The organism is Rhodococcus sp. IEGM 1354, from assembly GCF_030056855.1.
Classification (GTDB): Bacteria; Actinomycetota; Actinomycetes; order Mycobacteriales; family Mycobacteriaceae; genus Rhodococcoides.
In genome coordinates, this window is the sequence record NZ_JASHKT010000009.1 from 56,409 (window position 1) to 113,128 (window position 56,720).

Annotated in this window: 56 protein-coding genes and 2 riboswitches (2 of these 58 cut by a window edge); of the genes, 37 read left to right on the plus strand and 19 right to left on the minus strand. The window is 64.8% G+C overall.

Features of this window, described 5'->3' with window-relative positions; all coding sequences use genetic code 11:
- On the minus strand, positions 1 to 1,343 hold the 5' portion of the coding sequence (locus QM588_RS19180; RefSeq protein ID WP_283315690.1) for an FAD-dependent oxidoreductase. 43 nt of this gene lie to the left of the window's left edge; 1,343 of the gene's 1,386 nt are visible here — the first part of the coding sequence; its start codon is at positions 1,341 to 1,343; the stop codon falls past the left edge of the window.
- Between the two features lie 304 nt (positions 1,344 to 1,647).
- On the opposite strand from QM588_RS19180, the gene QM588_RS19185 reads away from it, so the two are divergent.
- The 4 genes from QM588_RS19185 to QM588_RS19200 all read left to right on the plus strand — a co-directional run bounded on the left by QM588_RS19185 (position 1,648) and on the right by QM588_RS19200 (position 4,782).
- Positions 1,648 to 2,511: a TauD/TfdA dioxygenase family protein gene (locus QM588_RS19185; RefSeq protein ID WP_283315691.1), complete on the plus strand. Its 864-nt coding sequence runs from the start codon at positions 1,648 to 1,650 to the stop codon at positions 2,509 to 2,511.
- A gap of 64 nt (positions 2,512 to 2,575) precedes the next feature.
- Positions 2,576 to 3,103 carry an Rv0361 family membrane protein gene (locus tag QM588_RS19190; RefSeq protein ID WP_283315693.1) on the plus strand — a complete coding sequence of 176 codons (528 nt, stop codon included), beginning with the start codon at positions 2,576 to 2,578 and terminating at the stop codon, positions 3,101 to 3,103.
- 45 nt (positions 3,104 to 3,148) lie between these two features.
- Entirely contained in the window at positions 3,149 to 3,562 is a 414-nt protein-coding gene (locus tag QM588_RS19195; RefSeq protein WP_032364957.1) for a rhodanese-like domain-containing protein, read from the plus strand.
- Positions 3,559 to 4,782 (plus strand): O-succinylhomoserine sulfhydrylase, encoded by a 1,224-nt coding sequence (locus tag QM588_RS19200; protein ID WP_283315696.1) that lies wholly within the window; start codon positions 3,559 to 3,561, stop codon positions 4,780 to 4,782. Before QM588_RS19195 ends, QM588_RS19200 begins: the two co-directional genes overlap by 4 nt.
- Positions 4,783 to 4,787: 5 nt before the next feature.
- Here QM588_RS19200 and QM588_RS19205 read toward each other — a convergent pair whose 3' ends face one another.
- The 5 genes from QM588_RS19205 to QM588_RS19225 all read right to left on the minus strand — a co-directional run bounded on the left by QM588_RS19205 (position 4,788) and on the right by QM588_RS19225 (position 8,820).
- Positions 4,788 to 5,861 carry an isochorismate synthase gene (locus QM588_RS19205; protein WP_283315698.1) on the minus strand — a complete coding sequence of 358 codons (1,074 nt, stop codon included), beginning with the start codon at positions 5,859 to 5,861 and terminating at the stop codon, positions 4,788 to 4,790.
- Positions 5,861 to 6,619, minus strand: a complete 759-nt coding sequence (locus QM588_RS19210; RefSeq protein ID WP_068053998.1) for an HAD-IIA family hydrolase — start codon at positions 6,617 to 6,619, stop codon at positions 5,861 to 5,863. Before QM588_RS19210 ends, QM588_RS19205 begins: the two co-directional genes overlap by 1 nt.
- Before the next feature lie 90 nt (positions 6,620 to 6,709).
- Positions 6,710 to 7,051 (minus strand): WhiB family transcriptional regulator, encoded by a 342-nt coding sequence (locus QM588_RS19215; protein WP_442972946.1) that lies wholly within the window; start codon positions 7,049 to 7,051, stop codon positions 6,710 to 6,712.
- A gap of 127 nt (positions 7,052 to 7,178) precedes the next feature.
- A complete protein-coding gene (locus tag QM588_RS19220; protein WP_283315700.1) occupies positions 7,179 to 7,337 on the minus strand; it encodes a hypothetical protein in 159 nt (52 codons plus the stop codon).
- Positions 7,338 to 7,623: 286 nt separating this feature from the next.
- Positions 7,624 to 8,820 (minus strand): hypothetical protein, encoded by a 1,197-nt coding sequence (locus tag QM588_RS19225; protein WP_283315702.1) that lies wholly within the window; start codon positions 8,818 to 8,820, stop codon positions 7,624 to 7,626.
- Between the two features lie 234 nt (positions 8,821 to 9,054).
- Positions 9,055 to 9,148: riboswitch (SAM riboswitch) on the plus strand.
- A 213-nt stretch (positions 9,149 to 9,361) separates the two neighbouring features.
- On the opposite strand from QM588_RS19225, the gene QM588_RS19230 reads away from it, so the two are divergent.
- The 4 genes from QM588_RS19230 (at position 9,362) to QM588_RS19245 (ending at position 12,633) form a co-directional block, all read left to right on the plus strand.
- On the plus strand, positions 9,362 to 10,222 hold the full coding sequence (locus QM588_RS19230; RefSeq protein ID WP_283315904.1) for an amino acid ABC transporter permease: 861 nt from the start codon (positions 9,362 to 9,364) through the stop codon (positions 10,220 to 10,222).
- Positions 10,219 to 11,016 (plus strand): amino acid ABC transporter ATP-binding protein, encoded by a 798-nt coding sequence (locus tag QM588_RS19235; protein WP_283315704.1) that lies wholly within the window; start codon positions 10,219 to 10,221, stop codon positions 11,014 to 11,016. Before QM588_RS19230 ends, QM588_RS19235 begins: the two co-directional genes overlap by 4 nt.
- 42 nt (positions 11,017 to 11,058) lie before the next feature.
- Positions 11,059 to 12,033 carry an ABC transporter substrate-binding protein gene (locus tag QM588_RS19240; protein ID WP_283315705.1) on the plus strand — a complete coding sequence of 325 codons (975 nt, stop codon included), beginning with the start codon at positions 11,059 to 11,061 and terminating at the stop codon, positions 12,031 to 12,033.
- A 75-nt stretch (positions 12,034 to 12,108) separates the two neighbouring features.
- Positions 12,109 to 12,633: a GNAT family N-acetyltransferase gene (locus QM588_RS19245; protein WP_283315708.1), complete on the plus strand. Its 525-nt coding sequence runs from the start codon at positions 12,109 to 12,111 to the stop codon at positions 12,631 to 12,633.
- A 61-nt stretch (positions 12,634 to 12,694) separates the two neighbouring features.
- Here QM588_RS19245 and QM588_RS19250 read toward each other — a convergent pair whose 3' ends face one another.
- Both QM588_RS19250 and QM588_RS19255 read right to left on the minus strand, forming a co-directional pair.
- A complete protein-coding gene (locus QM588_RS19250) occupies positions 12,695 to 13,033 on the minus strand; it encodes a TfoX/Sxy family protein (protein ID WP_283315709.1) in 339 nt (112 codons plus the stop codon).
- Positions 13,034 to 13,179: 146 nt separating this feature from the next.
- Positions 13,180 to 15,054 (minus strand): HNH endonuclease signature motif containing protein, encoded by a 1,875-nt coding sequence (locus tag QM588_RS19255; protein ID WP_283315710.1) that lies wholly within the window; start codon positions 15,052 to 15,054, stop codon positions 13,180 to 13,182.
- Positions 15,055 to 15,376: 322 nt separating this feature from the next.
- On the opposite strand from QM588_RS19255, the gene QM588_RS19260 reads away from it, so the two are divergent.
- The 10 genes from QM588_RS19260 (at position 15,377) to QM588_RS19305 (ending at position 26,690) form a co-directional block, all read left to right on the plus strand.
- The gene (locus QM588_RS19260; protein WP_283315711.1) at positions 15,377 to 15,931 is read left to right on the plus strand and encodes a hypothetical protein; all 555 of its coding nucleotides are present in this window, start codon (positions 15,377 to 15,379) and stop codon (positions 15,929 to 15,931) included.
- Positions 15,932 to 16,034: 103 nt separating this feature from the next.
- Positions 16,035 to 16,128, plus strand: a riboswitch (SAM riboswitch).
- Between the two features lie 244 nt (positions 16,129 to 16,372).
- On the plus strand, positions 16,373 to 17,959 hold the full coding sequence (locus tag QM588_RS19265) for an ABC transporter substrate-binding protein (RefSeq protein WP_283315905.1): 1,587 nt from the start codon (positions 16,373 to 16,375) through the stop codon (positions 17,957 to 17,959).
- On the plus strand, positions 17,956 to 18,936 hold the full coding sequence (locus tag QM588_RS19270; protein WP_283315714.1) for an ABC transporter permease: 981 nt from the start codon (positions 17,956 to 17,958) through the stop codon (positions 18,934 to 18,936). The genes QM588_RS19265 and QM588_RS19270 overlap by 4 nt, the downstream gene beginning before the upstream one ends.
- A complete protein-coding gene (locus QM588_RS19275; protein ID WP_283315716.1) occupies positions 18,929 to 19,825 on the plus strand; it encodes an ABC transporter permease in 897 nt (298 codons plus the stop codon). Before QM588_RS19270 ends, QM588_RS19275 begins: the two co-directional genes overlap by 8 nt.
- Entirely contained in the window at positions 19,822 to 21,420 is a 1,599-nt protein-coding gene (locus QM588_RS19280; RefSeq protein ID WP_283315718.1) for a dipeptide ABC transporter ATP-binding protein, read from the plus strand. Before QM588_RS19275 ends, QM588_RS19280 begins: the two co-directional genes overlap by 4 nt.
- Entirely contained in the window at positions 21,413 to 22,492 is a 1,080-nt protein-coding gene (locus QM588_RS19285; RefSeq protein ID WP_283315719.1) for an LLM class flavin-dependent oxidoreductase, read from the plus strand. The genes QM588_RS19280 and QM588_RS19285 overlap by 8 nt, the downstream gene beginning before the upstream one ends.
- A gap of 2 nt (positions 22,493 to 22,494) precedes the next feature.
- On the plus strand, positions 22,495 to 23,859 hold the full coding sequence (locus tag QM588_RS19290) for an NtaA/DmoA family FMN-dependent monooxygenase (RefSeq protein WP_048317248.1): 1,365 nt from the start codon (positions 22,495 to 22,497) through the stop codon (positions 23,857 to 23,859).
- Positions 23,856 to 24,596 (plus strand): DUF1684 domain-containing protein, encoded by a 741-nt coding sequence (locus QM588_RS19295; protein ID WP_283315720.1) that lies wholly within the window; start codon positions 23,856 to 23,858, stop codon positions 24,594 to 24,596. The genes QM588_RS19290 and QM588_RS19295 overlap by 4 nt, the downstream gene beginning before the upstream one ends.
- On the plus strand, positions 24,593 to 25,717 hold the full coding sequence (locus tag QM588_RS19300; RefSeq protein WP_283315721.1) for an LLM class flavin-dependent oxidoreductase: 1,125 nt from the start codon (positions 24,593 to 24,595) through the stop codon (positions 25,715 to 25,717). The genes QM588_RS19295 and QM588_RS19300 overlap by 4 nt, the downstream gene beginning before the upstream one ends.
- A gap of 37 nt (positions 25,718 to 25,754) precedes the next feature.
- Entirely contained in the window at positions 25,755 to 26,690 is a 936-nt protein-coding gene (locus tag QM588_RS19305) for an NADP-dependent oxidoreductase (protein ID WP_283315722.1), read from the plus strand.
- Positions 26,691 to 26,714: 24 nt separating this feature from the next.
- On the opposite strand, the gene QM588_RS19310 is transcribed toward QM588_RS19305, so the two are convergent.
- Positions 26,715 to 27,581 carry an LLM class flavin-dependent oxidoreductase gene (locus QM588_RS19310; RefSeq protein WP_032384392.1) on the minus strand — a complete coding sequence of 289 codons (867 nt, stop codon included), beginning with the start codon at positions 27,579 to 27,581 and terminating at the stop codon, positions 26,715 to 26,717.
- A gap of 1 nt (position 27,582) precedes the next feature.
- Positions 27,583 to 28,602, minus strand: a complete 1,020-nt coding sequence (locus QM588_RS19315; RefSeq protein WP_283315723.1) for an aldo/keto reductase — start codon at positions 28,600 to 28,602, stop codon at positions 27,583 to 27,585.
- 92 nt (positions 28,603 to 28,694) lie between these two features.
- Between QM588_RS19315 and QM588_RS19320 the strand changes: the two genes are divergently transcribed.
- Positions 28,695 to 29,285: a TetR/AcrR family transcriptional regulator gene (locus QM588_RS19320; protein WP_442972947.1), complete on the plus strand. Its 591-nt coding sequence runs from the start codon at positions 28,695 to 28,697 to the stop codon at positions 29,283 to 29,285.
- A 29-nt stretch (positions 29,286 to 29,314) separates the two neighbouring features.
- On the opposite strand, the gene QM588_RS19325 is transcribed toward QM588_RS19320, so the two are convergent.
- A complete protein-coding gene (locus QM588_RS19325) occupies positions 29,315 to 31,129 on the minus strand; it encodes an FAD/NAD(P)-binding protein (RefSeq protein WP_283315725.1) in 1,815 nt (604 codons plus the stop codon).
- A 126-nt stretch (positions 31,130 to 31,255) separates the two neighbouring features.
- Between QM588_RS19325 and QM588_RS19330 the strand changes: the two genes are divergently transcribed.
- The 4 genes from QM588_RS19330 (at position 31,256) to QM588_RS19345 (ending at position 34,827) form a co-directional block, all read left to right on the plus strand.
- A complete protein-coding gene (locus QM588_RS19330) occupies positions 31,256 to 31,666 on the plus strand; it encodes a nuclear transport factor 2 family protein (protein WP_283315727.1) in 411 nt (136 codons plus the stop codon).
- Positions 31,667 to 31,991: 325 nt separating this feature from the next.
- A complete protein-coding gene (locus QM588_RS19335; protein WP_283315728.1) occupies positions 31,992 to 32,864 on the plus strand; it encodes an LLM class flavin-dependent oxidoreductase in 873 nt (290 codons plus the stop codon).
- Positions 32,865 to 32,876: 12 nt separating this feature from the next.
- On the plus strand, positions 32,877 to 34,223 hold the full coding sequence (locus QM588_RS19340) for an LLM class flavin-dependent oxidoreductase (RefSeq protein ID WP_283315730.1): 1,347 nt from the start codon (positions 32,877 to 32,879) through the stop codon (positions 34,221 to 34,223).
- Between the two features lie 79 nt (positions 34,224 to 34,302).
- Positions 34,303 to 34,827 carry a permease gene (locus QM588_RS19345; protein WP_283315732.1) on the plus strand — a complete coding sequence of 175 codons (525 nt, stop codon included), beginning with the start codon at positions 34,303 to 34,305 and terminating at the stop codon, positions 34,825 to 34,827.
- Between the two features lie 15 nt (positions 34,828 to 34,842).
- Here QM588_RS19345 and QM588_RS19350 read toward each other — a convergent pair whose 3' ends face one another.
- On the minus strand, positions 34,843 to 35,322 hold the full coding sequence (locus QM588_RS19350; RefSeq protein ID WP_283315734.1) for a winged helix-turn-helix domain-containing protein: 480 nt from the start codon (positions 35,320 to 35,322) through the stop codon (positions 34,843 to 34,845).
- A 265-nt stretch (positions 35,323 to 35,587) separates the two neighbouring features.
- Here QM588_RS19350 and QM588_RS19355 point away from each other — a divergent pair, with 265 nt between their 5' ends.
- Entirely contained in the window at positions 35,588 to 36,001 is a 414-nt protein-coding gene (locus QM588_RS19355; RefSeq protein WP_283315908.1) for a GNAT family N-acetyltransferase, read from the plus strand.
- A gap of 18 nt (positions 36,002 to 36,019) precedes the next feature.
- Here the strand turns inward: QM588_RS19355 and map are convergent, their stop codons facing one another.
- Entirely contained in the window at positions 36,020 to 36,790 is a 771-nt protein-coding gene (gene map, locus QM588_RS19360) for a type I methionyl aminopeptidase (RefSeq protein WP_283315735.1), read from the minus strand.
- Positions 36,791 to 36,893: 103 nt separating this feature from the next.
- On the opposite strand from map, the gene QM588_RS19365 reads away from it, so the two are divergent.
- On the plus strand, positions 36,894 to 37,589 hold the full coding sequence (locus QM588_RS19365; RefSeq protein WP_283315736.1) for a GNAT family N-acetyltransferase: 696 nt from the start codon (positions 36,894 to 36,896) through the stop codon (positions 37,587 to 37,589).
- Between the two features lie 2 nt (positions 37,590 to 37,591).
- On the opposite strand, the gene QM588_RS19370 is transcribed toward QM588_RS19365, so the two are convergent.
- Positions 37,592 to 39,853, minus strand: a complete 2,262-nt coding sequence (locus tag QM588_RS19370) for an HNH endonuclease (protein WP_283315738.1) — start codon at positions 39,851 to 39,853, stop codon at positions 37,592 to 37,594.
- A gap of 128 nt (positions 39,854 to 39,981) precedes the next feature.
- Between QM588_RS19370 and QM588_RS19375 the strand changes: the two genes are divergently transcribed.
- The 3 genes from QM588_RS19375 to fgd all read left to right on the plus strand — a co-directional run bounded on the left by QM588_RS19375 (position 39,982) and on the right by fgd (position 41,726).
- Positions 39,982 to 40,320: a hypothetical protein gene (locus QM588_RS19375; RefSeq protein WP_283315740.1), complete on the plus strand. Its 339-nt coding sequence runs from the start codon at positions 39,982 to 39,984 to the stop codon at positions 40,318 to 40,320.
- Complete coding sequence (locus QM588_RS19380) at positions 40,317 to 40,649, plus strand: YidH family protein (protein ID WP_283315741.1); 333 nt, start codon at positions 40,317 to 40,319, stop codon at positions 40,647 to 40,649. Before QM588_RS19375 ends, QM588_RS19380 begins: the two co-directional genes overlap by 4 nt.
- Positions 40,650 to 40,712: 63 nt before the next feature.
- On the plus strand, positions 40,713 to 41,726 hold the full coding sequence (fgd, locus tag QM588_RS19385) for a glucose-6-phosphate dehydrogenase (coenzyme-F420) (protein WP_027498496.1): 1,014 nt from the start codon (positions 40,713 to 40,715) through the stop codon (positions 41,724 to 41,726).
- A gap of 6 nt (positions 41,727 to 41,732) precedes the next feature.
- Here fgd and QM588_RS19390 read toward each other — a convergent pair whose 3' ends face one another.
- Positions 41,733 to 42,251 carry a nitroreductase/quinone reductase family protein gene (locus QM588_RS19390; RefSeq protein WP_283315744.1) on the minus strand — a complete coding sequence of 173 codons (519 nt, stop codon included), beginning with the start codon at positions 42,249 to 42,251 and terminating at the stop codon, positions 41,733 to 41,735.
- Between the two features lie 196 nt (positions 42,252 to 42,447).
- Here QM588_RS19390 and pta point away from each other — a divergent pair, with 196 nt between their 5' ends.
- Positions 42,448 to 44,565, plus strand: coding sequence for a phosphate acetyltransferase (gene pta / locus QM588_RS19395; protein ID WP_283315746.1), 2,118 nt, complete (start codon positions 42,448 to 42,450; stop codon positions 44,563 to 44,565).
- Positions 44,562 to 45,746: an acetate kinase gene (locus tag QM588_RS19400; RefSeq protein WP_283315748.1), complete on the plus strand. Its 1,185-nt coding sequence runs from the start codon at positions 44,562 to 44,564 to the stop codon at positions 45,744 to 45,746. The genes pta and QM588_RS19400 overlap by 4 nt, the downstream gene beginning before the upstream one ends.
- A gap of 7 nt (positions 45,747 to 45,753) precedes the next feature.
- On the opposite strand, the gene QM588_RS19405 is transcribed toward QM588_RS19400, so the two are convergent.
- Genes QM588_RS19405 through QM588_RS19415 form a run of 3 tightly spaced genes read right to left on the minus strand, consistent with a single transcriptional unit; the run spans position 45,754 to position 50,572 of the window.
- Positions 45,754 to 48,288, minus strand: coding sequence for a serine/threonine-protein kinase (locus QM588_RS19405; RefSeq protein WP_283315750.1), 2,535 nt, complete (start codon positions 48,286 to 48,288; stop codon positions 45,754 to 45,756).
- Positions 48,289 to 48,299: 11 nt separating this feature from the next.
- A complete protein-coding gene (locus QM588_RS19410; RefSeq protein WP_283315752.1) occupies positions 48,300 to 49,271 on the minus strand; it encodes a glutamate ABC transporter substrate-binding protein in 972 nt (323 codons plus the stop codon).
- Positions 49,268 to 50,572: a hypothetical protein gene (locus QM588_RS19415; RefSeq protein WP_283315753.1), complete on the minus strand. Its 1,305-nt coding sequence runs from the start codon at positions 50,570 to 50,572 to the stop codon at positions 49,268 to 49,270. Before QM588_RS19415 ends, QM588_RS19410 begins: the two co-directional genes overlap by 4 nt.
- An 85-nt stretch (positions 50,573 to 50,657) precedes the next feature.
- Here QM588_RS19415 and QM588_RS19420 point away from each other — a divergent pair, with 85 nt between their 5' ends.
- On the plus strand, positions 50,658 to 51,494 hold the full coding sequence (locus tag QM588_RS19420) for an NUDIX hydrolase (protein WP_283315754.1): 837 nt from the start codon (positions 50,658 to 50,660) through the stop codon (positions 51,492 to 51,494).
- Positions 51,495 to 51,524: 30 nt separating this feature from the next.
- On the opposite strand, the gene thiE is transcribed toward QM588_RS19420, so the two are convergent.
- Complete coding sequence (gene thiE, locus QM588_RS19425; RefSeq protein WP_135041518.1) at positions 51,525 to 52,217, minus strand: thiamine phosphate synthase; 693 nt, start codon at positions 52,215 to 52,217, stop codon at positions 51,525 to 51,527.
- A gap of 158 nt (positions 52,218 to 52,375) precedes the next feature.
- Between thiE and thiO the strand changes: the two genes are divergently transcribed.
- The 6 genes from thiO to QM588_RS19455 form a co-directional block, all read left to right on the plus strand.
- Complete coding sequence (gene thiO / locus QM588_RS19430) at positions 52,376 to 53,428, plus strand: glycine oxidase ThiO (RefSeq protein WP_283315910.1); 1,053 nt, start codon at positions 52,376 to 52,378, stop codon at positions 53,426 to 53,428.
- Positions 53,425 to 53,640 carry a sulfur carrier protein ThiS gene (gene thiS, locus QM588_RS19435; RefSeq protein ID WP_283315759.1) on the plus strand — a complete coding sequence of 72 codons (216 nt, stop codon included), beginning with the start codon at positions 53,425 to 53,427 and terminating at the stop codon, positions 53,638 to 53,640. Before thiO ends, thiS begins: the two co-directional genes overlap by 4 nt.
- Before the next feature lie 4 nt (positions 53,641 to 53,644).
- Entirely contained in the window at positions 53,645 to 54,430 is a 786-nt protein-coding gene (locus QM588_RS19440) for a thiazole synthase (protein ID WP_283315760.1), read from the plus strand.
- Positions 54,431 to 54,713: 283 nt separating this feature from the next.
- Positions 54,714 to 55,676 carry an ABC transporter ATP-binding protein gene (locus QM588_RS19445; RefSeq protein ID WP_283315763.1) on the plus strand — a complete coding sequence of 321 codons (963 nt, stop codon included), beginning with the start codon at positions 54,714 to 54,716 and terminating at the stop codon, positions 55,674 to 55,676.
- Positions 55,676 to 56,446 carry an ABC transporter permease gene (locus tag QM588_RS19450; protein ID WP_283315764.1) on the plus strand — a complete coding sequence of 257 codons (771 nt, stop codon included), beginning with the start codon at positions 55,676 to 55,678 and terminating at the stop codon, positions 56,444 to 56,446. The genes QM588_RS19445 and QM588_RS19450 overlap by 1 nt, the downstream gene beginning before the upstream one ends.
- Positions 56,447 to 56,471: 25 nt before the next feature.
- Positions 56,472 to 56,720, plus strand: partial view of a M28 family peptidase gene (locus tag QM588_RS19455; RefSeq protein ID WP_283315765.1) — the 5' portion only. The gene runs 1,218 nt beyond the window's last position; only the first 249 of its 1,467 coding nucleotides appear in the window; the start codon lies at positions 56,472 to 56,474; the stop codon falls past the right edge of the window.

A 56,720-nucleotide genomic window follows, 5' to 3' on the forward strand; every position in this document is an offset into this window, starting at 1 on the left:
TCGACGACCTTGACGCGTTCGCGGCCTTCTTCTTCACCCAGTGAACGCTCGTGGGCGTCGAGGCGGTACCAGCCGTCCCAGGTGGTGAACGGAACCTGCTTGCCTTCGAGGAACGAGGTCACGGCATCGAGGTCCGGCTCGGCCGCACCGGCGAAGCTCGGCGCATCCTCGAGCAGGTTCGCGACGGTCTCGTTGGCGTCGCCCTTGGTGTGACCGATGAGGCCGACGGGTCCGCGCTTGATCCAGCCCGTGACGTACGTGGCGGGGACGGGTGTGGTGGAGTGCGGCGATTCGACGACGCGTCCGGCCTCGTTGGGGATGGTGCCTGCCTGCTCGTCGAACGGGAGCTGGCTGATGTTCTGGCTCAGGTAGCCGACGGCGCGGTAGACGGCCTGGACATCCCAGTCGTTGTACTTGCCGGTGCCGCGGACGTTGCCGGTGCCGTCGAGCTCGGTGCGCTCGGTGCGCAGACCGACGACCTTGCCGTCCGCACCGAGTACCTCGTGCGGGGACTCGAAGAAGTGCAGGAACAGCTTGTGCGGTCGGCTGCCGACGTCGCGGATGGCCCAGTCCTGCAGGGTGTTGGCGACCATGTCGATCTGCTTGGAGCTGCGGCGAGCCTGCTCGGAACCCTCGTCGTAGTCGATGTCCTCGGGTGCGACGATGACCTCGATGTTCGGCGAATGGTCGAGCTCGCGCAGTTCGAGCGGGGTGAACTTGGCCTGAGCCGGTCCGCGGCGGCCGAAGACGTGCACCTCGAGGGCCTTGTTGGCCTTGAGGCCTTCGTAGACGTTGGCGGGGATTTCGGTGGGCAGCAGTTCGTCGCCGGTCTTGGCCAGCACGCGTGCGACGTCGAGGGCCACGTTGCCAACGCCCAGGACGGCGACCTTCTCGGCCTCGAGCGGCCAGGTGCGCGGCACGTCGGGGTGGCCGTCGTACCAGGAGACGAAGTCGGCGGCGCCGTAGCTGCCCTCGAGGTCGATGCCGGGGATGTTCAGTGCGCGGTCCGCGTTGGCTCCGGTGGAGAAGATGACCGCGTCGTAGAAGCGGCGCAGGTCGTCGAGGTTGATGTCGGTGCCGTAGTCGATGTTGCCGAGCAGGCGCACCTGGGGCTTGTCGAGCACCTTGTGCAGCGCGGTGATGATGCCCTTGATACGTGGGTGGTCAGGGGCGACGCCGTAGCGAATGAGCCCGAACGGGGCCGGCATCCGCTCGAAGAGGTCGATGCTCACGCCCGGTCCGCTGACATTGTGGTCGGACTTCATGAGCGCGTCGGCGGCGTAGATGCCTGCCGGTCCGGCACCGACGATGGCGACGCGGAGTGGACGAGTCTGATCAGTCATGTGCAGCGAGCTACCTTCTTCGAGGGAAGTGCGGACACCCCAGCATAAATTAAGGACTACCTGAGCTGGGGCAGTGGGCAACTTGCCGTATTCCCCGGGTTCCGGTAGGAATTGACCCGTGCAGACGACATACCTGGTCCGGCGGTTCACCGTCGACTTCTGTCGCACCTGCACCAACATGTGCTGTCGGTGACCTGACCCGACGCCCAATCCCTGTTTCCCGACGTCGTCGGGGCGGGATCCCTCCCTCGACGGCCGTGCCGCGACTGATCGGCGCACCGCTGTCTCTCGGATTCGAGGACACATGACCACTCTGGAACAGACTGTTTCGCTCACTCTCGACAAGTTCGGCCCCAGCTTCGGTGCCGAAGTCATCGGTCTCGATGTCGCCACCGCCTCCGACGCCGAAGTTCGCGCTGTCCGGACGGCACTCGTCGAACACAAGGTTCTGGTGCTGCGAGGGCAGTCCATCGACGACGCAGGCCACATCGAGTTCGGCCGCCGGCTCGGTGACCTCACCGCCGGTCACCCCGTGCACGACAGCGGCCACGTCGCCCCTGAGGTCTACGCCCTCGACAGTCAGGACAACGGTTTCGCCGACGTCTGGCACACCGACGTGACATTCATGGAGCGCCCGCCGATGGGGTCGATCCTGCGGCCCGTCGTCCTGCCACCGCACGGCGGCGACACCAACTGGGCCGACAGTCAACTCGCCTACGAGTCGTTGTCCGCGCCGGTACGTCGAATGATCGACGGGCTCAGCGCAATTCACGACGGTAACCGTGAGTTCGGCTACTACCTCGCGCAGAAGCGCGGCGGTAAGGGCAACGTGTGGGACGGCAAGGAAGTGACCGCGCTGGTCCCCGTCGAACATCCCGTCGTGCGGGTGCACCCGGAAACCGGCCGCAAGGGGCTGTTCGTCAATCCTGGTTTCACCTCGCACATCGTGGGGGTCTCGGAGGCCGAGAGTCGCGGAATCCTGGATCTGCTGTATGCGCACCTGACCAAGCCCGAGCACATCGTGCGTCACCGTTGGCGCCTGGGTGATCTGGTGCTGTGGGACAACCGCAGCACCTCGCACTACGCCAACCGCGATTACGGCACCGAGCACCGCAAGATGCACCGCATCACGTTGAAGGGCGACATCCCCGTCGGGCCCTCTCTCTGAAGGGTCCTACTCACTGAAGGACCCAGCTGAACACAAACCCGTCGGATCGAGGAAGATTGCCTACATGGCGTCGTGGAGTGAACGTAGGCAGCAGTGGGTCGACAGTCGTGAGGAAGCGCGCAACAACGCATCCCAGGCGGCTGCCGACTCCGGTGAGCAGCGTCCGCCCAACGCGTGGCCGTTCATCATCGCCGCGGGCATCGTCGTGGTTCTGCTCGTCGGCATATTCGCGGCGTCGAAGTTCGCACCCGCGGAGGACAACGTGACGCAGGCGCAGCTGCTCACCGACGCCGTCGACGGCTTCCTCGAAGCGCAGAACAGCGGTGACGCGGACCTGCTGCGTGCCAACACGTGCGCCGATCAGGTCGAGCGTCTCGTTCCCGGCGACGATGCCCAGTACCGCACCGACCGCGCAGGCGAAGTGGAACGCAACGGCGAGACGTCGATCGACGGAGTGCCCACGGGGTACGAGGTCAACGGCGACCGCGGCATCGTCACGGTACCGCTGAAGGAAGAGAAATCCGGAGCGCAGACCGACGACGAATGGAAGTTCGTGCGGGTGAACGACACGTGGTTGGTGTGCAATGTCTGATCTCGGTATGTGTGACGTAACGGCAAGTGACGGAAGGCTGATCCAGTGACCTACGCAGGTGACATAACCCCGCAGGCGGCGTGGGAGTTGTTGCAGAGCAACCCCGATGCCGTTCTCGTCGACGTCCGCACGCATGCCGAGTGGCAGTACGTCGGCGTACCCGACACCTCCGGCATCGATCGCCCGACCCACCTGATCGAGTGGGTGAGCTACCCCGACGGCGCTCGCAACACCGACTTCGTCGACGAGCTGAAAGCCGCAGGCGTGGACGGCGATCGTCCGGTCGTGTTCCTGTGCCGCTCCGGTCAGCGATCCATCGGTGCGGCCGAGGCCGCCACGGCTGCGGGAATCGGCCCGTCCTACAACGTGCTCGACGGTTTCGAAGGTGCCACCGATGCCGACGGCCACCGCGGTGCCGTGGGTTGGCGTGCGGTCGGGTTGCCCTGGAGGCAGTCGTGACGAACATTCCCAGAGGCGGGGGTTTTCAGAAGCCGCTACCCGACGGTGTGGGTCAGGGAACGCTGGGTGTACGCGGCGGTCTGATGCGATCGGGCTTCGACGAGAACGCCGAAGCGCTGTATCTCACTTCGGGTTTCGTCTACGAGAGTGCCGGTGCCGCCGAGCGGGCGTTCACCGGTGACATCGATCATTTCGTCTATTCGCGCTACGGCAACCCGACGGTCAAGATGTTCGAGGAGCGGTTGCGGCTGATCGAGGGTGCCGAGGCGTGCTTCGGCACGTCGAGTGGAATGTCGGCAGTGTTCACCGCGCTCGGCGCATTGTTGAAAGCCGGCGACCGATTGGTCGCTGCGCGTAGCCTTTTCGGCTCTTGTTTCGTGGTGTGCAACGAGATTCTGCCGCGCTGGGGCGTGGAGACCGTCTTTGTCGACGGTGAGGACCTCGAGCAGTGGGAGCAGGCACTCTCGGTGCCGACAACCGCGGTGTTCTTCGAGACCCCGTCCAATCCGATGCAGTCGCTCGTCGACGTCAGGCGGGTGTCCGAGATGGCGCACGCCGCCGGCGCAACGGTGGTGTTGGACAACGTGTTCGCGACGCCTCTGCTGCAGCGCAGCCTCGAACTCGGTGCCGACGTGGTGGTGTATTCCGGCACCAAGCACATCGACGGCCAGGGGCGGGTGCTCGGCGGCGCTATCCTGGGATCGAAGGAGTACATCGACGGGCCGGTGCAGACTCTGATGCGGCACACCGGGCCTGCCCTGAGCCCGTTCAATGCGTGGACGTTGCTCAAGGGACTCGAGACCATGCCGGTGCGCGTGCGGCATTCGGTGAACTCCGCACTGCAGATCGCCGAGTTCCTCGAAGGGCATTCGGCGGTGCGGTGGGTCAAATACCCGTTCCTGCAATCACATCCACAGTACGAGCTGGCGACGTCGCAGATGTCGGGCGGCGGCACGGTCGTCACGTTCGAGCTCGATGCCCCCGAGGGCGGAGGCAAGCAGCGTGCCTTCGAGTTGCTCGACGGCTTGAAGATCGTGGACATCTCGAACAACCTCGGCGATTCCAAAACGCTCATCACCCATCCGGCCACCACGACGCACCGCGCGATGGGGCCGGAAGGTCGTGCCGCAGTGGGCATCACCGATGGCGTCGTGCGGATCTCCATCGGTCTCGAAGACACCGAGGACCTGATCGGGGATCTGGACCAGGCGTTGAAGTAGCTGGGTCAGTTCTCGAAGACGCTGAGTACCGTTCTGAACTTCGCCGTGGTTTCGTCCAGTTCGGCGTCGGGGTCGGAATCTGCGACGATGCCGCCACCGGCAGTGGCCGTTCCGGTCAGCCCATCCGCCGAGAGCTCGATGCAGCGAATGGTCACCATCCATTCGCCGTCGCCGCTGCCGTCGGTCCATCCGACGGCTCCGGCATAGAAGCCGCGGGAGCCCTCGACGTCTGCGATCGCAGCCATGGCCGCGGCTCGGGGAACGCCGGCGACGGCAGCGGTGGGATGCAGCGCCAGCGCGAGGTCCAGCGCCGAGGTCGCGGGATCGGCCAGGGTTCCGATGATGGGCGTCGACAGGTGCCACAGCTGCGGAGTGCTGCTGAGTTGGGGCGACTCGGGCACCTCCAGCGTCTCGCAGAACGGTGCCAATGCGGCTCGGATCTCGTCGACGACGAATCGATGTTCGGCCTGATCCTTCGCACTCGCCGCCAATGCCGCGGAAATACGCGCTTCTTCATCGGGATCGGCGGATCGTGCTGCTGTCCCCGCGAACGGATGGCAGCTGACGATGTTGCCGCGCTTGCGAACCAACAGTTCCGGGCTCGAACCGACGATGTGTCGACCGGCAGGCGCGGCGGGGGACAGGTCGGCCAGAAAACCGTTGCCCATCGGATCGCGGGAGACCAACGCGCTCAACACCGAGACAGGTTCGATCGGTGAATCCGCGGTCACCTCGATGGCCCGCGCGAGCACGATCTTCTCGGCCACACCGGCTTTCAACTGCTCGACGACATCCCGCACCCGCTGCACGTGAACGTCCGGGTCGGGAATCTGCCGCGCAACGGTGACGGTCGGCAGAGGCGGGAGAGCGTCGACCGTTGCCCACGGTCCGTCGAGTCGATAGAACTCCTCCGGCTCGATCAACGCGGTGGCGTCGGACATGTCGAACGGGAGCGCGCCGACCACGTTTCGGCCCTCCCGCACCGCGGCCACCGCGTCGGCGATATCGGGCAGAGCGTGCCGGACACCCCGTCCGACGACGTGGTGGTCCTGCCGGGACAGAACGAATTCGAGTGTCATCAGAACGGGTTCTGTGTGCGGCCCACCAGGTCTGCGACGGAATCGAGAACTTTGGTCGGACGGTAGGGGTACTGCTCGACGGACTGCACGGTCGAAATCCCGGTCAACACCAGGATGGTCTGCAACCCGGCTTCCAGACCGGACAGCACGTCGGTGTCCATCCGGTCGCCGATCATCAGCGTGTTCTCGGAGTGCCCACCGATGGCGCGCAGAGCCGAACGCATCATCAACGCGTTGGGCTTGCCCACGTAGTACGGCTCTTTGCCCGTCGCCTTGGTGATGAGTGCGGCAACCGAACCGGTCGCTGGCAGCGAACCCTCGCGCGACGGACCGGTCGCGTCGGGGTTGGTGGCGATGAAGCGCGAACCCTTCTCGACCAAGCGAATGGCGGTGGTGATGGCCTCGAACGAGTACGTGCGGGTCTCCCCGAGCACCACGTAGTCGGGGCTGGAGTCGGTGAGGGTATAGCCGATGTCGTGCAGGGCCGTGGTCAGACCCGACTCGCCGACGACATAGGCGCTGCCGCCGGGCCGCTGATTTCCGAGGAACGTCGCGGTGGCCAGAGCGGAGGTCCAGATGGACTTCTCGGGAATGTCCAAACCGGTGAATGCGAGACGTGCGCGCAGGTCACGGGGGGTACGAATCGAATTGTTCGTCAACACGATGAACGGAATCTCGTTGGCCTGCAGTTCGGCGAGGAACGTGTCGGCACCGGGGATCAGGTGATCCTCGTGGACCAGAACTCCGTCCATGTCCATCAGGTACGTCCACGGCAGGGGCTTCTCGATATCGGTCACCCCTCCATTGTGGACCATCCGGCGAGCTGCGGACCATCTTCTGGTCGCGGCCTAACTCGCCCGTCGCTCGTGGTCGCGTCGCGAGTTGGCCCAATGCACCAGCCGTTCGCGAGCCGTCATGCCGCCCCACACCCCGAACGGTTCGTTGGCTGCCAACGCGAACCGCTTGCACGCGTCGAGCACTTCGCAGCCGGCGCACACCTGCTTGGCGCGATCCTCGCGTTGGCGACGCGCCGTTCGCCCCTCACCCGAGGGGGAGAAAAAGATCTCCGAATCCTGACCCCGGCACAGTGCATCGAGCTGCCAGTCCCAGGATTCAGCTGTGGAGGAGGAGATCCTGCGTTCGATCATGGCGATTGCGGTGTTCTTCGATTGTGCAGATTCGTTCGGCATCGTGGCGACCCATTCCTTTCGTCGACGCTGCGCGAGACTGCTCCCGCACGCGGCCATTCGTCAGGAACTCTCGCCGCGTCGAGGGCGCGAGGCAACGGTTGAAATCAGGGTGATTCGAGACCGCGGTTCAGGACACGTCGGGGGTGTACCGATAGAGGGCGTTCACTCGGTCGTCCAGCACGAACAGCGGAAGGATCACAGCCTGGATCGCGGCGACCGCAGCAGGGAGATAGTCGCCTGCGACGACACACATGAGACTGCCGAGACCGAACACGAGCAGTGTCATACGGGGAAGAAGCCACGTCGGCTTCCGGTCAGTTCGCCTGAGCGCGTGCAGAATTGCGGCTGCGACCGCCACGAGGATGGCGCTGTGAGCGGCCAGGCGTATCGAATCGGACGTGTCGATACGCCTGGAATGTGCCGATCACCACCAGCGATCCGAGAAAAACAACACTCGCTGCGTTCAACTGCTGATAGCGCGGCGTTTTTCGAAAGCCGTCGTCACCGATCCCGGCTTTTCGGACATGCATAAGCCGAATTCTCGCACGAGGGTGGTGGAGTTCGCCGACCCTCTACAGATCCAACCCGGGGGCGGTTGCGAGCTCGACGAGCGATTCGACTGCGATCGTGTCGTCGAAACGGAACTGCACCAGCGTGTTCGACGGCCGGAGCACACTGAGCCACTCGGTCGGTTCCGTCCCGATCGTGCGCATGTCGGACCTGCGGGTCACCACTGTGCCGTCGGGTAGAACACTGCGCAGCACGTCCGGATCGTCGGGCCACTCCACGTTGTCCTCGACGGATATCTCGACGTTCACCTGTGCGGTGCCGCGCGAGCTGGTGAGAACGACTGCATTGCAGGCGCTTCCGCTTCCATAGGTGCCCGGCATCAGGTCGCCCACAGCGATATCGGTCGATGTGTTCGGAAACGCGGTTTCCCACCGCGCCTGGAGTGCCGATCCGATGCGCTCGACCACATCGCGCGGCAGTGGGGGAACGGGGTACTCGCGCGATGGTCCACAGTCGGCGCGTGCTGGTTTCGTACCTTCGGGGACGCGTGCGCTCACCCGCAGTTCGGGATTCGAGACGATGTCGCGGAGTTCGTCGGCCTCGAGGGGGAGTTCGGCCTCGTCCCCTTCGTTCGAAGTCCGTGCATGGACGATGGTGTCCGGGAAGTATGCGGTCGCTGTGCGCCGATGCGTCGATACCCCGTCGTACTCGGACACCGCATCCAGCGCATCGACAACGGTGCCGTCGGGCAGCACGATCCGTTCGTCGACCGATCCCTCGGTGCACGGTGGAATCGCATCGTCCCATGCCTCTGCTGAGACCTGCAGTGGTGCAGCGACTCCTGCACGATCGACGACCCCGGATGCCGTGCTGTCCCCACTGAGGTCCTCGACGGTCATGCCGCCCGACAGTTCGGCCTTCTTCGAGTAGATCTGCATCGGTTGGAACACCAGTGAATTCGAGGGGGAAGCGAACTCCACTTCGACGTCTGTGGGCAACGAGCGAACCAGGGACTCCGACATCGCCGACGCCTTCTCGGCCGTCAGCCACGGGTAGTCGGGGTTGTCGTACTTACCTGGGTAGGAACCGGTGAAGAAGGAGAACGTCTCGCCGGCGGGAACTACGACGTCACAACCCGGTATGTCTCCGACCTCGGGCGAATCAAGGGTGATTCCGGCTGCCACACAGCCCACGGCGACGATCGCAGCGACGACCACGGCGTCGATCCGGACTCCACCGCGCCGCATGTCGATTCGCACACGGTAAGCCTAATCGGTGATCGATTGGCTCATGAGTAGTGCGCAATTCCCGGTTCCGGCCGGAGACCTGCTCTCCACATCCAACGGCCCGCGCCGAATCCGGCGGCCCGGTACCGGGGTATTTTTGGCTGACACTCGGCGAACATCGCCGGTGGCAAGGGTTGAAATCATCGTGATTGAAACCGAATGCGTACGTGCACTTGACTTCTCGATAGATTTGTCTGTACGTTCCTGTCACCATCCAGAGCGACCGAGAGACCTTGGCTCGATGACGTCGCAGCAACCCCGCCCTGAGGCGTGTGGGTGCTACCGCCAGGACCGATGGAGGCGCGACCGATGAACATCTGTATCTGTACGCACGCGTGATCGATCGGCGTACTCACAGCACGAAATCCTCGAAAGGCAACCCAGCGATGATCGCTGCCCATCCGACCCGGCGGTTCCGGTGACTCAACTCGACTCTCGTCCCGTTGTGGATACGACGGACGACATTCCCGACGAACAACTCGTCGTTGCACGCACGTGGCACCCGTGGCGCTGGGTGATCGGAGTCGCCACTCTGATCGTGGTCGGTCAGTTCCTGCACGGCTTCGTCACTAACCCCGGCTGGGATTGGGACACCTTCGCTCAGTACTTCACTGCGGCATCGGTGATGTCGGCGCTGTGGTTGACCATCCAGCTCACCTTCTGGGGCACGCTGATCGGCTTCGCCATAGGTATCGGCCTGGCGGTAGCGCGGCTGTCCGACAATCCTGTGTTGCAGGTTATCTCCTGGTTCTACATCTGGGCCTTCCGTTCCATCCCGTTGATCGTGCAGCTTCTGTTCTGGTTCAATATTGCGTACCTGTATCAGACTCTGTCTTTGGGAATTCCGTTCGGTCCCAGCTTCTTCCAGTTCGACGTCAACAACGTCATCAGTGGATCGACGGCGGCCATCATCGGGCTGGCCCTGCACCAAGCGGCCTACTCCGCCGAGATCGTTCGGGCCGGTATCATCTCGGTGGACCAGGGGCAACTCGAAGCAGCAGCAGCGCTGGGTATTCCGAAGAGACGGGAGTTCTTCAAGATCGTTCTGCCGCAGGCGATGCGAGGGATTCTCCCCAACGCGGCCAACGAGGTGATCTCTCTGTTCAAAGGTACGTCGATCGTGTCGGTCATGGCCATCGCCGAATTGTTCTACCAGGTGCAGGTCATTTACGGACGCAACGGACGCGTGGTTCCGCTGCTCATGGTCGCGACCGTCTGGTACATCATTTTGACGTCGGTGCTCTCGATCGTGCAGTTCTACGTCGAGCGGCACTACGCCAAGGGCGCGGTACGCAACATTCCGCTGACGCCGATCCAACAGATTCGCCACAAGCTCTCCAACGTCACCTTCGCGCCGAGAGGGGCGACCCGATGACCACTCTCGATGCCTCCACATCCAGTGCCGCAACGAGATACGCGGTCGAGGTGCGCGGCGTCCACAAGTCCTACGGCGGGCTCGAGGTGCTCAAAGGCGTCGACCTCGTCGTACGTCCCGGTGAGGTGACCGCGATTATCGGCCCCTCGGGTTCGGGCAAGTCGACTTTGCTGCGCGCTCTGAACCATCTGGAGAAGGTGGACCAGGGCACCGTCCGGATCGACGGTGATCTGGTGGGATATCGGCGCAAAGGCAACAAACTGCACGAACTCAGCAACAAGGAGATTCTGCGGCAGCGTTCCCAGATCGGTTTCGTGTTCCAGAACTTCAATCTGTTTCCTCACCTGACGGTCCTCGAGAATGTCGTCGAAGCCCCGATCTCTGCGCAGAAACGCCCGCGTTCCGACGTCGAACCCGAAGCGCTGGCTCTCCTCGATCGAGTCGGGGTGCACTCTAAAGCGCATGACTATCCGCGACGGCTCTCCGGCGGACAACAGCAGCGGGTCGCCATCGCGCGTGCACTTGCCCTGCGTCCCACAGTCATTCTGTTCGACGAGCCGACGTCAGCCCTCGATCCCGAATTGGTGGGAGAGGTTCTCGAGGTCATCCGCGGCCTGGCGTGCGATGGTGCCACCCTGGTGATCGTCACGCACGAGGTCGGGTTCGCTCGCGAGGTCGCCGACACCGTCGTCTTCATGGATGGCGGCGTCATCGTCGAACAAGGCTCTCCTGCAGAGATTCTCGATTCACCCCAGGAGGAACGCACCAAGTCGTTCCTCGCTCACGTTCTCTAGCTCTCACTCACCCTTCACCTGCACCCACGAACGGGGAAAGTCATGTCCGGATCATCTCGTAGGCTCGCGGTAGTAGCGTCCGCATTCGCGGTCCTGGCGCTCACTGCGACTGCATGCAGCGAACCCACTGCCGAATCTCGGGTCGTCACCGATGACGGCGGAACGTTCGATCTTTCACCCGAGCAGGCCGACCGCGTTCGCGTCGAGAAGGTCGACGAGATCGCAGCCGAAGTGCCGCAAGCGATTCGCGATCGCGGCACGCTGATCGTCACCGGGGCGGGCGGTACCGCGCCACCACTGCGCTTCTACGCCACCGACGACACCACCATCGTGGGGTCCGAGGTGGACTTCTCGTACCTGATCGCCGACATTCTCGGTCTCGACGTCGATCTTCAGGTCGCAGATTGGTCACAGAACTTCGTGAAGATCGATTCCGGCGAGAACGATGTGTTCATCTCCAATGTCACCGTCACCGAGGAGCGCAAGGACAAGTACGACTTCGCGACCTATCGACTGGACAACCTCGCTTTCGAGGCGCAGAAGGACACCGATTGGACAGTCGAGAAGCGTCAGGACATCGCAGGTAAGAAGATCGGTGTCGGCTCCGGTACCAATCAAGAGCAGCTGCTGGTGGACTGGAACGAACAGAACGTAGCCGAGGGTCTGGCTCCCGCCGAGATCGCTTATTACCAGAACACCTCCGACTACTACCTGGCGCTCGGGTCAGGCCGTATCGACGGGTATCTGGGACCGAATCCGTCGGCTGTCTATCACGCGGCAACCGGCGGCGAAACAAAGATCATCGGCACGTTCTCCGGTGCCGGAGATGCGCTGCAGGGTGAAATAGCAGTTCTGACGAAGAAGGACAACGGCCTCATCGACGCCGTGCAGGACGCAGTGAACCACGCCATCGAGGACGGCAGCTATCAGAAGGTGATCGATCGTTGGGGCCTGCAGTCCGAGGCAGTGACCGAGTCCGTCATCAACCCGCCCGGGCTACCCCGCAAGGAAGGTTAGACAGCTGAGCAGGGGTGACGTCGGCCGGGGAGTTGGTCGCTGATCTGGTGGACAGGTAATCGAGACAGGAAGCACATGAGCGCGACGTTCGATGTCAACATCCGCACTGGTGACACGGGTCCAGGACGCGTGGACTTCGTCGAGGTCGATCAGCACGATCGGCTGGCGACGCCCCTGCTGCAAGAACTGGCGATCGAATATTCGTCCAGGTACGGCCGGAGCCCCGGTGTCCAATACGAGGAACTGAAGTCCTATCCCGCCCGGGAGTTCGCACCGCCGGGTGGTGTGTTGGTAATTGCCTTGGCCGATGGCGTTCCTGTCGCCGGAGGTGCGTACCGGAAATACGACTCGGAAACCGCAGAGCTCAAACGTATTTGGACATCGAAAGAGCACCGCGGCAGGGGTTTCGGCAGACTCGTCGTGGCCGAGCTGGAACGCAGCGCACGTGATCGCGGATATCGCAGGGTCTACCTGACGACCGGCTGGAATCAGCCCGAGGCCGTTGCGCTGTACCTGGCAGCTGGATACACCCCGCTCTACGACCGAAGTGTGCCGTCCAGAACAGTCGGATCGCACCCCTTCGAGAAGAGTCTCGAATGAGCCCGGTCCGGTGATGCCCACCTACGGGCTGAATGGGTGCAGTATCGCCGAGTAACGTCTGTCAGCCCGACGTGTCGGCGCTGTGTTCCAGGGCTGCACCGACCCAGAACTGCAGTGCCTGTTCGCTCGTCAGCGCTTCTGTATCGACGGTGATCCAGCCTTCACCCATCGACCGCCCCTTGCCCATGACTGCATGGTGGGCCCCATCGAGTTGAAGGTATTCGGGTTCGCGCACCCCGTCCACACGAACAAGCAAGGCACGGTTTTCGGTGCCGACACACACCACCATTCTGTCTCGCACCATGAACGCCAGACCGCCGAACATCTTCTGCTCACGCAAACTCTCCTGGTCCGAGAGAGCGTCGCGGATGCGGTCCGCAAGAAGCTCGTCGTACGCCATGCGCTCGTACTCCTCCTGTGATGGTTGTATCGATGGAACCCCCTGGTCGGGTCGAGCGCAACTGTGGGTCGACGCAATGGGGGATTCGGTGTCTGCGTTGCAGTCCTGCCGGAGGCAGGGCTGTGCCGTGGTGGTGGTGTGGGTAGTCATGCGGGTTGTCGAGGTTCCTCGTCGCCGTTGTCGCCTGTGTAGTTGTGGTGGTCGGGTGGGTAGAGGACTTCTTCTGGGTGGTGTGCGTGGTTGATCAGGCCGCGTCGTGTGGGGTCCATCCCTGTTGGTGGATGCCACAGGGTTCGGCCCGGATAGCGATGTCCTGCTGTGGTTTTGGTGGTTGCCCACTTTCCGGGGCCGGTGCCGACGAGTGCGTGGTGCATGTCGCATCCGAAGGTGAGGGAGTCGATGTCGGTGGGTCCGCCCTCGACCCAGTCGTCGAGGTGGTGGGCTTGGCACCAGGTCGCGGGGCGGGTGCAGGAGGGGAAGCTGCAGCCGCGGTCGCGGGCGATGAGGACGATGCGTTGGTCGGCGGAGGCGATGCGTTTGGATCGGCCGAGGTAGAGGGCTCTGCCGTTGTCGTCGAAGATGGTGAGGTAGTGGTGGGCGTGCGAGGCCATGCGGATGGCGTCGCGGATGGAGACGCGTGATCCGGTGGCGGTCATGGCGTAGCCGCAGGCGGCGTCGAGGTCTTTGAGGCTCATGGTGACGATGGCGGTGACGGGTAGGCCGCGGTGGGTGCCGAGGGTGCCGGAGGCGAGGGTGTGCCGGAGTGCCATTTTCAGGGCGTCGTGGCGGCGTTCGTTCTGGGTGCGTCGATCTCGTGCGGCGGCAGCGTCGCGAGCAGCGGTGTCCGATGCGTCGGCGTCGGCTTGGCCGCCGGGTTCAGCAGCGCTGCCGGAGCCGGTGGTGTCGTTGGTGTCGTTGGTGTTGGGCGTGCTGTGTGGCGTTGTGCCGCAACCACAGTCGCTGCTGTCGGTGTACTCACCCTCACCGCGGTCTTCGCCACTGCGGTCTTCGCCACTGCGGTCGTCGTCACCGTAGAAGTTGGCACCGTTGTCGTTCGTCCCATCCCACAGGTATTCGTCACCCGATCGAGCATCGCTGGATCCTGCCTCGTCGGGCATCGGCCCGGGCTTTGGCGTAGCTGCACTGCCACTCCCGCCGCCGTCCCCGCCGCCGTCCTCGTCGCCGGTGGTCTCATCCTCGTGGACGATCGATGTCGGGTCGGCGGGATTGTTCACTCCCGGCTTCGCGGCTTTCGAGAACAAGGCTTCGAGGTAGGCCCGTAGCTCCGAGTCGACGCAGAACTTTCCTTCCGACATTCCGTCGGACCCCTGCTCACCGAGGTAGAAGAACGCATCCCGCCGTTTCCGCGGCCTCGGCTTCGCGTTCTTGTCCTCGTCTTCGTCCTCGTCGAAGTCGCCGTCGGGGTCGAGGATCGAACCGAGGTGCGCCACCAACGGCGCGAAGTCGTCGGGTCGCCTCGTCGACGCCAAGCCGACCAACTGCTGTTCGGCGCGATCGCGGGTCTGCGGATCGACACTCGAGGGCAGATGGCGGAAGAATTCGCGGATCATCTGCACGTGCTGGACGTCGAGCAGTCCTGCCCGCATCGCTGCAGCGGTGTGCGGCAGCAAAGGCGGTAGCGGTTCGCCGGACAGTGCGGTGCGGTCACCCAATTCGGCGGCCAGACGTACTCGCGCCCCGGCTGTTCGTGGGGTGATCCGGATCATCCACGCCACCGAGCACGGCACCGACCCCGGATAGACGTCGAGGCCGTGCTGTGAGATCAGCTCGTTGAGCCAGGTGTGCGAATACGCGGTCACAGACCGCGACAGAGTTTCCATGCGTTGGATCACCGCACGGCGGTCGGCATTCGACCATGCCACCGACGCCTGCCCCGCCAACTCGGCGACCGCGGACTCGACACGGTCCACCAGCGCTGACAGTTCGGGATCGGACACAGCAGGGGCAGGCGGCACCGTCTCGATGCCGTCCACCCCTGATCCGCCGTCCCCCGAAAGCATGGACAGAATCTACCGCGACCCACCGACAACTATTCGAACGCACGTTCCCACATCATTTGGCTGTCGCTGCGGCCCAGCTGGAGTCGGCGCACGGCACTATGCGGCCAATTACATATGGATCCAAAGTGTGACGTTGTCGGATTTGTGCAACCACGAGTCGCAAAGATGCTGGTGGCGGCGTTCAATATCCCCCAAGGCGGACGTAACGACCACAGCAGCGTTGCTTGCATCGGTGACGAAAGCCACTGCTCGACGGTACCTCCGAATGCGACTGTCGAGCCGGTGACCAATGTTGTGTGTTGACCCAGTGGGGATGATCGACATGAACGACTCGTGTGGCTCCGCGCTTTCGTGCAGTTCGGCCAAGGACATGATCACCCGACTCCAGTTCGGCACCGCCGACCTGTGGCCAGAGGACGCGGCGCTTGCTGCCCGCTGGCGCTACATGGCCGATCTGGTCGACTCCGATCGCGGCATTCTCGCTGAGCTCCACGGTTCGGTAACGACTCCGGTGGCGGATGCTCTCGCTGCGGCTGCGGAACTGTGCAGACAATCGGCCGATGAGCCTGTGACCGCCGGAGACTGGGCGCTACTCGGACGAGCGCTGGCGTGGCTCGGCCCCGGCGGTTCCGATATCGATCGCGCGTTGCTTGCTGTGGGAGAAGAGTTGACACTGATCGGTCTCGACGGTGCGGAACAGGACTTCTCGGTCGCGACCTGGCTCTGCATGGACGTCCTCGTCCGATTCGCTCATGCCGGCGAAGCGATCGACTACTGGGTGCACCGCGTGAATGCGCCAGAGTTGAACAAGGTTGCCTCGCATGATGATTCGAGATCTTGCGCGAGTGGGAGCGCTGGACTGGCGCTGGCCGTCTGAACGGTAGGCATCGTTCCGACCGCGCTTCTCGCGTCTGTTGTCGGCGGGTTTTCCTACCCCGGTTGGCAACCGAGTCGACGCTCTCGTAGTATCGGGAACCGTAGGACCATCCAGAGCGACCGAGAGACCTGGCTCTATGACGTCGCAGCAACCCCCCGCTCGTCGGGTGAGGGTGCTACCGCCGGGACCGATGGAGGAATGCACGTGAACACCCGAGTTGCCTCAGGCTTCGTCAACGGTTGCCGCCGTCTCCATGTCGATCTGTGCCGCCTCAACGGTTCGACCTGTCGCAGCTGACCTTTCGCCGCAACTCGTACTTCACACCTCACCTCATCATCTGCGCGCACTCCTGCCTGGGCACACCCAGCTCGGACGCGGGACTGTGCGCGCGATCGACCAGATATCGGAGACACCTACGTGTCCACTCGTCCTGCATTCCTGGTGGCCGGCCTGATCGCCACTACGGCCACATTCCTCGCCGGGTGCGCCGGTGGTGCCGCCACCACGGCCGCCGATGCCGGTCCGGCTCAGCCGGGCGGGACTCTGCGTTACGGCTTGTCCGGGGCCCCGACCTGCTCGGATCCCGCCCAGTCCGGCACCAACCAGACCATCTACGTCACCCGTCAGGTCGTCGATTCACTCACCGATCAGAACCCCGAAACCGGTGAGATCGAACCGTGGCTGGCCGAGCGGTGGGAGGTCGGTCCCGACGCGAAATCCTTCACATTCACGCTGAAGGACGGCGTCACCTTCAGTGACGGCACGGTGCTCGACGCGGCGGCGGTGAAGGCGAATTTCGACGCGATCATCGGCCTCGGCGCAGCGAAGGCACCGTTGGCGGCGAGCTATCTGACCGGCTATCAGAGCGCGACGGTGGTCGACCCCTCGACGGTGCGCATCGACTTCGCAGCACCGAATGCGCAGTTCCTGCAGGCGAGTTCGACACCACAGCTCGGAATACAGGCACTCGCTACCTCGGGCCGATCGGCGGAATCGCGGTGCTTGGGAACCAACATCGGGTCCGGGCCCTTCACCTATGCCGACTACCAACAGGATCGGTCGGTCTCGTTGGCCAAGCGGACCGGATACAACTGGGGTTCAGCGGTATTCGGTCACACCGGCGAGGCCTATCTCGATCGCATCGATTTCACCATCGTGCCCGAGTCGGGCGTCCGCACGGGAAGCTTGTCCTCCGATCAACTGGACGCCGTCAGCGATGCGTTGCCGCAGGACGCTCCGCAGATCGAAGCGACCGGCGGCCGAATTCTGACCACCTCGAACCCGGGAGTCCCGTTCGGCATTCAGCCCAACGTCACGCGCGGTGCGTTGCAGGATCCCGTCGTGCGCGCCGCACTGGTGCCTGCCATCAACCGGCAGGAACTCGTCGACACCGTACTGGGACCCGATTTCGAGCCGGCCACCAGCGCGTTGGCCAGTGCGACACCGGGTTACACCGAACTCGCCGGAGTGACCTACGACCCGGACAATGCCAAGGCGTTGCTCGACGCGGCAGGGTGGGTTCCCGGATCGGACGGAATCCGTGAAAAGGACGGACAGAGGCTGAGTTTCGAGGTCATGTACTCCGCAGTGTTCGCTGGCAACCAGGCGATCCTGGAGTTGACGCAGCAGCAGCTACGTGCGGTGGGCGTCGACCTGCAGCTCGAGTTGGTCTCGACGTCCGAGGCGACAGCACGTCAAGGCACCAAGGACTACGACTCCACGTACTACAACAGCACCCGCGCCGACGGCGATATTCTGCGCACCACGTTCGCCGTCGAAGGACGTAACCTGAACGCGCGCAGCCCGATTCCCGAGCTGGATGCATCGCTGACCGATCAGCTCTCGACCACCGATGCAACGGCGCGCAACGACATCCTCGCCACCGCGCAACAGCAGGTGCTCGACAACGGACTGTGGATCCCCACGATCGAACTGTCGCAGGCCGTCGGCGCGGCGTCGAAAGTGCAGGACCTGAAGTTCGAGGCCTCCGCTCGACTGCAGTTCTTCGATACCTGGCTGAGCGCATGATCCGGTACCTCGGACAGCGCGTACTGCAGGCAGTGGCAGTGCTGTGGGCCGCGTTCACCATCTCGTTCGGCGTGCTGTTCCTGCTGCCGTCGGACCCGGTGAGTCTTGCTGTCGACTCGGCCGGCTCGGGCACACCGGTCGACGCAGCGGCCGTCGCAGAATTGCAGGCCCGCTACGGTTTGGACCAGCCGGTGTGGGTTCAGTACTGGCATTCGCTGACCGGGGCTGTGCAGGGCGACTTCGGATTGTCCATCGCCACCGGACAACCGGTGACGACGGCCATCCTCGATGCCGTGCCGAGCACGCTCGGCCTCGCAGGCACCGCACTGGTATTGGCGGTCGTGTTCGGGTCGGCACTGGCGTACGCCGCGACGTACACCCGAACGCCGTGGCTGAAGAATCTGTTGTTCGCACTCCCGCCGCTCGGGGTGGCTGTACCGACCTTCTGGGTGGGACTGCTGTTGCTGCAACTGTTCTCGTTCCAATTGAGGTGGTTCCCGGCCTTCGGCGACGCCGGAGCGGCTGCGATGGTGCTGCCTGCGGTCACATTGGCACTGCCGACCGGTGCGGTCATCGCTCAGGTGTTGGCCACCAGCATGGCGACTACCTGGAAACAGCCGTTCGTCGATGTCGCTCGCGCCAAGGGCGTCTCGCGGCTACGGGTGCAGACGCGGCATATAGCGCGGCTGTCGTCCATCCCGGCTTTCACGATCGCGGGTGTGTTGGTGGGGACGCTGCTCGCCGGATCGGTCGTCGTCGAGACGGTGTTCTCGCGGGCCGGAGTAGGGCGGCTGACCCAGACTTCGGTGTTGGCCCAGGACATTCCGGTGGTGCAGGGCATCGTGGTTCTGACCTCGCTGGTGTTCGTTCTGGTGAACCTGGCCGTGGACCTGCTGTATCCGCTGATAGACCCGCGCATCGTGCGCGAGTACAAGCCTGCGCGCGCAGTCGCGGAACCGGAGAAAGCCCATGTCTGACATCTTGATACGTGATCTCCAGATTCAGGCGGAGGCGTCTCCCAAGGCAGAGCCGCTGCCGTCGACAGCTCGGCGTCGCCGGGTGGTGCAGGACGTCCTGAAGCACGTGTGGCTTGCCTTGTCCGCGCTCGTGCTGCTGCTCGCGCTGGGATTCGCACTCTTCCCATCCGTGTTCGCGAGCGGAGACCCGTTGGTAGGCGTGCCTGCCGACAAGCTCCAGGCCCCCAGTACGGCACATTGGTTCGGCACCGACAACATCGGCCGTGACGTCTTCACCCGCGTGGTCCACGGGTCCGGTCTGTCGTTGACTGCGACACTGCTCGCGGTCGGCATCGCACTGGTCGTCGGATCGCTCATCGGCCTGATCTCCGGGGCAGTCGGGGGCTTCGTCGACGCCGTGCTGATGCGCATCGTCGATGTGCTGCTGTCGATTCCGACACTGCTGCTCTCGCTGGCCCTGGTCACAGCGCTCGGTTTCGGAACCGTCAACGTCGCTATCGCCGTGGGGGTCACCCTCATCGCCAACTTCGCCAGGGTCATGCGGTCGGAGGTGTTGCGTGTGCGTCGGTCGCTGTATGTCGAGGCGGCGTACGCCTCGGGTGTGCGATGGTTCGACGTCTTCCGCCGACACATCCTCCGCAACTCGTACGGTCCCGTGATTGCCCTCGCAGCAGTCGAATTCGGTATGGCGGTGCTCGCGGTTTCGGCGTTGAGCTTCCTGGGATTCGGCGCTGTTCCGCCTACACCGGAGTGGGGATCGCTGATCTCCGAGGGTCGGAACTTCCTCGCCACCGCCTGGTGGATGACCACCTTGCCGGGCCTGGTGATCGTGGCAGTCGTCCTGTCCGCGCACCGTCTCGGGCACGCACTCGAAAGGCGATCGGAATGACCCCCATACTCGAAGTCGACAACCTCTCGGTCGGCTACGGCACGACGACGGCCGTGCGCGGAATTTCGTTCACCGTCGAACGCGGCGAGGTACTGGCCGTCGTAGGCGAATCCGGTTCGGGAAAATCCACCATGGCACACGCGGTCATCGGCTTGCTGGCCGGCAACGGTCGGATCCGAAGTGGCTCGGTGACCTTCGACGGCCGGCGCCTGGACACCGCGTCGGACAAGACACTGAATCGGTTGCGCGGTCGGCATATCGGGCTCGTGCCGCAGGATCCGACCACCTCACTGAACCCCGTCGTACGCGTCGGAGATCAGGTGGCCGAGGTGCTCCGTGTGCACGGGCTGGCAGACCGGCGTACCGCGAAGCTCGAGGCAATACGCATTCTCACCGAGGCGGGCCTCGACAACCCCGAGGTGCGGGCACGTCAGTACCCGCAGGACCTGTCCGGTGGGCAGCGGCAGCGGGTACTGATCGGTATCGCTCTCGCCTGCCGCCCCGAACTGGTGATCGCGGACGAGCCGACCAGTGCCCTGGACGTCACCGTGCAACGACGCATCCTCGACCATCTGGATGCCCGGATTGCCGAGACAGGCGCCGCGGTTCTGCTGATCACGCACGATCTGGGCGTTGCGGCCGATCGCGCCGACCGACTGGTCGTCATGAGTGGTGGTGAGATCGTCGAAACCGGTCCGACTGCAGATGTGCTGGCGAACCCCACCCATCCCTACACACAGAAGCTGCTCGCGGCCGCGCCGTCTCTGAACTCGACGCTCCGTCCGGCCAGGACCGTGGCGGGTGATCCGATTCTGTCCGTCTCGTCGGTGTCGAAGCGTTTCGCCATCGGACGAGGCGTTCACCTGGATGCGGTGCGAGACGCCACGATCACGGTCGAGCGGGGTCGAACCGTCTCTGTCGTCGGCGAATCCGGTTCGGGGAAGTCCACCCTGGCGCGTATCGCGATCGGCCTGGAAACACCCTCCTCGGGCACGGTCACGTTCGACGGAATCGACGTGACCGGCCTTCGTGGCACGGCGAGGCGGGAGCTGCGGCGTCGAGTCCAGATCGTGTATCAGAACCCGTACGCATCACTGAACCCGAAGTTGCGCGTCGGCGAGATCGTGCGAGAACCGCTGGACGCGTTCAAGATCGGGACGTCCCGAGACCGCTCGGCGCGGGCCGCGGAACTGCTCGACCAAGTGGCCCTGAGCAGTGAACACCTGGCGCGACGCCCGGCCGAGTTGTCCGGCGGTCAGCGTCAACGCGTCGCAATCGCTCGGGCACTGGCGTTGGCACCGGAGGTGGTGGTGCTCGACGAGCCCGTATCGGCCTTGGACGTCTCGGTGCAAGCGCAAATTCTCTCGCTGCTCGGCGACCTGCAATCCGAGTTCGGTCTGAGCTATCTGTTCATTTCGCACGACCTGGCCGTGGTGCGCCAGATCAGCGACACCGTGGCTGTGATGCAGTCGGGTGTGATCGTCGAATACGGCAGCACCGCGTCGATATTCGACAACCCCCAGCAGGAGTACACCCGCGAGTTGCTCGCGGCCATCCCCGGAACAGCGACACAGAGAGTGGGTACCGGTGTCTGACAAGCTTTTCGTCACCGCAATCGAACCGAGGGGAACCGGCGCACATCCACAGGCGTGGCGGCGACAGGATTCTCGCGCCGAGGAAGTGTTCACCGCGACATTCTGGATCGAACAGCTCCGAGCGGCCGACCGGGCCGGGATCGATCTGGTCTTTCTCGCAGACTCTTTCGCTTCCCGGACCCTCGAGGCGGTTGCCGTGGCAGCCCGGGCTGCTGCGCTCACCGAACGCATCGGTTTGATCCCGACGGTCACCGTCACCCACACCGAGCCGTTCCACATCTCCAAGCAGATCGCCAGTCTGGACTTCGCCTCGCACGGTCGCGCAGGTTGGCAGGTCGAGGTGTCCGGCAGCGCGGAGCAGGCAGCACTGTTCGGGCGTAAGGGCGAGCAGGACGAAGAGAGCCTGTGGCAGGAGGCCGACGAGGCCATCGAGGTCGTCACTCGGCTGTGGGACAGCTGGGAGGACGACGCCGAGATTCGAGACGCTGCGACGGGTCGGTTCGTCGACCGAGACAAGTTGCACTTCATCGACTTTCAGGGTGAGAACTTCTCGGTCAAAGGGCCGTCCATCACGCCGAGGTCGCCTCAAGGACAGCCGCTGGTAGCAGTGCGCGCCCACGCCGCCGAGTCCACCGCGGTGGCGGCGGCCAGAGCGGACATCGTGCGTATTGCTGCGGACTCGATCGAGGACGCAGCTGCGCTTGCGGCGCGTGTTCGACGGGCCGTCGTGGCCGAGGGGCGCGACCCGGTGGACGTGTTCGTGCTACTCGACGTCGAGACCTTGGTGTCGGAGACCGCGGCCGAAGAACTGGCGCAGCTCGACAACTGGGCGGGTCGGGTACGTTCGCCGCAATCGCTGCAGTATGTGGGCGACGTCGCCGGGCTGAACTTGCTACTCGGAGCGGCCGAATCCGCGGGACTGGACGGGGTCACCCTCGTGCCGCTCGCGCTTCCGTCGGGAGTGAAGACACTCCCGGCCACGGACAGTAGAACGGGAGCGACGGTGCGCGAGCGCCTCGGCCTGGCTCGTCCGACAAATCGTTTTGCAGCACCCGAAAGGAACAGTCGGTGACGATCTCGAAGCGGACCAAGAAGCAGATCCACCTCGGCGCGCATTTCCCTGGCGTCAACAACACCACCGTCTGGACCGACCCGGCGTCGAAGAGCCAGATCGAATTCGATTCGTTCGTCCACCTGGCCGAGTCCGCAGAGCGTGGGCTGTTCGACTTCTTCTTCCTCGCCGAAGGTCTGCGATTACGCGAGCATCGCAACAAGATTCACGATCTCGACGTCGTCGGCCGCCCGGACACGCTCACGGTGTTGAACGCGTTGGCATCGGTGACGACGAAGCTCGGACTCGCCGGGACGATCAACACCACGTTCAACGAGCCCTTCGAGCTCGCCAAGCAGTTCTCTTCGCTGGACCACCTGTCCGACGGGCGCGCGGCGTGGAACATGGTGACCTCGTCCGACGCGTTCACCGGAGAGAACTTTCGACGCGGTGGCTACCTCGACCGGGCCGACCGCTACGTGCGAGCGAACGAGATCATCGACGTCGCCCGAGAGTTCTGGGATTCGTGGCAGTCCGATGCGTTCGTCGTCGATCGGGATCGAGGTGTCTTCGGCCGAGAATCCGAGATCCGCACGGTCTCGCATTCGGGTCCGCAATTCGATGTGACGGGCCGCTTCACGTTGCCGCGCAGTCCGCAGGGACACCCGGTGTTGTTGCAGGCCGGCGATTCCGACGAAGGTCGTGAGTTCGGTGCGGCCAAGGCGGATGCGATCTTCACCATCCACGGGACGCTGGAGGACGGGCAGAAGTTCTACACCGACGTCAAGGGAAGGTTGGCCAAATACGGCCGCGAGCACGCCGACCTGAAGGTGCTACCCGCCGCCACGTTCGTCCTCGGGGACTCGGCTCAGGATGCAGCCGAGAAGGCCGACCACATACGGCACCAACAGGTCAGCGGCAAGACGGCCATCTCGTTTCTGGAGCAGGTGTGGGGACGAGACCTGTCCGAGTACGACCCGGACGGACCGTTGCCCGACGTCGAGCCGAGCGGTGACGTGAGCATCACCCGTGGTCGCGCTCGCCACGGTGACCCGAGAACCCTTGCGCAGCAGTACCGTGAGCGTGCCGAGGCCGAGAACCTGAGCATCCGGGAGCTCATCATCGCGGTGACGACCCGGCAGCAGTTCGTCGGAACGCCGGCACAGGTAGCAGAGGACATCGACAGCTACGTCCAGAACGATGCGTGCGACGGGTTCATCCTCGTCCCGCACATCACGCCGGCCGGACTCGACGAGTTCGTCGACAAAGTCGTCCCACAGCTGCAGGATCGCGGTAGTTTCCGTACCGAGTACACCGGGAACACGCTGCGTGATCACCTCGGTCTGCGTCACCCGTACCAACAGCGTGAAGGAGTGCGAGCATCGTGAGTGAATTCGAGCAGGACTGGAAGCAGTGGCACGCGGACCGGGAAGCGTCCTACGGCGATCCATTGGGATGGTTGTCGCTGACCGGATTGTATTGGCTCACTGACGATTTCGAGATCGTTGCCGATCTGCCCGGCCGATGGCGGGCCGATGCGGACTCGGTGACCGTCGAGGGAGTGGACGGGGTGACGACTCTGAATCCGGTGGAGGGTGCGCCCGGGATCCTCGTCGACGACGGTGAACGCCGTATCGAGGTCATCCGCCGCACCGGCGCGGTGGCGCTACGGGTCCACGATCCTAAAGCCTCGACCCTGCAGTCCTACAACGGAATACCGGCCTTCGAGCCCAGTGAGGAGTTCGTGGCCCGCGCCACGTTCACGCCCTACGACGCCCCGGTCACCGTGACGACAGGTGCCGTGGTCGAGGGTCTCGAACACCACCACACTGCGGTGGGCACCCTCGATTTCGAGCTGGCCGGTACAGCCCAGCAGTTGGTTGCGTTCGGCGGCAACGACACTGGTCTGAAGGTTCTGTTCACAGATGCCACGAGCGGGGTCACCACGTACCCGGCAGCGCGGATCCTCGCTGTGGCGGAACCCCAGGATGGCTCCGTGACACTCGATTTCAACCGAGCAGCGAACCTGCCGTGCGCGCTCACCGACTACGCGACGTGCCCGGTCGCGCCGGCGGAGAACCGGCTGACGGTGGCTGTCGAAGCAGGGGAGAAGACGCCCGGATGACGCGCGTGCCGCTGTCCGTTCTCGACCTGGCACCGATCAGCGCTGGATCGAGCACTGCTCAGGCGCTCCGGAATTCGCTCGATCTGGCACGACAGGCCGAAGAGTGGGGCTACGAGCGCTACTGGGTTGCCGAGCATCACTTCGTCGCCGCGGCCAGTTCTGCGCCTGCCGTACTGGTGGGTTTGATTGCGGCTGCCACCAACCGCATTCGTGTCGGATCGGCTGCGGTCCAGCTCGGTTTCACGACAGCTGCTGCCGTTGTGGAGTCCTTCGGAACGGTGGACGCGCTGTATCCGGGTCGTATCGATCTTGGTGTGGGTCGATCCGGGCAGCGCAGAGCAGCAGCCCTGACCGGTGCACAGCAGGCTGCGCCCGAGCACGCGGTGTCATCGGAACCCGGTGGACTGTTCCCAGTGGTGCCCGCTGCGGCGACCCCGCGAACGACCCCGCTGCTGGCTGCGTCTCTGGCTGCGCTGCAGCAGCCACACGCTGAGGTCCCGGAATTCGTCGATCAACTCGACGACCTTGTTGCGCTGCTTGCCGGTAGCTACGAGCGCGACGGGGTGCCGTTGACGGCACGCCCGGGGGTCGGGGCCGACGTGGCGCTGTGGCTGTTCGGCAGCAGCGCTGGGCCGACTGCCCGTGAGGCCGGTGCCCGCGGTCTGCCGTTCGCGGCGAGTTATCACTTCAGCCCGGGGACGACTCTCGAGGCGATCGACGAGTATCGCCGTGCTTTCGTGCCGTCGGCCCGGTTGTCCTCGCCGTACGTGGCGGTGTCGGCCGATGTGGTTGTTGCAGAATTAGATTCGCAGGCCCGAGAGCTGGCAGAGTCTTTTCCGCAATGGGTGCACAGCATTCGCAGCGGTCGAGGTGCGATCGAGTACCCGGATCCGAAGAACGTGGCACCTCTGACCGACGAGGAGTACCAGCGCGTCGCGGATCGGGTGGACACCCAGATCGTCGGGTCTGCGGCGACGGTGGCGATGAAGCTCGACGCCCTGCAGGCAGCGACCGATGCGGACGAACTTGTGCTCACCTCGGTCACATACGACCATGCGGACCGGCTGCGCTCGTACGAATTGCTCGGTAGGGAATGGGGACTGCCGCGCCTGCGGATATGAGCGGAACATTTGCGTCGTGGTGACCGTTGTACCGCGCATGACACGAGTTGCAGTTGCAGCGTCCTACGGTGGACCGGACGTCATCGAGATCGTCGAACGAGAGCTGCCTGAACCGCCCGAGGGCCAGGTTCTGGTCGAGGTCAAGGCGATCGGCGTCAACCCCTTCGACTACAAGAGCTACAGCGGCGCCTTCGGTACCGACGGGTCGAAGCTTCCGATTGCGTTGGGCAGCGAGGCGTCGGGCATCGTGGTGGCGGTCGGAGGAACCGTCGAGGGCCCGGTCGGTCCTGTCGCCGTCGGCGACGCGGTGGTTGTCTCCGGCCAGAACGGTACCTACGCCGAGCGGGTTCTGGTTCCCGCGCGGTTCGTGTTTCCGAAGCCGGAAGCCCTGGACTGGAACGTTGCTGCGGGTGTACTCGCCGTGGCTGGAACTGCCTACGACGCACTGGTATCCGTCGGTGTCGAGAGCGGAGACACCGTTCTCGTGCACGGGGCGGCGGGCGGCGTCGGGTCCGTGGTGGCTCAGCTCGCTCTGGAGCGCGGGGCCACTGTCATCGGGACTGCGCGCCAACAGAACCACGGCGCGCTCCGGTCCTACGGTGTCGAGCCCGTCGAATACGGCGACGGACTGATCGACCGGGTACGAGCAGCCGCACCGAATGGGGTGGATGCGGCAATCGACACGGTGGGCACCGACGAGGCCGTCGACGTCTCTCTCGAATTACTACCGGACAGAGCGAGATTGGTCAGCACGGCCGCCTTCGGGCGAGCTTCGGCAGACGGGTTCCTCACCGTCGGTGGGCCGGTGAGTATGGAGCGTCGACGCCTCGCATCCCCGGTGCTGCTGGAGCAGGCGGGTGTAGGCGTATTCGAGGTCACGGTTGCCAAGACGTTTCCCCTCGCCGATGCGGCGAGAGCACACGCCGAGCTGCAGTCGACGCACCCGCGCGGCAAGTTCGTCCTGATTCCTTGACGAGAACCCGGGGCGCAGAACGCTTCACGAGCTCGTACTCGGACCGATGAACTCCTCGGTCACTCTCTGCGCGATGCCGTCGGGATAGGGGCCGGGGAGGATGAGAACGACATGATCGAATCCGGCGGCCACCGCGTCGCCGATGTCGTTTCTCGTTCTCTCGGGTTCTTCGAACGACACCCCGAGAGCGATCGATCGGGTGATCGCCCCTGGATCGCGCCCGATCTCGGCGCAGTATCGGTCGAGTAGTCTGCCTCTGTCCAGTGCGTCGGCCAGGTCCCCACCGGGAATGTTCCATACGTCGGCGTGTTCGGCGACGAGGCGCAGCACTCCTGCCGCCCGGCCGCCGATCACGATCGGCGGGCCCGGTCGCTGAATCGGTTTCGGATTCTGGAACGCCCCGACGAGGTCGACGTGGCTGCCGTGAAAGTCGAAGGGTTCGCTCTCGGTCCAGAGCCTACGAATCACCGTGAGCGATTCACCCAGTCGCGCAACAGCGTTCGCAGCGTCGCTGTAGGGCAGCCCGCTCCCGTCGTACTCCCGTCGCGCCATCGGCACGCTCGGCCGTGATCCGGCACCGATGCCGAAGTCCAGCCGCCCGTCCGAGACCGTGTCGACCGTGACGGCGATCTTCGCGAGAATCGCGGGTGGACGGATGCGATTGCTGGTGACCATGATTCCCAATCGCAACCGCTCGGTGCGAGCGGCCAATGCGGACAGCATGGTCCAGCCTTCGAAGATCGGGCCGTCGAGGTCACCACCGATGGGCATGAGGTGATCGAACAGCCAGGCGTGCTCGATTTCCGGAATGCCGTCTGCCTCGCGCCACACCCGGAGCAGGTCGGCGTAGGAGACGTTCTGGGGAGGGGTCATGATCCCGTAGCTGACCATGTCAGCGTCTCCGCATGGAGGCGTCGAGCAGTGCCGGCGGGGTGTCGAACTTGTCGTCGGGCGCGAGATCGACTCCCGGAGCTACGATCTCGTCGATCCTGTCGAGGACGTCGGCCGGTAGGACGGTGTCGGCGGCAGCGAGCTGCGAGTGTAGGTGCTCGACGGTACGCGGCCCGACGATCGCGCTGGTGACTCCCGGATGAGCCGTCACGAAACCGAGTGCGAGTTGGATCAGTGTCAGTCCGGCTTCGTCGGCAACACCGACCAGTTTCTCGACGGCGTCGAGTTTGGCCCGTCCCGTGGGAGTGCCCGTGCCGAATCGCTCGGGCATCATCGCCGCGCGGTTGGTGGTGGCCTCTCGCCCGGCCCGGATGGCTCCGGAGAGGAAGCCGCCCGCCAGGGGACTCCACGCCAGAACCCCCATTCCGTACTCCTGCGCGACCGGGAGGACGTGGGACTCGATGCCGCGCTGCAGGATCGAGTACGGCGGCTGCTCGGTGACGAACCGCCCGAGACGGTGCTCCCGTGCGGTCCACTGCGCCTGCACGATTCGGTAGGCCGGATAGGTGGAGGAGCCGAAGTATCGAATCTTCCCGGCACGCTGCAGATCTGTCAGCGCCGAGAGGGTTTCCTCGTCGCTCGTGGTGGGGTCCCAGCGGTGTATCTGGTAGAGGTCGACGTGATCGGTACCGAGTCGGCGCAGACTGTTCTCCAGTTCGGTGACGATCCAGCGGCGGGAGCTGCCCTGATGATTGCGTTCGTCGCCCATGGGGTTGAACACTTTGGTGGCCAGCACGATGTTCTCGCGCCGACCTTCGATCGCCTTGCCGACCATGTCCTCGGATTGTCCCTGGCTGTACATGTCCGCGGTGTCGATGAGGTTGATACCGCCCTCGAGTGCAGCGTCGACGATCGCGGTTGCCTCGTCTTGCGTGGTGCGTCCGATGGCACCGAAGTTCATCGCGCCGAGCGAGAGAGTGCTGACCTGGACGCCGGTGCGTCCCAGTGTGCGGTACTGCATGGGATCTCCTTGTGGCCTCTGGAGGGGTTACTCTGCGAGTAACCGGAACAACGTTCCGTAAACAAACATACGGAACGTTGTTCCGTTTGTCGATGGCTGGAGGAACAGTGACCGAGGCCGAAGCCGAGCAGCCCAGAAAGCGGGCGGATGCGAGGCGCAACGAAGCGACCCTGCTCGACGCGGCGGCGGCTGCGTTCGTCGAGTCGGGAGTAGAAGTGCCGGTGCGCGATATCGCCAGGCGGGCCGGCGTCGGCGTGGGAACCATCTACCGGCACTTCCCGACTCGGGGCGACCTCGTCGTCGCCGTCTTCCGACATCAGGTGGAGGCCTGCGCCGTCGCCGGTCAGGAGCTTCTCGCCGGCCGCGAATCACCGCACGCGGCGTTGGTGCTCTGGATCGATCGGTTCGTCGACTTCCTGGTCACCAAACACGGTCTGGCCGAGGCCATGCAGTCGGACAGCGCCGGATTCGAGACCTTGCACAGCTACTTCCTGAACCGGCTGGTTCCGGTGTGCGAGTCATTGCTCGACGCCGCTGTGGACTCGGGGGAGATCGCCCCGGGGCAGACCGCATTGGAGTTGATGCGGGCGGTCGGCAACCTGTGCATCGGTGCCACGGACAGCCGCTACGACCCGCGCAAGATGGCGCGGGTGCTGATCGCCGGACTGCGCATCGCGCCGTGATCCGGTCCGTTGTTCGGCCGACCGACGGTTCAGCGGCCGTGCCGCAATAGTTCTGCCGCGATCTGGTCGTTGTGTCGGAAGAACCCGGCGTTGGTCCTCGGCCGGGGAAAGGCACTCGACCACGTGTGTCCGGCGACCCACGGACCCACCGCGTAGCGGTTCTCGGCCGCCTCTCCCGACGCGGTGATCAATCGAGAGCGCCCGTCGACTGCTACTTTCGCCGCGCTGTGCTCGGTGGCGCGGATGTCGGTGATGTCGCCGCGCGCATGCAGGGTGCGAAGCAATTCGTCTCCGGCGGCGGCGATCGATGCGACGGGTAAGCGCGCGTCGATCAGAGTGTCGGCGTGCACCACCACATCGTGTGCAGAGCTACGGGCGACGAACGACCCGTTCTCCGTGGAGAAGGTGACATCGGGGCCGAGGAAGTGAACGATGTTCGCTCGGCTGAGGGCCAGGAGTTGTTCGAGCCGTTCCGGTGGCGGACCGCTCGCGACGAAACTGGAGAACGAGTGCAGCCACCCTTCCACATCGCCTGCGACCGACTGCGCCGGAATGCGCCCGTGTCTCAACAACTCTCCGATGGTCATGTACACCGAGAGCAGTGCCGAGAAGACGGCGGCATCCGAGCTGTAGTAGGGATCTGCTCGACGACGAAGGTCGGTCTCGATGTAGGTCTGCAGCTCGGTACGTACCTCGTCTAGGTCCTCGAAACGCCGCCCGGCAAAGGGCTTGTCGAGCCGTGTCAGATCAATGCGGTCCTCGTCCTTCGGAACGAATTCCTCCACGAAGGCGGTGAGTTCCTGCGATCCCCAAGTGATCTCGCTCAATCCGATCTCGAACTCCGGCCAGGAGCCGACTGTTCGCTCGGGGTGGGCCGTGAACAGCTCGTAGTAGTGAGCCCAGGCCAGTTCTTTGGATGCGAGCGGCCAGATCTCGTCGCGGAAGTGCAGAGGGCCGTGGCCGGGGAAGGCGTCGGCGGTGAAGAACTTCGGCAGTGGCGGGCGCGCCGCGGCGATGTCATAGGAGATCTTCGCGTGGTACGGAACTCCGCGCCGCGAGCCCGCATAGAGAATCGGTTCGCGGCCGGAGGCGGTGTACTCGAGCACGCCGTCCGCGCTGCGGGCGAACGATCCACCGCGAGTTTCCGCGAGCAACACCATCCAGTCGATGAATGCCAGTCCGAGCCCGGCAATCAGCACCGGTTCTCCCGCGGGCACTCGGCTGGGATCGAGATCTGCGGTGTATCCGGGACCGATGTACGTCAGCCCATTGGTTCGGGAGAACTCATCGAGCTGTGATTCACGGTGCGATGCAAGCGCATCCGGATGTCCCTGGGCCAAGAGCACGACATCGGCGTGGATGGTCGACCCGTCGTCGAGTAGCAGTACCTGGTCGGCGCTCAGATCCGTCACCCGTGCTCGATGAACGTGAACGTGCGTGTCGGTGTCGGCAACGGCGTGCTCGAACACCCAGCTGAGGTAGCGACTCTGCAGGGTCCGCGACGCGAAGGAATGCGGACCGAAATCGCTCAGTTCGTCGTGTAGTTCGGGGTCCTGGCGCAGAGTGTCGGCATGTTCCAGAACCCACTGCGCCAGCGTCGGACCGGGGCGGATCGGGCCGTCGACGACGGTGGTGTCGTCGGTGAACATGGTGACGTCGGCGGCCACCGAATTCATCCACAGCAACGGTGGTTGACTGCTACGCCAGATGCGACCGGCCCCCGGAGGGAACGGATCGACGACGTGGATGTGCAGCTCCGCATCGGACCGGCGCGCCAACAGTCGTTCGAGTACACCGGTGCCTCGTGGACCCGCTCCCACAATGGCGATAGTGAACGATTTCACCGGCGGCCCTCCATCTGACACTCTCCCGCTACGACAAGTATGCACACGCCGAAAGTCGTTGCTGCAGGCGCAAAAAATCACGATGAGCGAATGTCTTGCGCTCGGCCGGTCGACTACTCTTACTTCATGAACTCGTCCGCGGACCACTTGGTCGAGCAGTACCTCGATGCACTCCAACGGGCCGATGTCGATGCGGTCCTGACTCTGTTCGCACCCGGTGCGGTTGTGCACTCGCCGCTGTACGGACCGACACCCGCATCCGACTTCTACCGCGCGCTTTTCGCGGACACCTCGGGTGCGACGCTGACATCGAAGGGCGTCGCCGAAGGTCGTACGTCCGAGGGCGCTCGACTCGTCACGTTCTGGTTCCATTTCGACTGGAGACTGCCCTCGGGTGTGGCGGCCCCGTTCGACGTGGTCGACGTCGCCGAACTCGACGAGAACGGACGCATCTCTGCACTGTCCATCGTCTACGACACCGTGGATGTGCGTCCGGTCTTCGAGCGCGAAACCGGGTCGTCGTGGAGGTCGACGTAGGTCGCACGACCTGATCGGTGGCAGCACAGGCATGGGGTCCGGGCCAGCGAAGTGGTGACCTCGTGCTGACGCTGCGCGTCTACGTACCGGCGTCTACGTCGTTCGAATCAGCGTGATCGCAACGGGTGTGCTCTACAGCGGATGAACCTAGGGTCCACGTATGACCTGGCTGAAAGCACTGGCGGCGGCGTTGATCGATCGACTCGGAGCTCACCCTGCCTGCACCGCCGCGGCGCTGGACTTCGGAACTCGTGGTTGAGCCGTCCGGTGAAGATCGTCGGTCCAGGAAGCAGGAACACGATGAGCGCGAAGGGCTGAACCGAGGATGACCGAGACGTTGTACTTCGCCGTCGAACTCGACGGGTTCTACGAGACACCCGCGCTCCTGAAGGAGAACGCGGCCGCCGCCGAACGCGCCGGCTTCACCCTCGTCACCTTCGGTGATTCCCTGATCTCGTCACGCGAGCGACTCGACGCCGGCACTCGAGCGGCATTCGTCGCCTCGACCACGTCCACCCTCGGCCTGGCTCCCACGGTGCAGACGCTGACGACCGAACCATTCTTTCTCGCAACACAACTCGCGAGTGTGGACCACGCCTCGCACGGCCGCGGGGCCTGGGTGGTCGGTGCCGACAACAGCGCAGTCACTCACGCGGCTGTCGGATGCGAGGTCCGCTCCGAGACCACCGCCGAAGTGCGTGACGTCATCGACGTGGCTCGGCGGCTGTGGGATTCGTGGGAAGACGACGCCGTCGTTCGAGACGCGGAGTCCGGCCGGTATCTCGATCCCGCGCGAGTACATCACGTGCGCTTCGAGGGCGAATTCTTCGACGTCGTAGGGCCACTGATCACTCCTCGCCCGCCGCAGGGGCAGGTCGTCGTCATCGGCGACGCCGATCTGGGGGTCACCGATCTGCTCGATGTCGCACTCGTACGCGGGGACGGGATCGGCGAGCAGGCCGACGCTGCTCGCCGCGACGGGGCCGCGCTGGTGTTCGCCGATATCGACCACCTGTCGAAGGCCGAGGCCCTCGCCGGTGTCGTAGACGGAGTCCGGCTGCACCTCGGTGGCGCGGCGTTGAAAGAGCTTGCGGTACCGGCACATCTCATTCGTCGACCGACGCCGGGACTGTCGCTGCGGGAGAACCTGGGGTTGCCGCGTCCGGTCAGCCGCTACGCCGCGGCTGCGCACGAGTAGAGCAGAGCTGTCATGGGCATCATCGACCATCACCCGGACACCGGCGCACCGTTCGACCCGAACGCGCAGATTCATCTGGGCGTGTTCTATCCAGGGATAGGCGCGCAGACGGTCTGGGAGGATCCGAACGCCCCCGATCAAGTGGCCACCGACACGTTCGTCGAGGTCGCCGGCACACTCGAACGCGGTTTGTTCGACGCGTTCTTTCTCGGGGACGGTCAACGTATCCGAGAGAACCGTGGCGACATTCTGTCCACCGACATCGCCGGCAGGCCCGACGCCATCACACAACTGGCGGCTCTGGCGTCGGTGACCGAGCGCATCGGACTTGTCGCGACCCAGAACACCACATACAGCATCCCGGTGGAGTTGGCTCGTCGGCTGGCCAGCCTGGACGCGCTGTCGGACGGGCGCGCCGGATGGAACATCGTCACCACCGACAACGCTTGGACGGGTGAAAACTTCAGGCGCGGAGGGTGGTTGGAGCACGAACGCCGTTACGGGCGCGCCACCCAGGTGGTCGAACTGGCGAAGCAGTACTGGGCAGGTTCTCCTGTGGAGTTCCACACCGATCTGCTCGAAGCGGTTGCGGCACCCAACGTTCGGGCCAGCGCGCAGGGTAGGCCGGTGCTGTTCCAGGCCGGCGATTCGCCGGGAGGACGGGACCTCGCAGCCCGGCACGCCGACGTCGTTTTCTCGGCCAACAATGCCTACGACGCAGCGGTGGCCTACGCCAAAGATCTGCGAGCCCGGACGGTCGCATATGGCCGACCCGCCGATGCAGTGAAGATCTTGCCCGGGGTGACCGTCGTACTCGGTGATACCGAAGCCGAGGCCGAAGAGAAGGTGCAGTGGCTTCGATCCAACGCGCACAACGGTGTTCGAGCCATCGCCTTTCTCGAGCACTACTGGGGCAAGGACCTGTCGGCTTACGACCCGGAGGGCCCGCTACCCGACATCGATCCGGTGGACGCCGAGCTGGATCCGTCACGCGGCACGCTGTCCATCGATGCTCGAACCGGAAAATTGACTCAGATCGCGCAATGGCGAGCCCTCTCGGAAGAGAAAGGGCTGTCCATCCGAGAGTTGGTGCTCGAAGTGTCGCCGGCCTCGCGCTTCCACTCGGGAACCCCTGCGGCAGTGGCAGACCACTGGGCCGACCTAGTGCGTCACCGTGTGGTCGACGGCTTCAACATCAACCCGTACCACTTGCGTGACGCCATCGGCGATCTGGTCGACAAATTGGTCCCGGCATTGCAGGAGCGAGGGGTGTTCCGTACCGAATACACCTCGACGACGTTGCGGGGACACCTGGGCCTCGACGGTGACGCTGTTTCCGACCGTGCCCGGGCGTCGTAGCGGGCTGGGCACATTCCCATCTAACGATCAGGTCTCGGGTGAGGTCGTACGATGTGTTCGACGCTCTACCATGGGCCGTATGACTGCTGACCCGACCACGCCTGCACCGTCGACCAGCTCGGCGAACTGGAAGCGGCGCGGCATCCTGCTCGGTGCCGGCGTCGTACTTCTGTTGGTCGCCTACTTCGTTCTGGCGGCGTTCCTGCCCCGGTGGTGGAGCCTGCGCGTGGAGAGCCTGGCGGATCGCACGTTCACCAAGGGAATTCTGTGGGGCCTGCTGTTCGGAATCGTCTGCACCTTCGCGCCGCTGATGTTCTTCTGGAGTGCGTGGTCGGTCCGAAAGGGTAGGGCAGGAAAGCAGTTGGCTATCGGATCGGTGATTCTCGCCGTCGTCACCGCCATTCCGAACCTGTTGACTCTGACGATCGTTCTGGGTACCAGTAATGCCGCCCATGCCGGCGAACGCACCCTCGATACCAGCGCACCCGGCTTCCGCGGAGCGACGGCACTGGGCGCGATCATCGCGGTGGTTTTCGTCGCATTGCTCGTGTTCGTGGTGGTACGGCGTAACCGTCGACGCAGAACAGCGGCACTGACGCAGTAGTCGTGTGAGCTGATCTCAGGCGCTGCGCAACACCGACGGCTCGGTGATGACGCGAATCCCGGGCTCCGGATCGAATCGGTAGCCGGTGCCGCGGACCGTGGTGATCAGTCGGCCGTACTGCCCGAGTTTGGTTCGTACCCTGGAGAGATGGACGTCGACACTGCGGCCGCCGTTCGAGGCACTGAGCTCGGATCTGTTCACTACGACACGAGGATGCTGGGCGAGATAGGCGAAGATCTCGAATTCGGTGTGGCTGAACCGAACGCTCTTGCCGGCGAGAACGACATCGCGCGCGGGTAGGTCGATGACGAGGGGAGCGTTGAGTTCGTTCACCCGGACGTCGAAACGCGTCAGAATCTTGGCATGTGGTGCATAGCTTTTGGCTGCGACGCGGAGAGCCTCGGCGAGGGCGTGCAATTGCGGTCGTGTCAATCCCTGCAAGGATGACGTCCCGGAATCGGAGATGCGAAGAACGACGGTCGCTTCGGTGCTCATGGCTGTGGCTCCTGTGACAAGTGCTGTCGACGGTGGGGGAGGTCGGGATGGTCAGCGTGGGCAGCGACAGTTCATGTTCACGCTGTCACGGTGCACGACGACAGCTGATCGGACCAGTAATAAACTCACCGTGATTGCAGCGGTTGACGACGGCCCGTAGCGCGTGGTCCGATCGAGCGTGACCGATGTAGCGCAGTCCCGAACAGACCTCGTCACCCGCGCCGTCGACTGGAACCATCCCGACGCCGAATCGCTCCGTGCAGCAATGGCATCGGAGGTGGGTCCCCGATACGCGGACCGTGCGGCCTTGATGGCGAAGACGCAGGCCAATGCCGTGGACGAAGGCGACGTGCATCGCACATTCGTCGTGTATCGGTGTGATGAGCAGAACGTCGAGCAGGCCGTGGGGCATGCCGCTCTGCGGTGGAACGGCCCCGACCTCGAACTGAAGCGAATGTTCGTTCATCCTGATCACCGCGGGTCCGGAGTCTCGACCGCATTGCTGCAGGCATCCGAGAATGCGGCCCGCGACCAGGGGCTGCGACGCTTGATTCTGCAGACGGGTGATCGCCAGCCCGACGCGGTGCGGCTGTACGAGAAGAGCGGCTACACCCGAATCCCGGTGTTTCCGCCGTACGAACTGCTCCCGTTCTCCAACACCTTCGAGAAGCGTCTGTGACCCCCTACCGACGCAGAATCACGAACGTAGGGTCATGATTTCTGCACCGCTGTCGGTGATGACGACCGTGTGTTCGCTGTGCGCGGTGCGGCAACCGGTGGTGCTACGCAACGTCCAGCCGTCGGGGTCGGTGACCAGCTCATCGGTGTCGGCCATGACCCAGGGCTCGAGTGCCAACATCAGGCCGGGGCGAAGGCCGTAGCCGCGACCGGGTCTGCCGGTATTGGATACGTGCGGATCCTGGTGCATGGTCGACCCGATTCCGTGGCCACCGAACTGAACATTGATGGGATAGCCGGCTTCGCGAAGAACCGTCCCGATGGCGTGGGAGATGTCGCCGATCTTCTTGCCCGGAAGTGCCGCGGCAATTCCCGCTGCCAACGCTCGTTCGGTGGCATCGATCATCGCAAGGCTCTCCGCCGGCTTGTTCTCGCCGACGACGAAGCTGATGGCCGAGTCCGACGCCACGCCGCCGAGGATCACGGCAAGATCGAGCGTCAGCAGATCGCCGTCGGCCAGGTTGTAGTCGTGCGGAAGTCCGTGCAGTACAGCGTCGTTGACCGAGGTGCAGATGTAGTGGCCGAACGGTCCGCGCCCGAAGGACGGCGCGTAGTCGACGTAGCACGACGTCGCACCCGCCCCGAGGATGATGTCCTTGGACCATTCGTCGATCTCGAGCAGGTTGGTGCCGACGGTCGCGCGTTCGCGGACGGTCTCGAGAATCTCGGCGACGAGTGCACCGGTTTCCCGGGCAAGGGGAATTTTGCTCGGGGGCAGGATTTCGATCACGGTGTGCCTTTCGGTTCGATACGAATAACTATACCGGTATAAGTATTGGTGACGGAGTGGGTCGTGAGCAACTGGGCGAGCCCGACATGGAACGCTGACGGACGTGTCTGCTCATCCTCTCGACAATCCCATTCGTACCTCCCTCGGGGGTGCGCTGTCGCGGTTTGCGATCACGCGCGGCCGAGTGATTCGCGTTGATCCCCAGGTCTCACCCTTTCTGGCGCATCCCGACGTCCTGCAGCCACGGGACTGGGACGACATCGCGGTGCTGTTCGGGCCGCGAAGCATCGTGGGATTGCGGGGGCCGGTGCTGGACGTACCCGAGGGGTGGTCCGTGGTCGACAGCTTCGGGATCGTTCAACTCGTCGGGACCGAACTCGAGACCCGGCCGTTGGCCGAGGCGGTAGAACTGACCGCCGACGACGTGCCCGAGATGCTCGAACTCGTGCGTCGCACCGAGCCAGGCCCGTTCCTTGCTCGCACCATCGAGCTCGGCACCTACCTCGGTATCCGACGGGGCGGCGCTCTGATCGCGATGGCAGGGGAGCGCATGCGTCCGCCGGGGTGGACCGAGATCAGCGCAGTGTGTACCGACCCGGCCCATCGTGGACAGGGCTTGGCCACCGAGCTGGTCCGCGCGGTCGGTCACGGCATCAGGGCCCGAGGCGACGAGCCGTTCCTGCATGCCGCCGCGACGAACATCCGCGCGATCGAGCTGTACCTCTCCATTGGATTCTCGCTGCGCGAGACCTCGCAGCTGACGCTGGTGAGAACACCGGAACGGGCGGCCGACGTCTGAGGTCAGAATGGCGGCTCCTCGTCTTCTTCGTTGGTCGGTTCTGGTTCGGGTGTCGGGTTGTCGGGTGGGTCGGGGTAGGTGATGATGCCGGATCGTGTGGGTTTGGTGGGTATGTGTGGGCGGAGGTCGTTGCCGATGATGGGTGCGGCTGTTCCGTCGGCGGGCAATGTGATTCGTGTGGTCTTCGAGGTGGAGGTCCACAGGATGGCGCCGCCGGGGAGCATGACCGCTTTCCAGTAGCCGGCGGTTTTGACGCTGTGGTGGTATTCGCAGAGACATTGGAGGTTGTCGACTGTCGTCCAGCCGCCGCCGAGTGGGTTGGCGTGGTCGAACGGGATCACGTGGTCGAGTTGGCAGCGTGCCGCGGGTCGGTGGCAGCCGGGGAACCGGCAGTGCCGGTCGCGTAGCCGGACGGCGGCGGTGGTGAGGGCGTCGGGTCTGTAGATCAAGGCTCGGTCGGTGAGTGGGTCGCGTCGGACAGGTTTTGCGAGGGTGGGGTCGGCGGCGATGGCGGCTTCCAGGGCTGCGGCGAGGGATGCATGGCCGAGGTAAATGCCTGAGGGTGTGCGGTGTGCCGGTGTGTGGGCTGAGGGTGTCCGGCCTGCTGGGTAGATCGTCTGCTCTTTGCGCAGGATTGCGGACGGCAGGTCGAGGGCATAGCTGTGCCGTGTGCCCCGGCCGACGGGGGCGTGCGTACAGAACAGGGCTGCAGCGGAGGCCAGGGCGTTCCGGCGTCGTTGCCGGGTGTTGGGGTCGGCGGTCGGCGTGGGTGGGGCGTCTGTGATGGTCGAATGAGCTTGTGGTGCAACCGAACCCGTACCCGAACACAGCTGTGGGCTCGAACCTGACCTGGGGTGCGGGTCTGGGTCCGGTGGCGACTGTAGTGGTGGTCGTGATGCGACGCTAGCGGCTTGTGCCGTCCCGGTCTCTGTGCCTGTGCCTGTGCCTGTGCCTGTGCCTGTGCCCGGAGTATTGGGTCGAGTGGCTGCGTCGATACCGGACTGCGAGCTGTCCGCGGGATCAACGCCGGCAACGCCTGCACGTCCGGCATCGTCAGTAGCATTGGCACTGGATTCGCCAATCACGTTGCTCGCGTCTCTCGTTGGCCCAACCGTGCCGATTCCCGCGGTTGTATCCGACGCTGCAGTACCCGTCGCTGCAGTACCTGTCGCGCCCGTTCCCGCGGGCGTGCCCGCGGTCGGGCCCGTATCCGTCTGTGTTGCTGGCGTATTCGATTCCGCTGCGTTCGTTTCCGCTGTATTCGATTCTGCCGAGTTCGACTGTGCCGGCTCGGGCTCTGTCGTGTTCGGCTCGGCAGTTGTATCAGTCGAGCGTTGTTCCCATTCCCCGGTTTCCGGGTTCTGCACTGCCAGCCCCAGTGTCTCGGCCAGCGTCACCGCTTCGGTGAGCAGAATCTGCCACTGACTGTTGCGAGCTAGTTCCCGTGCGAGATCGGGGTCGATGGAACCGTGCCCGGCCAGATAGGCCGGATTCGCGAGCAGTCCGATGAGGGTTGCGATGTCGACGGTGATCATCGTCAACGGCACCCGACGATCCGGCAGCTCTGCATTTTTCTTCGGGCAGTCTTCACGTTGACACAGGCATACCAACCGGGGTTCTCCGTGCATCCGCGCCATGAAGGCGTCACACAGTCGTTCCTGCTTACCGCGGGGGTCTTTCGGGCACAGCGTGTCGGCCATTTCCTCCAGGAGCTGCCATGCGGCGGCGGCTTCGGGGGCGGTCAATTCTGCTCGGATCCGGGCCAACTCCCCAGCCGGGGCATAGGAAACAGTGCGGAACTTCTTCGCGAATTCCCGCAACGCTGCTGCTTCCTCCGGTGCGACCCGGAGCAGAATGTCCCAGATCTCCTTCTCGAGCGGCCCCGGTGAGAGTCGGCGCGCGGCTTCGACGATCTCGTCCTCGACCGACCGCACGATGTCGTCCGAGAGGTTGTCGAGAATCCGGCACGCCACCCTAACCCGCGCGAAGTCGATCTCCCCGGCCTCGAATGCTTTCTTCACCAGCGGCAGTCGAGTGTGCAGGGCAACCCCAACAGAGATGTAGGCCTCGGCGACCGTCGCCGAACACCCCAACGCCACCGCCATCTCGGTCCGTCCGTACCGGCTGTAGTGTCGATGCTTCACATCCTGGGCGATACAGGTGAGGTGGAAGTCGTAGCAGGCAGCGATCTTTCGAGCCGCACACCGATTCTCTTCCCACGCGGCAGCGATCAACGCATCCAACGACACCACTGGTGCAGCCATTCTTCTCACCCCCCCGGTGACCCGCAATCGAAGAACATGCGTTCGAACTGAATGAACACTATCTCGACCCACCGACAGGTTTCGAGATCGCAGTTGCGAGAGCGTGAAGAGCAGGCCTACCGTTAACTATGCGAACAACTGCGACGGTCCTCTACGACGACGGTCTCGTGCGCTTGGACGATGGCGGGGTCACGTTGCGGCACTACTACTTTCCGTTCGCGATCGAGAAGTTCGTTCCCTACGGCGACATTCGCGCCGTCGACACCGCGGTGCTGGGCAACTGGAACGGACGTTGGCGACTGTGGGGCGCGTCGACAACCGACCAGTGGCTCCCGCTGGACGTCATGCGTCCGAAGAAGGACACTGCAGTGGTGCTCACCATTCGCCGCATCTCGCCGGTCTTCACCCCCGACGATCCTGAACTCGTTGCCCGACTCATCCGCGAACGCATCACCGCTTCAGCGTGACGCGCCCCGACGAGCGGTTCACCCTCGCCAGTGAACGCACCTTTCTTGCCTGGCTGAGAACCTCGCTCGGTCTGCTCGCGGGCGGAATTGCAATCGTTCATCTGGTTCCCGGGTTCAGCACCGGCTGGGTCCGGACTGCACTCGGTCTGATTCTCATCGGCCTCGCGGCCGCCGCACCCGCCATCGGACTGCGGAGATGGATGCGAGTACGTGCCGCCCTCGAACACGGAGCGCCCATGCCCGAGTCCCGGGACCTGTGGATCTTCGCGGTCGGCATCGGCGCAGTAGCAGTATTGGCTGCGGTGGTCACCGTTCTGGGGATCCAGTAGCACACCGCTAATCGCCGCAGGTGCACAATCGAAGTACTAGACGACCAACGACAGGAGTTCGGCGTGGCGCAGGGTCTCAAGCTCGGGTACAAAGCATCGGCGGAGCAGTTCGGGCCGCGGGAGCTCGTCGAACTCGGTGTTCTCGCGGAGCAACACGGTATGGACTCCGCGACTGTCAGTGACCACTTTCAACCGTGGCGTCACGAGGGCGGTCATGCCCCGTTCTCTCTGGCCTGGATGACGGCCGTCGGCGAGCGCACGAAGACGATCCAGCTCGGGACGTCCGTTCTGACGCCGACGTTCCGCTACAACCCGTCGGTCATCGCGCAGGCGTTCGCCACGATGGGATGCCTCTACCCCGGCCGCATCATGCTCGGCGTGGGAACCGGTGAGGCGCTCAACGAGATCGCCACCGGTTTCACCGGCGAATGGCCGGAATTCAAGGAGCGTTTCGCACGACTGCGTGAGTCGGTCCGCCTGATGCGCGAGCTGTGGCTCGGCGATCGCGTCGACTTCGAGGGCGAGTACTACACGACCAAGGGCGCGTCGATCTACGACGTCCCCGAGGGCGGCATCCCCGTCTACATCGCGGCCGGCGGCCCCGTCGTCGCGCGGTATGCAGGACGCGCGGGGGATGGGTTCATCTGCACGTCGGGCAAGGGCATGGAGCTCTATACCGACAAGCTCCTCCCGGCTGTCGAAGAGGGTGCAGGCAAGGCCGAGCGCGACGCCGGCGAGATCGACAAGATGATCGAGATCAAGATCAGCTACGACACCGATCCCGAACTGGCACTGGAGAATTGCCGTTTCTGGGCCCCGCTGTCTCTGACGCCGGAGCAGAAGCACTCCATCGACGACCCGATGGAGATGGAGAAGGCCGCCGACGAGCTGCCGATCGAGCAGGTCGCCAAGCGCTGGATCGTGGCTTCGGACCCGGACGAGGCCGTCGAGAAGGTCAAGCAGTACACCGACGCGGGCCTGAATCACCTGGTGTTCCACGCGCCCGGTCACGACCAGAAGCGCTTCCTCGAGCTGTTCGAGAAGGACCTCGCTCCGCGCCTGCGCAAGCTCGGCTAAGAACGTCTAAGTTCGGGGATCGGCCGAGAGTGCGAACAATCGCATGTCTCGGTCGGTCCTCGTTTCGTACTCGCCGTACACCTCCACCATCGCGTCGAACTGTCGGTAGATCCGCGCCTTCTCGTCGCCGGTGATTCGGGTGGCCGTCACCGGTATTTTACTGCCCCCGATCGTGACGACGGCCTTCGGATCGGCCAGAAGATTCGACGTCCATGCCGGATGGTGTTGTTGGCCGAAATTGGATCCGACGACGAAGATCCGATCGCCCTCCCGGTAGTACAGCAGCGGACTCGTCCTGGGCTTGCCGGATTTACGTCCGGTGGTGGTCAGCAGCACCACCGGGGCAGCGATCGGTCCGAGGACGGTGAATCGGCCGTTCGACTTGGTCAACAACCAGCGGTCGACGCCTGCGAGGTTTCTGATCACCCACGAACCGGGCTTGGTCGACGCGAACTTCACGGCGGGCTTGCGGATGAACGATGTCTCGCTGCCCCAACGAACGTCCGGAAACGGTGATTCGGCCATGGCTCATGGGACAACTCGACTGCGGTCGATGTCAACACCCAGCACATTGGGCAGGAGTGGAGCCTGCGGAACGACCCCTACTAGGCAGGAGTGGAGCCTGCGGAACGACCCGCGTTGGGCAGGAGTGGAGCCTGCGGAACAACCCCTACTAGGCAGGAGTGGAGCCTGCGGAACGACCCCTACTAGGCTGGCGGCTATGGCTGAGTCCACCGGTGCCGAGACGGCTGACATGTATCCCTCGAGTATTTATGTCGCGTCTCCGGAAGGCGACTCCGGCAAGTCCACCATTGCGTTGGGTGTGCTGCAGATGCTCGCGGCGACGACGGCCCGGGTCGGTGTGTTTCGGCCTATCGCCCGCTCGACGGACGAGCCGGATTACATTCTCGAACTGCTCGTCGAGCACACCACTGCCGATCTGAGTTACGAGCAGTCTCTCGGGGTCACCTACGAGCAGGTGCATTCCGATCAGGATGCGGCGCTGAGCGAGATCGTCAGTCGCTATCACGAGGTGGCTGCGCAGTGCGACGCCGTGGTGATCGTGGGTAGCGATTACACCGACGTCGGCAGTCCCAGTGAACTGGGGTTCAATGCGCGCATCGCAGTCAACCTCGGTGCTCCCGTGCTCCTCGCGCTGCGTGGGTCCGATCGAACCCCCGACGAGATTGCCCAGTTGGCGGCGCTGTGCCAGGCCGAACTGCGGCAGCATCATGCCCATCTCGCCGCCATCGTGGCGAACCGGTGCGATCCGGATCAGTTGGACGCCGTCACCGACGCATTGGCGTCGGTGGACGTTCCGGCGTGGAGCCTGCCCGAGATCCCGTTGCTCGTCGCGCCGACCATGGCGGAGTTGCTCGACGCGGTGGACGGCACGCTCTACAGCGGCGATTCGTCGTTGCTGCAGCGAGAAGCGATGCGGGTGATGGTCGGTGGCATGACGGCCGAGCACATTCTGGAGCGGCTCACCGAAGGTGTCGTCGTCATCGCGCCGGCAGATCGGTCCGACGTACTGCTCGCACTCGTCAACGCCCATGAGGCGGACGGCTTTCCGTCTCTCGCCGGCATCATCATGAACGGCGGCATCGAGCCGCACCCGGCGATCGCACGACTGGTCGCCGGTCTCGGTCCGAGACTGCCGATTCTGACCACCGAGCTCGGAACCTTCGACACCGCGTCGGCTGCGGCGCAGACCCGCGGCCGTGTTGCCGTCGGTTCTCAGCGCAAGGTAGACACCGCTCTGGGCCTGATGGAGCAGCGGGTGGACGCCAAAACCCTTCTGGGACGGCTCGATATCGCCATCCCGACCATCACGACGCCGCAGATGTTCGAGTACCAGCTGATCCATCGAGCGCGTGCCGATCGCAAGCACATCGTGCTCCCCGAGGGCGGCGACGACCGGATACTGCGGGCCGCCGGAAGGCTGCTGCAACGCCAGGTCGCGGACCTCACGATCCTCGGCGAGGAAGGCCCGATCCGACGCCGTGCATCGGAACTGGGTGTCGATCTGGACTCGGCGACCATCCTCGACCCCAAGAACTGCGATTACACCGAGGAATTCGCACAGGAGTACACCGAACTGCGCAAGCACAAGGGGATGACGATCGAGCGTGCCCGCGAGACCATGGCCGACATCTCCTACTTCGGAACCATGATGGTGCACAAGGGGATTGCCGACGGCATGGTGTCGGGAGCCGCGCACACGACCGCGCACACCATCAAGCCGTCGTTCGAGATCATCAAGACCACCGAGGGCGTGTCGACGGTGTCGTCGATCTTCCTGATGTGCCTGTCCGATCGCGTACTGGCCTACGGCGACTGCGCCGTCGTGCCGGACCCGACGGCCGAGCAATTGGCCGACATCGCCATCTCCTCGGCGCAGACCTCGGCCCAGTTCGGTATCGAACCGCGGGTGGCCATGTTGTCGTACTCCACCGGCGAATCCGGCTCGGGAGCCGACGTCGACAAGGTGCGGCAAGCGACGGCCATCGTGCGCGAACGAAACCCGGAACTGTTGGTGGAAGGCCCCATTCAGTACGACGCGGCCATCGAACCGTCGGTCGCGAAATCGAAGCTGCCGGATTCCGACGTGGCAGGCCGCGCAACGGTGTTCATTTTTCCCGACCTCAATACCGGCAACAACACCTACAAGGCCGTTCAGCGCAGCGCCGGTGCCGTCGCTGTCGGGCCGGTACTGCAGGGCCTGCGCAAGCCCGTCAACGACCTCTCTCGCGGGGCACTGGTCGAGGACATCGTCAACACCGTCGCCATCACCGCCATTCAGGCGCAGGGTATCTCCCAGCAGGAGGCACAGGCGTGAGCATCCTCGTCGTCAACTCGGGTTCGTCCTCGGTCAAATTCCAACTGGTCGATCCCGATTCGGGCGAATCGCTGGCCAGTGGTCTCGTCGAGCGCATCGGTGAATCCGACGGGCGCGTCGAACTGGACTACCGCGGCGAGAGCGCCGAGCGAACACAGCACATCGAAGACCACGGGGACGGGTTGGCTCTCGCGTTCGAGATGCTTGCCGACGCCGGCATCGAACTGGGGTCCGACGTCACCGCCGTCGGGCATCGCGTCGTGCACGGTGGCACGGTGTTCTATCGCCCCACGATCATCGACGACGCTGTCGTTCAGCAGATCTCCGATCTGAGCAGTCTGGCGCCGCTGCACAATCCGCCCAACGTCCTCGGTATCGAGGTAGCGCGGAAGCAACTGCCGAACGTGCCGCATGTGGCCGTGTTCGACACGGCGTTCTTCCATTCGCTGCCCGACGCTGCTGCGACGTACGCGATCGACGCCGCCGTCGCAGCCGAACACGACATCAGGCGCTACGGCTTTCACGGCACCTCGCACCGCTACGTGTCCGAGCAGGTTGCCCGGTTCCTGGAACGCGATCTTCAGGACCTCAAGCAGATCGTGCTGCATCTTGGCAACGGTGCGTCGGCATCGGCGGTCGACGGGGGCCGCGCGGTCGATACGTCGATGGGTCTGACCCCGCTCGAGGGACTGGTGATGGGCACCCGCAGTGGGGATATCGACCCCGGTGTGATCATGCATCTACGTCGTAGCGCGGGGATGAGTGTCGACGACATCGACGCTCTCCTCAACCGCCGGTCGGGTCTGATCGGACTGTCCGGGGTCAACGACTTCCGGGAACTGCAACAACGCATCGACGACGGCGACGCGTCGGCCCGGTTGGCCTACGACGTGTACATCCACCGGCTGCGTAAGTACATCGGCGCGTACATGATCGGGCTCGGGCGGCTCGACGTCCTCACGTTCACCGCGGGCGTCGGCGAGAACGCTGCTGCCGTGCGCGCCGACGCGCTGGCCAACCTGGAACACTTCGGCATTCGGATCGACCCCGAACGTAATGCGGTGCGTAGCAAGCAGGCTCGCGTGATCTCGGCCGAATCCTCGGCCGTCACGGTGCTCGTGGTGCCGACGAACGAGGAGCTGGCGATCGCCCGATCGACGGACGATCTGGTTCGATCCTGACGTATCGCTAGAACAGCGAACGCGGACGGATCGCATTCGCCAGGTCCACCAACGAGAACCGGTGCGCGCGATCGGTTGCGCTGCGGGCCAGGGCCCGCAGACCCTTCTCGGTGCCGCGCCGCAAACCGTCCTCGGTGAACGGCACGCTGAGTATCGGTTCGCGTTCTGCGGTGGACGCGTGACCGGAGACGATCCAGTCCAGGGCCATCGCCAGGACCAACGTGCGCATCTGCAGCGCTCGGCTCTCCGCCTTGGGGAGCAGCGCCACTCGCCGTGCGGCAGAGCGGAAATCGGCCTCCGACAGCTCGGCGCGCGAGCGATCCATCAGCAAGGTCAGCACACTGGTCATCCGTGCCATCGAGTAGTGCCGCGAGCTGATCGGCACCTGGTCCAGCGCAGCGATGGCACCGGTCTGATCACCACGGCGCTGCAGCTGACGGGCCAGACCGAACGCCGAGCTGACGATGCCCCTGTTGGTGCGCCACACCGCCCGATACAGGCCCTCGGCCCTGGCTCGCCACTTCTCGGCGTCCTCGTCGTTGCCGAGCGCGACATGCCCCAACAATTCGGACGTGGCACCGAGCGCCAGTTTGGGTGCGAGCTCACCGGGCATCGCTCCGAGAACGTTGTCGAAACTGGTGAACGCAGAATCGTATTCGTGGTGGAGCAATGCGATCAATCCGGCGTACCACTGCACCCGCCACGGATCGGCGGCGTGGTCCTCGGATTGCACCTTCGACAGGATGTCGGTGGCCTCCACGACGTGGCCCAGATCGAGGTGCGCCTTGACCTCGGCGAGGGTGATCTCCAGGCTCGCTCCCGCGGGCGCGGAACCGGTGGCACCTGTCGTACCGGCCGACACTCGCTCGATGCCGTTCCGCTTGGCGTGCTGCAGTGAGTCCAGTGTCTGCTGAGCTTCGACGTGCACAGCGGCGGCCAGCAGGGGAGCACTCGGATCGTTGGGATCGACCAAGGGAACCGGCAGTGCGGCAACCACTTCGGCCGCCGTCATGCGCTCGTGGCGTACTTTGCCGTCGACGTAGGTATCGGTACGACCCACCGACTGTTCAGTGCCGAATGTCGTACGCGGCGGGCTGAACACCGCGGACAGGCCGGGTCGTTCGACGCCCGTCCGGATAGCCAGGATCTCGCGCAGCACGCCGGTTGCCTGCCCCGCGAACTCGTCAGCGGACCGGAACCGCCGCGTCGGGTCTGCATTGGTGGCTCGAAGCAGCAGGCGATGTAGCGACGGGAACTGCTGCAGCACTTCCGATTCTGCGACGGAGGGCAGGCCGTCGAGGTACTTGCCGTTCTTCGACGGCATGTCCAGCGTCAGCACCGCAAGGGTGCGGCCGACGGTGTAGATGTCCGACGCGACCGTCGGCCCGGTCTTCACGATCTCCGGTGCCTGGTACCCCACTGTTCCGTACAGGTAGCCGTAATCCTCGATGCCCGCGACCGCGCCGAGGTCGATCAACTTGATCTGGTCCTCGGAGACCATGATGTTCTCGGGCTTGAGATCGTTGTAGACCAGCCCGATCGAATGCAGATAACCCAGTGCCGGAAGCACTTCGAGTACGTAGGCCAGCGCCTGCTCGACCGGCATGCGGGCGTCGTCGCCGCATGCGGTCAGGATGTCGCGCAGCGAACGGCCACCCACGTACTCCATGACGATGAAGCCGACGGAAGTGCCGTCGCCGCGGGGTTGTTCGACGAAGTTGTAGATCTTGACGACGCCGGGATGCGCTACCTCGGCGAGGAATTGACGCTCCGCGACCGCGACCGCATGGGCTTCCTCGTCGCCGAAATGCAGTAGGCCTTTGAGTACTACCCAGCGGTCGCTGACGTTACGGTCGATGGCCAGGTAGATCCACCCCAGTCCGCCGTGCGCGATGCAGCCCTGAACGTCGTACTGGCCCACCACTCGATCGCCCGGCTCGAGCAGCGGAGTGAAATCGAAGGTCGTGCCGCAGTGCGGGCACACGCCCACCGAGATGTCGGGTTCGCCCGGTTCGCTGCGCCCCACCTTGGCGTTGCACTTCCAGCAGAACCGTTTGTGCTGCGGCACCGTGGGATCCGACATCACCGCGGTCGCCGGATCGATCGGCTCCACCCGGGGGACCTCCACCAGGCCGCCGCCGAGACGACGCCGAATACCGGTGCTGCGGGAACGACCGGACCGAGATCGGCCGGTTCTGGCCCGAGTGGATGCACTCTGCGACATGCTGGATCTGGCGGCTGCGGATTTGGCAACCGGAGATTTCGAGTTGTCGTCGCCTACCGGCGAATTCGGCCCCGGAGTCGGTGCGGTCCGGTCGTCGACCGGCGACCGCGACACCGCCTGCGTGCGTTCGACGCCGTCGGTCGGCGTGGCTTCCGACCGCGACACCGCTTGCGTGCGTTCGACGCCGTCGGTCGGCGTGGCTTCCGGCCGCGAGACCGCCTGCGTGCGTTCGACACCGTCGGTCGACGTGAGCTGCTCGCGTGACACCGCCTGCGTGCGTTGCGCGGGGGCGGTGGGTTGCTGTTCGTCCTCGTCCATGACGTGCGCCTCTAATCGCTGTACGACGCGGTGGGTGGACCGGGGGAGGGGCCGAGCACCGTCAGCCACTTGTTGTAGATGCGGTTCCAGGTGCCGTCGGACCTGACGCGTGCCAACGTCCCGTTGACGAAGCGCACGAGATCCTCGTTCTTCTTATTGATGCCCACGCCGTACGGTTCCGGGCTCAGACTGTCGCCGACGATCTCGAGGTAGGGGTCCTGTGCGGCCAGTCCGGCCAGGATGGCGTCGTCGGTGCTGATGGCGTCGACCTGCCGTTGTTGCAGTACCACCAGGCAATCCGACCACATGGGAACGGTCACCACGGTTGCGGCCGGCTGCACCCGCTGCAGGCGACGCAGCGACGTGGTGCCCTCCACCGCGCATACCCGCTTGCCCGCCAGATCCCCGACCCCACGGATGCCGGAGCCCTGCACCACCAGGACTCGGTGCTGCGCTTGGAAGTACACGGTGGAGAACTGGACGTCCTTACGCCGGGCGCACGTGATCGTCATCGTCTTCACCACGATGTCGACGGTCGAGTCCTGCAGGGCTTCGAGGCGCTGCGCGGACGTCAGAATCCGGAAGTCCAACCGGTTCGGGTCTCCGAACAGGTCGCGTGAGATCTCCCGAGCGATGTCGACGTCGAACCCGACCAGCTGCCCGGTCATGGGATCGCGAAAGCTGAAAAGGTTGCTGCCCGTGTCGAGACCGACGACGAGGCGACCCTTGGCGCGGAGTGCATCGATGGTCGGCTGCGGAGGCAGCGGCGCGTCGGTGCCGGTCGGTAGCGGCCGCAGACTGGCCGTGGGGCGGGCGCACTCGTCGTCCGCCGGTGTCTCGGTGGGCCGAGCCGCGACGGCGGCCCCGTCGGGCAGAGGAGGTTCGGTGAACGTCGTATCGTTCTGCGCCGCAATTCTTTCCGGGGGTGAGCAACCGACGAGCAGGGCGGTCGCGACGAGGCCGGCGGCCAGCAGGCGCTTCACAGGTACTCACGCAGCCTCGGGAACAGGCCGACACCGAACGCCACCGAGGCCACGACCGTGAGCACGTACGCACCGTTCGACAAACCCGACAGGACCCAGACCGATCGGTCGATGTTGGAGCGCAGTTCGCTTCGGGCACTGTCGATCCCGTCGACCAGCACACTGTCGAGAGCATTGAACGCGGCCGCCGAGTCCGAATTCCCCGATCCGGTCGCTATCGACACCGCACCGTTGAAGTCGCCCACCTCGAGCGCCGAATCGATGCGCGCATGCGAGGCCGACCAGTTGTTCAGGGCCTCGGTCACCTCGGGATCGCCCTCGAACATGTCCGCGAGCCGAGAGACGTTGCCGGCGAACGACTGTCCGTAATCCTGGCTGCCACCGCGGCGGGCCAGGTCGAGTGTCTCGTCCGCCCTGGCCTGCTGGGCCAGAATGAAACCCGTCGTGTAGGACTTCAGCGGCACCACCCCGCGGTCGATCGCGCGGTCGGTGGCGATCGACGAGATCAACCCCACCACCAACATCCACCCGAGCAAGCCCGCCAGAGCGGCCGTGGCACCGAGAAAACCGACATTGAGTGTGCGACGCGTCGTCCGGGACAGATACCACTGGGCGAGACCGGTCATCAGCAACAGAAACACCACCGACCCGATCGCGAAGTACGGGGGACTGGTGAACCTCTCCTGATCGGCCGAGACGCGGGAGGCCTGCTCGGTGTACAACTTCTCGGCCAGCGGCAGCAGACTCGACTGCATCATCGTCGACGCCTCGCCGAGATATGCCGCACCCACCGGGTTCCCGCTGCGATTGTTCGCTCGCGCAGTCTCGACCAACCCGCTGTACACCGGCAAACCGGTCGCAATCTGCGTCAACACCGCGCTGGTGGCCTCGTCCTCGTCGGTGACCCCGGCGGACGCGGCGATCAATTCCGACGACGCCTCACCCAATGCCTGCGAGTACCGGTCACGTACTTCGGGTTGCTCGAGCCCACCGGCGATGAATGCCGACGCGGCGGCCGCGTCGGCCACCGACAGGGCACCGTAGAGATTCTGAGCGGAGTTGGCGAACGGCTCGGTGCGCACCAGCAGTGTCCCGAGAGTGTCCACCCGATCGGTCACCGCCGTGGACGCAAGATTTCCGACCGTCAGCGCCAAGACGACCAGCGCGGTACCCATCGCGACCAATCGCGCAGGCGTCGAACGCATCGTGTATCGAACCGGTGGCTTGCCTGCAGCGGCACCGACGTGGGGTGCCGTTGTCGGGGGGACGGCAGCGGAGGGAGTAATGCCGGCCGCGATCACGCATCGAGCATATAAGCAGGCGGACCGCACTGCAGCCACTACAGCACAGTCACTACGGCGAGGCGGTTCACCTAGGGTGGGGAGCATGCGTGGTGACGGGGACGGTTGGGTGATCGGTGAGAACGGTTCTCGGCACTGGGGCAAGCACGGTGCTGCCGGTCTGCTGCTCCGTGCGCCCTCCGATGCGGGCGAACCGATGGTGTTGCTGCAGCACCGCGCGCTGTGGAGTCATCAGGGCGGAACGTGGGCCCTGCCGGGCGGGGCCCGCGATTCGCACGAGAGCACCGAGCACGCGGCGGTCCGCGAGGCGCACGAGGAAGCCGGTATCGCGGCCGAACAGTTGAGCGTGCGCAGCGAGCGTGTCACCGCCGCAGTCCCCAGCGGTTGGTCGTACACCACGGTCATCGCCGATACCGATCACCCGCTGGCCACTGTCCCGAACGGCGAGAGCACCGAACTGCGTTGGGTGCCGGAGTCGATCGTCGCCGAGCTGCCACTGCACCCGGGATTCGCGTCGAGCTGGCCGTCGCTGCGTACCGAGCCGCTGCGCGTGCTGCTCGACACCGCCAACGTCCTCGGCTCCCGGCCCGACGGCTGGTGGAAGGACCGCGCCGGCTCGACGGGCGCACTGTTGACGTCGCTGGCCGCGACACTGCCCCGCACGGTGGAATTACCCAGCGGCCAGTACGGCTGGCTCACCCGCATCGAGGCCGTGCTCGAGGGGCAAGCGCGCGACGCCGTTGTCGACGACCCGCGCATCCCGGTGATCCTCGCGGACGGCAGTGGCGACGACACCCTCACCGATCAGGCCCACCGATCGACAGACCTGACCGCGCTGGTCACCGCCGACCGCGGACTGCAGAATCGACTGCCCGGCGCGGTGCAGGTGCTCTCGCCGTCCGCCGTGCTCGCCTGGCTGTGACGTCAGTTCTGTGACATCAGCCCGGTGACATCAGTTCTGTAACGCCTGTACCAGCGCGCGTGCAGCAGCCTGCGGATCGCGCGCCTCGGTGATCGCCCGAACGACCACGATGCGCTCGGCTCCCGCCGCTCGAACCTGATCCACATTGGTCGCGTCGACGCCGCCGATGGCGAACCACGGCCGCTCCGGCAACGCATCCGCCGTGGCTCGCAGAGTCTCCAGCCCGGCGGCCGAGCGGTTGGGCTTGGTGGGCGTCGGCCACACCGGACCGACGGCGAAGTAGTCGACGCCGTCCTCGATCGCGGCGAGCGAGGACTGCGCGCGGTTCTGAGTCGAGCGTCCGATCACCACGTCCGGGCCCAGAATCTGGCGCGCGTAGTGCACGGGCAGGTCGCCCTGGCCCAGATGCAGGACGTCGGCACCGGACGCCAGCGCCAGATCCGCGCGGTCGTTGACGGCCAGCAAGGCGCCGTGGCGCTTGGTGGCAGCGAGCAGAATCGCCAGCGCAGCGAGCTCGTCCTTGGCCTCGAGCGGCCCGAACTGGCGCTCACCGGCGGAGTTCTTGTCGCGCAGCTGGATGATGTCGACGCCGCCGGACAACGCGGCCTCGGCGAACTGCGCGAGGTCGCCCTTGTCGCGCCTGGCATCGGTACACAGGTACAGGCGAGCGGACGCAAGACGCTCACGGGGAGTCTGGTTGCGGGCGGTCTGAGTTGGGTGCACGAAACGAACTGTATTCTCATGGCAGCCGCGACCGACGACGGAGTGGCCGACATATCGCGGGAGTCCCGAGGATCGTGGGGCTGAGAGTGGGTTCGCCGCCCTTACCGTCAATACCTGAACCCGATCATGCGGGCGCAGGGAGTGAGGACGTGAATCGCGTGCATATCGTCGTTATCGGCGGAGGCGTCATCGGGCTGTCGACGGCGCTGCGCCTGAGCCGGGACGGTCACCGGGTCGTCGTTCGCGATCCCGCTCTGGGCAAGGGCGCATCCTGGGTCGCGGGCGGAATGCTGGCCCCACTGTCCGAGGGGTGGCCCGGTGAACACGAACTTCTACGGCTCGGTGCCGCGTCGCTGGCGCGGTGGCCGGACTTCGCCGGACGCCTCCCCGGCCCGTCGGTGTTCTCCGCGACCGGATCCATGACGGTCGCCCTCGATTCCGCCGACGCCACCGACCTGCGCACGATCGCCGAATGGGTGAGCGAGCATGGCCACGAGCTCGAAATTCTCGGCCGCGCGCAGGTGCGTGAACTCGAACCTGCACTGGCGCAGAACATTCGGCTCGGGTTGTTGGCACCGACCGAGCTGTCCGTCGACAATCGAGCCCTGGTCGCCGCGCTCGAGCAGGGATGTCTCGACGCCGGAGTGGAGTTCATGGCAACCTCGGTCGACGCAATACCCGACGCCGATCAGGTGGTCCTGGCCGCCGGTTCTCGCTGCGCCGCACTGTGGCCGACACTGCCGGTCAGGCCGGTGAAGGGCGAAATCCTGCGGCTGCGTCGCCGGCCCAGCGCCGCACCGCCGCCGCACCGCACCATTCGCGGAACCGTGCACGGCCGCCCCGTGTACCTGGTGCCACGTGGCGACGGATTGGTCGTCGGCGCAACACAATACGAATCCGGTGAGGACACCCAGGTCACCGTGGCGGGGGTACGAGACCTGATCGCCGACGCCGAACGACTCATGCCGAGCATCGGCGAGTACGAACTGTACGAAACCGCTGCAGGATTACGGCCGATGAGCCCCGACGGACTGCCGTTGATCGGCAGACTCGCCGACAACGTGATCGTCGCTACCGGCCACGGCCGCAACGGCATTCTGCTCGCACCCGTCACCGCCGACGCCGTCGCCGCGCTGATCTCGGGCGAGATACTGCCCGAGGCGAAAGCCGCTACACCCGAACGCTTCGTACAAATAGAGAGGACACCATGACCCAGGTTGCGATCGGTATCACCGTCAACGGCGAGGAGCACCTGCTCACCGAGGGCATGACCATGCGTCGGCTGCTCGAATTCTTGGGCCTGCCCGAGAAGGGCATTGCCGTCGCCGTCGACGGTGCCGTGCTACCCAAGAGCCGTTGGGACACCACCGACGTCCAAAAGGGTTGGACCATCGACGTTCTCACGGCGGTGCAAGGTGGTTGAGGGCATGACGACAGAAAGTACCGGTCGTTCCGCAGGCTCCACTCCTGGCCTGACGATTGCCGATCGCACCTTCACCTCGCGGCTCATCACCGGCACCGGGGGAGCGGCCAACCTCGCCGTCCTCGAGGAAGCCCTCGTCGCGTCGGGGACCGAACTGACCACCGTCGCGATGCGCCGCGTCGACGCCGCGGGTGGGACGGGAGTGCTGGATCTGCTGCGCCGGCTGAACATCGCTCCGCTGCCGAACACCGCGGGGTGTCGAGGAGCGGCCGAGGCCGTGCTCACCGCGCAGCTGGGCCGCGAAGCGCTCGAGACCGATTGGGTGAAACTCGAAGTGATCGCCGACGAGCGAACCCTGCTGCCCGACGCCATCGAATTGGTCAAGGCTGCAGAGCAACTCGTCGACGACGGCTTCCAGGTGCTGCCGTACACCACCGACGACCCGGTGCTGGCCAAGCGTCTCGAAGACATCGGCTGCGTTGCCGTCATGCCGCTCGGCTCGCCCATCGGCACCGGCCTCGGCATCGCCAACCCGCACAATATCGAGATGATCGTCGAGGCCGCAGGGGTACCGGTGATCCTCGACGCGGGCATCGGCACCGCGAGCGACGCGACCCTGGCGATGGAACTCGGCTGCGACGCAGTGCTGCTCGCGACCGCAGTGACACGCGCCAAGGATCCGGCGCTGATGGCGTCGGCGATGCGCCATGCGGTGGCGGCCGGCTACCAGGCCCGACATGCAGGTCGCATCCCGAAACGATTCTGGGCGCAGGCCAGCTCGCCGACGTAGCGGCTGCATTCACGTGAGCGGCTGCGTTGGCGGCGCAGCGCCTTCTGTTGTGCTGCGTATCCAGCAAACGCGCGCGCGTTTACGAAACGCGCGCGGAATAGTGGCGAAAACAAGGGCGAATCCCCGCGCATCTGGCAAACGCGCGCGCATTTGCGGCCGCGCTTATGCGCCGCACGACCCAGCCAGGCCTCAGCTGTCTCAGGGTCTGTGTCATCCAAAAGGATGATGCAAGTCGCGACTGTGGGGCGATGTGGACACGCCGTCGATCGGGGACAGTTGTCCCATGATCGAAGTGACAGGACTGACCAAGCAGTACGGAGCGGTGACGGCGGTCGACAACCTCACCTTCACCATCAAACCCGGCATCGTGACCGGCTTCCTCGGACCGAACGGTGCGGGCAAGTCGACCACGATGCGGATGATTCTCGGGCTCGACCGCCCCACCTCGGGGACGGCGACCATCGAGGGCAAGAGCTACAGCCACCTGAAGCAGCCACTGCGTACCGTCGGCGCTCTGCTCGACGCCAAGTGGGTGCACCCCAACCGATCTGCGCGTGCGCATCTGGAATGGATGGCAGCCTCCAACGGCATCCCCAAGTCCCGCGTCGACGAGGTGTTGCGGCTGGTGGGCCTGTCCGAAGTCGCGAAGAAGAATGCGGGCGGGTTCTCGCTCGGCATGTCCCAGCGGCTCGGTCTCGCCGGCGCTCTTCTCGGTGACCCCAAGGTGTTGCTGTTCGACGAGCCGGTCAACGGACTCGATCCAGAGGGCATCGTCTGGATCCGAAAGTTCATGCAGCGCTTGGCAGCCGAGGGTCGCACGGTCCTGGTGTCGAGCCACTTGCTCTCGGAGATGGCGCAGACGGCCGAACATCTCATCGTCATCGGACGCGGCAAGCTGATCTCCGATTCCTCGGTGCAGGAATTCATCGACCATGCCTCCGAGGCCTCGGTACGCGTCCGTAGCCCACAGCTCGACGGCCTGCGTCAGGTGCTGACCACCGCCGGCCTCACGGTGCGTGAGCCGGACAAGTCCGACGAACTGCAGCCCTCGCTGGTGGTGCTGAACTCCACCACCGACGCGATCGGCGACCTCGCCGGTCGGGCCGGAATCACATTGCACGAGTTGGCCTCTCAGCGCGGCTCGCTCGAGGAAGCATTCATGAAACTCACCGGAGACACAGTGCAATATCACGGCTCGGGAGCCGGAGACCAGAACACTCAGCAAGCAATGGGCGGTGCACTCTGATGGGCGTCTTGGCAGCAGAAAGAATCAAGTTCACCTCGACCAAGTCGCCGTGGTGGTGCAGCGCGATCGTGGTGGTCTTCGGCCTCGGGTTCGGAGCCATTCTGGGTTGGGCCGCAAAGACCGCGATCGGCCCGGATGCGCCGGAAGGTCTGCCGCCGACCACCGCGTACGACGTCGTCGGTAGTGGCGTCGGCGGACTCGGCATCATGGTGCTGATGATCCTCGGTGCTCTCACCGTCACCAGCGAATACCGCTTCGGCCTGATCCGAACCACGTTCCAGGCGGTCACCAACCGGGCCTCGGTGCTCGGCGCGAAGGCACTGATCGTCGGCGTGTACGGGGCCGTGCTGTCGTTGGTTCTGGCCTTCGGCGCGTTGTTCCTGGCCAAATCCATCGCCGGTGAGGAAGCCGGCGCATTGCTGAGCTTCGACGTCGACGGCACCTGGCGCGTCGTCTACGGCACTGCAGTTCTGGCGTTCGTGCAGATCGTTCTGGCCGTTGCCGTGGGTGCGCTGATTCGTCAGTCCGCCGGCGCAATCGCCGTGTTGTTGTTGTGGCCGTTGCTCATCGAGAGCCTCGTCGGGATCATCCCGAAGGTAGGCGAGAAGATCCAGCCGTTCCTGCCATTCAAGAACGCGGACCATTTCCTCGGCGGATCTGCGGGAACGGACTTCCACTGGGGTCCGATCGGCAGCCTGATCTACTTCGTCGTCTTCACCGCGGTGATCTTCGGAGTGGCAGTGTTCGTCGTCAATCGCCGGGACGCCTGACACCTGCCTGGGTAGGGTGTCCGCTATGCGGATTTCCTTGCTTGCAGGTAGCGCCGTCACCGTCTTGATTCTGGCCGGTTGCTCGTCCTCCTCCGGTACGGGGGACGAGGAACCGGCCAGAGTTTTCGCGACACCCGACGGGGCCGGGCTGTCGGAAGCGGTCACCGAGGATGCCCTCGTCGGGCACCTGCAGGAACTGGAGAACATCGCCACCGCGCACGACGGCAACCGCGCGGCCGGGACTGCCGGATACGACGCGAGTGTCGATTACGTT

Excerpts from the sequence above, each read along its gene's own strand:
- QM588_RS19260 (WP_283315711.1), top strand. The coding sequence starts at position 15,377 with ATGAACGACTCGTGTGGCTCCGCGCTTTCGTGCAGTTCGGCCAAGGAC.
- QM588_RS19210 (WP_068053998.1), bottom strand. The coding sequence starts at position 6,619 with ATGGACATGGACGGAGTTCTGGTCCACGAGGATCACCTGATCCCCGGT.
- QM588_RS19185 (WP_283315691.1), top strand. The coding sequence starts at position 1,648 with ATGACCACTCTGGAACAGACTGTTTCGCTCACTCTCGACAAGTTCGGC.
- QM588_RS19205 (WP_283315698.1), bottom strand. The coding sequence starts at position 5,861 with ATGACACTCGAATTCGTTCTGTCCCGGCAGGACCACCACGTCGTCGGA.
- QM588_RS19345 (WP_283315732.1), top strand. The coding sequence starts at position 34,303 with ATGACTGCTGACCCGACCACGCCTGCACCGTCGACCAGCTCGGCGAAC.
- QM588_RS19235 (WP_283315704.1), top strand. The coding sequence starts at position 10,219 with ATGACCACTCTCGATGCCTCCACATCCAGTGCCGCAACGAGATACGCG.
- pta (WP_283315746.1), top strand. The coding sequence starts at position 42,448 with ATGGCTGAGTCCACCGGTGCCGAGACGGCTGACATGTATCCCTCGAGT.
- QM588_RS19320 (WP_442972947.1), top strand. The coding sequence starts at position 28,695 with ATGGCTGGAGGAACAGTGACCGAGGCCGAAGCCGAGCAGCCCAGAAAG.
- QM588_RS19190 (WP_283315693.1), top strand. The coding sequence starts at position 2,576 with ATGGCGTCGTGGAGTGAACGTAGGCAGCAGTGGGTCGACAGTCGTGAG.
- QM588_RS19405 (WP_283315750.1), bottom strand. The coding sequence starts at position 48,288 with ATGGACGAGGACGAACAGCAACCCACCGCCCCCGCGCAACGCACGCAG.
- QM588_RS19280 (WP_283315718.1), top strand. The coding sequence starts at position 19,822 with ATGACCCCCATACTCGAAGTCGACAACCTCTCGGTCGGCTACGGCACG.
- QM588_RS19215 (WP_442972946.1), bottom strand. The coding sequence starts at position 7,051 with ATGCCGAACGAATCTGCACAATCGAAGAACACCGCAATCGCCATGATC.
- QM588_RS19220 (WP_283315700.1), bottom strand. The coding sequence starts at position 7,337 with ATGACACTGCTCGTGTTCGGTCTCGGCAGTCTCATGTGTGTCGTCGCA.
- QM588_RS19390 (WP_283315744.1), bottom strand. The coding sequence starts at position 42,251 with ATGGCCGAATCACCGTTTCCGGACGTTCGTTGGGGCAGCGAGACATCG.
- QM588_RS19275 (WP_283315716.1), top strand. The coding sequence starts at position 18,929 with ATGTCTGACATCTTGATACGTGATCTCCAGATTCAGGCGGAGGCGTCT.
- QM588_RS19375 (WP_283315740.1), top strand. The coding sequence starts at position 39,982 with ATGCGAACAACTGCGACGGTCCTCTACGACGACGGTCTCGTGCGCTTG.
- QM588_RS19250 (WP_283315709.1), bottom strand. The coding sequence starts at position 13,033 with ATGGCGTACGACGAGCTTCTTGCGGACCGCATCCGCGACGCTCTCTCG.
- QM588_RS19300 (WP_283315721.1), top strand. The coding sequence starts at position 24,593 with ATGACGCGCGTGCCGCTGTCCGTTCTCGACCTGGCACCGATCAGCGCT.
- QM588_RS19355 (WP_283315908.1), top strand. The coding sequence starts at position 35,588 with ATGGCATCGGAGGTGGGTCCCCGATACGCGGACCGTGCGGCCTTGATG.
- QM588_RS19440 (WP_283315760.1), top strand. The coding sequence starts at position 53,645 with ATGACGACAGAAAGTACCGGTCGTTCCGCAGGCTCCACTCCTGGCCTG.
- QM588_RS19445 (WP_283315763.1), top strand. The coding sequence starts at position 54,714 with ATGATCGAAGTGACAGGACTGACCAAGCAGTACGGAGCGGTGACGGCG.
- QM588_RS19450 (WP_283315764.1), top strand. The coding sequence starts at position 55,676 with ATGGGCGTCTTGGCAGCAGAAAGAATCAAGTTCACCTCGACCAAGTCG.
- QM588_RS19335 (WP_283315728.1), top strand. The coding sequence starts at position 31,992 with ATGACCGAGACGTTGTACTTCGCCGTCGAACTCGACGGGTTCTACGAG.
- QM588_RS19305 (WP_283315722.1), top strand. The coding sequence starts at position 25,755 with ATGACACGAGTTGCAGTTGCAGCGTCCTACGGTGGACCGGACGTCATC.
- QM588_RS19270 (WP_283315714.1), top strand. The coding sequence starts at position 17,956 with ATGATCCGGTACCTCGGACAGCGCGTACTGCAGGCAGTGGCAGTGCTG.
- QM588_RS19310 (WP_032384392.1), bottom strand. The coding sequence starts at position 27,581 with ATGGTCAGCTACGGGATCATGACCCCTCCCCAGAACGTCTCCTACGCC.
- QM588_RS19255 (WP_283315710.1), bottom strand. The coding sequence starts at position 15,054 with ATGCTTTCGGGGGACGGCGGATCAGGGGTGGACGGCATCGAGACGGTG.
- QM588_RS19330 (WP_283315727.1), top strand. The coding sequence starts at position 31,256 with ATGAACTCGTCCGCGGACCACTTGGTCGAGCAGTACCTCGATGCACTC.
- QM588_RS19420 (WP_283315754.1), top strand. The coding sequence starts at position 50,658 with ATGCGTGGTGACGGGGACGGTTGGGTGATCGGTGAGAACGGTTCTCGG.
- QM588_RS19370 (WP_283315738.1), bottom strand. The coding sequence starts at position 39,853 with ATGGCTGCACCAGTGGTGTCGTTGGATGCGTTGATCGCTGCCGCGTGG.
- QM588_RS19340 (WP_283315730.1), top strand. The coding sequence starts at position 32,877 with ATGGGCATCATCGACCATCACCCGGACACCGGCGCACCGTTCGACCCG.
- thiS (WP_283315759.1), top strand. The coding sequence starts at position 53,425 with ATGACCCAGGTTGCGATCGGTATCACCGTCAACGGCGAGGAGCACCTG.
- QM588_RS19350 (WP_283315734.1), bottom strand. The coding sequence starts at position 35,322 with ATGAGCACCGAAGCGACCGTCGTTCTTCGCATCTCCGATTCCGGGACG.
- QM588_RS19315 (WP_283315723.1), bottom strand. The coding sequence starts at position 28,602 with ATGCAGTACCGCACACTGGGACGCACCGGCGTCCAGGTCAGCACTCTC.
- QM588_RS19240 (WP_283315705.1), top strand. The coding sequence starts at position 11,059 with ATGTCCGGATCATCTCGTAGGCTCGCGGTAGTAGCGTCCGCATTCGCG.
- QM588_RS19245 (WP_283315708.1), top strand. The coding sequence starts at position 12,109 with ATGAGCGCGACGTTCGATGTCAACATCCGCACTGGTGACACGGGTCCA.